The 49,338-nt window shown below is 71.5% G+C and carries 53 protein-coding genes, 5 tRNA genes and 2 pseudogenes; 40 read left to right on the top strand and 20 right to left on the bottom strand.

Annotated elements, in window-relative coordinates:
• Both BN39_RS14940 and dxs read left to right on the top strand, forming a co-directional pair.
• Positions 1–632, top strand: a pseudogene (locus BN39_RS14940) (class I SAM-dependent RNA methyltransferase); the annotation flags it as partial.
• 62 nt (positions 633–694) lie between these two features.
• Positions 695–2,623, top strand: a complete 1,929-nt coding sequence (dxs, locus tag BN39_RS14935; RefSeq protein ID WP_019203230.1) for a 1-deoxy-D-xylulose-5-phosphate synthase — start codon at positions 695–697, stop codon at positions 2,621–2,623.
• A gap of 29 nt (positions 2,624–2,652) precedes the next feature.
• On the opposite strand, the gene BN39_RS14930 is transcribed toward dxs, so the two are convergent.
• Positions 2,653–3,879 carry an HRDC domain-containing protein gene (locus BN39_RS14930; protein ID WP_019203229.1) on the bottom strand — a complete coding sequence of 409 codons (1,227 nt, stop codon included), beginning with the start codon at positions 3,877–3,879 and terminating at the stop codon, positions 2,653–2,655.
• Positions 3,880–3,897: 18 nt separating this feature from the next.
• Positions 3,898–4,542 (bottom strand): DUF3000 domain-containing protein, encoded by a 645-nt coding sequence (locus BN39_RS14925; RefSeq protein WP_081586115.1) that lies wholly within the window; start codon positions 4,540–4,542, stop codon positions 3,898–3,900.
• A 96-nt stretch (positions 4,543–4,638) separates the two neighbouring features.
• Between BN39_RS14925 and hemE the strand changes: the two genes are divergently transcribed.
• The 3 genes from hemE (at position 4,639) to hemQ (ending at position 7,742) form a co-directional block, all read left to right on the top strand.
• Positions 4,639–5,712: a uroporphyrinogen decarboxylase gene (gene hemE / locus BN39_RS14920; protein ID WP_019203226.1), complete on the top strand. Its 1,074-nt coding sequence runs from the start codon at positions 4,639–4,641 to the stop codon at positions 5,710–5,712.
• A complete protein-coding gene (locus BN39_RS14915; protein WP_019203225.1) occupies positions 5,709–6,974 on the top strand; it encodes an FAD-dependent oxidoreductase in 1,266 nt (421 codons plus the stop codon). The genes hemE and BN39_RS14915 overlap by 4 nt, the downstream gene beginning before the upstream one ends.
• Positions 6,975–7,040: 66 nt before the next feature.
• On the top strand, positions 7,041–7,742 hold the full coding sequence (hemQ, locus tag BN39_RS14910; RefSeq protein WP_019203224.1) for a hydrogen peroxide-dependent heme synthase: 702 nt from the start codon (positions 7,041–7,043) through the stop codon (positions 7,740–7,742).
• Positions 7,743–7,763: 21 nt separating this feature from the next.
• On the opposite strand, the gene msrB is transcribed toward hemQ, so the two are convergent.
• The 4 genes from msrB to BN39_RS14890 all read right to left on the bottom strand — a co-directional run bounded on the left by msrB (position 7,764) and on the right by BN39_RS14890 (position 11,726).
• Positions 7,764–8,180: a peptide-methionine (R)-S-oxide reductase MsrB gene (gene msrB, locus BN39_RS14905; protein WP_019203223.1), complete on the bottom strand. Its 417-nt coding sequence runs from the start codon at positions 8,178–8,180 to the stop codon at positions 7,764–7,766.
• A gap of 9 nt (positions 8,181–8,189) precedes the next feature.
• Positions 8,190–9,467 (bottom strand): glycosyltransferase family 87 protein, encoded by a 1,278-nt coding sequence (locus tag BN39_RS14900; protein WP_237741702.1) that lies wholly within the window; start codon positions 9,465–9,467, stop codon positions 8,190–8,192.
• A 26-nt stretch (positions 9,468–9,493) separates the two neighbouring features.
• Entirely contained in the window at positions 9,494–11,053 is a 1,560-nt protein-coding gene (locus tag BN39_RS14895) for an alpha/beta fold hydrolase (protein ID WP_148281510.1), read from the bottom strand.
• Positions 11,054–11,114: 61 nt separating this feature from the next.
• The gene (locus BN39_RS14890) at positions 11,115–11,726 is read right to left on the bottom strand and encodes a dihydrofolate reductase family protein (protein ID WP_237741701.1); all 612 of its coding nucleotides are present in this window, start codon (positions 11,724–11,726) and stop codon (positions 11,115–11,117) included.
• Between the two features lie 66 nt (positions 11,727–11,792).
• Between BN39_RS14890 and zapE the strand changes: the two genes are divergently transcribed.
• A complete protein-coding gene (zapE, locus tag BN39_RS14885; protein WP_019203219.1) occupies positions 11,793–12,818 on the top strand; it encodes a cell division protein ZapE in 1,026 nt (341 codons plus the stop codon).
• 142 nt (positions 12,819–12,960) lie between these two features.
• On the opposite strand, the gene BN39_RS14880 is transcribed toward zapE, so the two are convergent.
• The 6 genes from BN39_RS14880 to BN39_RS14855 all read right to left on the bottom strand — a co-directional run bounded on the left by BN39_RS14880 (position 12,961) and on the right by BN39_RS14855 (position 19,235).
• A complete protein-coding gene (locus BN39_RS14880) occupies positions 12,961–13,278 on the bottom strand; it encodes a metal-sensitive transcriptional regulator (RefSeq protein WP_019203218.1) in 318 nt (105 codons plus the stop codon).
• Positions 13,275–15,479, bottom strand: a complete 2,205-nt coding sequence (locus BN39_RS14875; protein WP_081586173.1) for a cation-translocating P-type ATPase — start codon at positions 15,477–15,479, stop codon at positions 13,275–13,277. The genes BN39_RS14880 and BN39_RS14875 overlap by 4 nt, the downstream gene beginning before the upstream one ends.
• A gap of 142 nt (positions 15,480–15,621) precedes the next feature.
• On the bottom strand, positions 15,622–17,205 hold the full coding sequence (locus BN39_RS14870) for an acyl-CoA carboxylase subunit beta (protein WP_019203216.1): 1,584 nt from the start codon (positions 17,203–17,205) through the stop codon (positions 15,622–15,624).
• Positions 17,206–17,214: 9 nt separating this feature from the next.
• A complete protein-coding gene (locus tag BN39_RS14865; RefSeq protein ID WP_040768045.1) occupies positions 17,215–18,546 on the bottom strand; it encodes an MFS transporter in 1,332 nt (443 codons plus the stop codon).
• Positions 18,547–18,653: 107 nt separating this feature from the next.
• Complete coding sequence (locus BN39_RS14860) at positions 18,654–19,091, bottom strand: VOC family protein (RefSeq protein WP_019203215.1); 438 nt, start codon at positions 19,089–19,091, stop codon at positions 18,654–18,656.
• A gap of 72 nt (positions 19,092–19,163) precedes the next feature.
• A tRNA-Val gene (locus BN39_RS14855) sits at positions 19,164–19,235 on the bottom strand.
• Between the two features lie 257 nt (positions 19,236–19,492).
• Here BN39_RS14855 and BN39_RS14850 point away from each other — a divergent pair.
• The 10 genes and pseudogenes from BN39_RS14850 to yidC all read left to right on the top strand — a co-directional run.
• Positions 19,493–19,565: transfer RNA gene (locus BN39_RS14850), tRNA-Gly, on the top strand.
• Positions 19,566–19,582: 17 nt separating this feature from the next.
• A tRNA-Cys gene (locus BN39_RS14845) sits at positions 19,583–19,656 on the top strand.
• A 51-nt stretch (positions 19,657–19,707) separates the two neighbouring features.
• Positions 19,708–19,782, top strand: a tRNA-Val gene (locus tag BN39_RS14840).
• Between the two features lie 334 nt (positions 19,783–20,116).
• The gene (locus tag BN39_RS14835) at positions 20,117–20,329 is read left to right on the top strand and encodes a hypothetical protein (RefSeq protein WP_019203214.1); all 213 of its coding nucleotides are present in this window, start codon (positions 20,117–20,119) and stop codon (positions 20,327–20,329) included.
• Positions 20,330–20,374: 45 nt separating this feature from the next.
• Entirely contained in the window at positions 20,375–20,584 is a 210-nt protein-coding gene (locus BN39_RS14830; RefSeq protein WP_148281509.1) for a hypothetical protein, read from the top strand.
• A 429-nt stretch (positions 20,585–21,013) separates the two neighbouring features.
• Positions 21,014–21,784, top strand: a complete 771-nt coding sequence (locus BN39_RS22335; RefSeq protein WP_081586113.1) for a DUF998 domain-containing protein — start codon at positions 21,014–21,016, stop codon at positions 21,782–21,784.
• A 40-nt stretch (positions 21,785–21,824) separates the two neighbouring features.
• Positions 21,825–22,781 (top strand): NAD(P)/FAD-dependent oxidoreductase, encoded by a 957-nt coding sequence (locus BN39_RS14820; protein WP_019203211.1) that lies wholly within the window; start codon positions 21,825–21,827, stop codon positions 22,779–22,781.
• A gap of 167 nt (positions 22,782–22,948) precedes the next feature.
• A tRNA-Gly gene (locus BN39_RS14815) sits at positions 22,949–23,020 on the top strand.
• 65 nt (positions 23,021–23,085) lie between these two features.
• Complete coding sequence (locus BN39_RS14810) at positions 23,086–23,403, top strand: DUF6412 domain-containing protein (protein WP_148281508.1); 318 nt, start codon at positions 23,086–23,088, stop codon at positions 23,401–23,403.
• An 86-nt stretch (positions 23,404–23,489) separates the two neighbouring features.
• A pseudogene (gene yidC, locus BN39_RS14805) lies at positions 23,490–24,320 on the top strand (membrane protein insertase YidC); the annotation flags it as partial.
• Positions 24,321–24,340: 20 nt separating this feature from the next.
• On the opposite strand, the gene BN39_RS14800 reads toward yidC, so the two are convergent.
• From BN39_RS14800 to BN39_RS14790, 3 genes are read right to left on the bottom strand one after another with little or no spacing between them, the layout of a single operon-like run.
• The gene (locus BN39_RS14800) at positions 24,341–24,745 is read right to left on the bottom strand and encodes a helix-turn-helix domain-containing protein (protein WP_019203208.1); all 405 of its coding nucleotides are present in this window, start codon (positions 24,743–24,745) and stop codon (positions 24,341–24,343) included.
• A 36-nt stretch (positions 24,746–24,781) separates the two neighbouring features.
• Complete coding sequence (locus BN39_RS14795) at positions 24,782–25,096, bottom strand: hypothetical protein (RefSeq protein ID WP_019203207.1); 315 nt, start codon at positions 25,094–25,096, stop codon at positions 24,782–24,784.
• Between the two features lie 10 nt (positions 25,097–25,106).
• On the bottom strand, positions 25,107–25,694 hold the full coding sequence (locus BN39_RS14790; RefSeq protein WP_019203206.1) for an ABATE domain-containing protein: 588 nt from the start codon (positions 25,692–25,694) through the stop codon (positions 25,107–25,109).
• A gap of 104 nt (positions 25,695–25,798) precedes the next feature.
• On the opposite strand from BN39_RS14790, the gene BN39_RS14785 reads away from it, so the two are divergent.
• Positions 25,799–26,959: an epoxide hydrolase family protein gene (locus BN39_RS14785; protein ID WP_040768414.1), complete on the top strand. Its 1,161-nt coding sequence runs from the start codon at positions 25,799–25,801 to the stop codon at positions 26,957–26,959.
• Between the two features lie 21 nt (positions 26,960–26,980).
• Here BN39_RS14785 and BN39_RS14780 read toward each other — a convergent pair whose 3' ends face one another.
• Both BN39_RS14780 and BN39_RS14775 read right to left on the bottom strand, forming a co-directional pair.
• Positions 26,981–27,379: a glyoxalase superfamily protein gene (locus tag BN39_RS14780; RefSeq protein ID WP_202803302.1), complete on the bottom strand. Its 399-nt coding sequence runs from the start codon at positions 27,377–27,379 to the stop codon at positions 26,981–26,983.
• A gap of 31 nt (positions 27,380–27,410) precedes the next feature.
• Entirely contained in the window at positions 27,411–27,674 is a 264-nt protein-coding gene (locus tag BN39_RS14775; RefSeq protein ID WP_019203203.1) for a F0F1 ATP synthase subunit C, read from the bottom strand.
• Positions 27,675–27,739: 65 nt separating this feature from the next.
• On the opposite strand from BN39_RS14775, the gene BN39_RS14770 reads away from it, so the two are divergent.
• The 5 genes from BN39_RS14770 (at position 27,740) to BN39_RS14750 (ending at position 31,790) form a co-directional block, all read left to right on the top strand.
• A complete protein-coding gene (locus tag BN39_RS14770) occupies positions 27,740–28,369 on the top strand; it encodes a TetR/AcrR family transcriptional regulator (RefSeq protein WP_019203202.1) in 630 nt (209 codons plus the stop codon).
• Between the two features lie 8 nt (positions 28,370–28,377).
• Positions 28,378–29,619, top strand: a complete 1,242-nt coding sequence (locus BN39_RS14765) for a glycosyltransferase (RefSeq protein WP_019203201.1) — start codon at positions 28,378–28,380, stop codon at positions 29,617–29,619.
• Between the two features lie 38 nt (positions 29,620–29,657).
• Positions 29,658–30,638 (top strand): arsenic resistance protein, encoded by a 981-nt coding sequence (locus BN39_RS14760; RefSeq protein WP_237741700.1) that lies wholly within the window; start codon positions 29,658–29,660, stop codon positions 30,636–30,638.
• Between the two features lie 45 nt (positions 30,639–30,683).
• Positions 30,684–31,016 (top strand): hypothetical protein, encoded by a 333-nt coding sequence (locus BN39_RS14755; protein WP_019203199.1) that lies wholly within the window; start codon positions 30,684–30,686, stop codon positions 31,014–31,016.
• 294 nt (positions 31,017–31,310) lie between these two features.
• Positions 31,311–31,790, top strand: a complete 480-nt coding sequence (locus BN39_RS14750) for a DUF3592 domain-containing protein (protein WP_019203197.1) — start codon at positions 31,311–31,313, stop codon at positions 31,788–31,790.
• A gap of 8 nt (positions 31,791–31,798) precedes the next feature.
• Here the strand turns inward: BN39_RS14750 and BN39_RS14745 are convergent, their stop codons facing one another.
• The 3 genes from BN39_RS14745 to BN39_RS14735 all read right to left on the bottom strand — a co-directional run bounded on the left by BN39_RS14745 (position 31,799) and on the right by BN39_RS14735 (position 34,074).
• Positions 31,799–32,908, bottom strand: a complete 1,110-nt coding sequence (locus BN39_RS14745) for an RNA polymerase sigma factor (protein ID WP_019203196.1) — start codon at positions 32,906–32,908, stop codon at positions 31,799–31,801.
• Positions 32,909–32,914: 6 nt separating this feature from the next.
• The gene (locus BN39_RS14740; RefSeq protein WP_019203195.1) at positions 32,915–33,322 is read right to left on the bottom strand and encodes a YciI family protein; all 408 of its coding nucleotides are present in this window, start codon (positions 33,320–33,322) and stop codon (positions 32,915–32,917) included.
• Positions 33,323–33,471: 149 nt separating this feature from the next.
• Positions 33,472–34,074, bottom strand: a complete 603-nt coding sequence (locus tag BN39_RS14735; RefSeq protein ID WP_019203194.1) for a TetR/AcrR family transcriptional regulator — start codon at positions 34,072–34,074, stop codon at positions 33,472–33,474.
• 71 nt (positions 34,075–34,145) lie between these two features.
• Between BN39_RS14735 and BN39_RS14730 the strand changes: the two genes are divergently transcribed.
• From BN39_RS14730 to BN39_RS14645, 18 genes are all read left to right on the top strand, one after another.
• Positions 34,146–35,006 (top strand): alpha/beta fold hydrolase, encoded by an 861-nt coding sequence (locus BN39_RS14730; RefSeq protein ID WP_019203193.1) that lies wholly within the window; start codon positions 34,146–34,148, stop codon positions 35,004–35,006.
• 93 nt (positions 35,007–35,099) lie between these two features.
• Positions 35,100–35,588 carry an RNA polymerase sigma factor gene (locus BN39_RS14725; protein WP_019203192.1) on the top strand — a complete coding sequence of 163 codons (489 nt, stop codon included), beginning with the start codon at positions 35,100–35,102 and terminating at the stop codon, positions 35,586–35,588.
• Positions 35,585–36,187: a methylated-DNA--[protein]-cysteine S-methyltransferase gene (locus BN39_RS14720; protein ID WP_019203191.1), complete on the top strand. Its 603-nt coding sequence runs from the start codon at positions 35,585–35,587 to the stop codon at positions 36,185–36,187. The genes BN39_RS14725 and BN39_RS14720 overlap by 4 nt, the downstream gene beginning before the upstream one ends.
• On the top strand, positions 36,184–36,900 hold the full coding sequence (locus BN39_RS14715; protein WP_019203190.1) for a 2OG-Fe(II) oxygenase: 717 nt from the start codon (positions 36,184–36,186) through the stop codon (positions 36,898–36,900). The genes BN39_RS14720 and BN39_RS14715 overlap by 4 nt, the downstream gene beginning before the upstream one ends.
• Complete coding sequence (locus tag BN39_RS14710; RefSeq protein ID WP_019203189.1) at positions 36,897–37,163, top strand: Ada metal-binding domain-containing protein; 267 nt, start codon at positions 36,897–36,899, stop codon at positions 37,161–37,163. Before BN39_RS14715 ends, BN39_RS14710 begins: the two co-directional genes overlap by 4 nt.
• On the top strand, positions 37,160–37,849 hold the full coding sequence (locus BN39_RS14705) for an alpha-ketoglutarate-dependent dioxygenase AlkB (RefSeq protein ID WP_019203188.1): 690 nt from the start codon (positions 37,160–37,162) through the stop codon (positions 37,847–37,849). Before BN39_RS14710 ends, BN39_RS14705 begins: the two co-directional genes overlap by 4 nt.
• An 80-nt stretch (positions 37,850–37,929) precedes the next feature.
• Positions 37,930–38,451: a TIGR02611 family protein gene (locus tag BN39_RS14700; protein WP_019203187.1), complete on the top strand. Its 522-nt coding sequence runs from the start codon at positions 37,930–37,932 to the stop codon at positions 38,449–38,451.
• Positions 38,452–38,511: 60 nt separating this feature from the next.
• The gene (locus BN39_RS14695; RefSeq protein WP_019203186.1) at positions 38,512–38,934 is read left to right on the top strand and encodes a TIGR02611 family protein; all 423 of its coding nucleotides are present in this window, start codon (positions 38,512–38,514) and stop codon (positions 38,932–38,934) included.
• Positions 38,934–39,470, top strand: coding sequence for a (2Fe-2S)-binding protein (locus BN39_RS22330; RefSeq protein ID WP_019203185.1), 537 nt, complete (start codon positions 38,934–38,936; stop codon positions 39,468–39,470). Before BN39_RS14695 ends, BN39_RS22330 begins: the two co-directional genes overlap by 1 nt.
• Positions 39,471–39,587: 117 nt before the next feature.
• Entirely contained in the window at positions 39,588–41,573 is a 1,986-nt protein-coding gene (gene thrS, locus BN39_RS14685) for a threonine--tRNA ligase (protein WP_371190638.1), read from the top strand.
• Positions 41,574–41,604: 31 nt separating this feature from the next.
• Entirely contained in the window at positions 41,605–42,156 is a 552-nt protein-coding gene (locus tag BN39_RS14680) for an HIT domain-containing protein (RefSeq protein ID WP_019203183.1), read from the top strand.
• Entirely contained in the window at positions 42,157–42,831 is a 675-nt protein-coding gene (gene pgsA / locus BN39_RS14675; RefSeq protein ID WP_019203182.1) for a phosphatidylinositol phosphate synthase, read from the top strand. It begins immediately after the preceding gene.
• The gene (locus tag BN39_RS14670; protein WP_237741719.1) at positions 42,831–43,802 is read left to right on the top strand and encodes a phosphatidylinositol mannoside acyltransferase; all 972 of its coding nucleotides are present in this window, start codon (positions 42,831–42,833) and stop codon (positions 43,800–43,802) included. The genes pgsA and BN39_RS14670 overlap by 1 nt, the downstream gene beginning before the upstream one ends.
• Positions 43,803–44,927 (top strand): glycosyltransferase family 4 protein, encoded by a 1,125-nt coding sequence (locus tag BN39_RS14665; RefSeq protein ID WP_019203180.1) that lies wholly within the window; start codon positions 43,803–43,805, stop codon positions 44,925–44,927.
• A gap of 15 nt (positions 44,928–44,942) precedes the next feature.
• A complete protein-coding gene (locus BN39_RS14660) occupies positions 44,943–45,974 on the top strand; it encodes an NUDIX domain-containing protein (RefSeq protein WP_040768406.1) in 1,032 nt (343 codons plus the stop codon).
• Positions 45,975–45,996: 22 nt separating this feature from the next.
• Positions 45,997–47,517 carry a serine/threonine-protein kinase gene (locus BN39_RS22325; RefSeq protein ID WP_148281507.1) on the top strand — a complete coding sequence of 507 codons (1,521 nt, stop codon included), beginning with the start codon at positions 45,997–45,999 and terminating at the stop codon, positions 47,515–47,517.
• A gap of 162 nt (positions 47,518–47,679) precedes the next feature.
• The gene (pdxS, locus tag BN39_RS14650) at positions 47,680–48,585 is read left to right on the top strand and encodes a pyridoxal 5'-phosphate synthase lyase subunit PdxS (RefSeq protein WP_019203177.1); all 906 of its coding nucleotides are present in this window, start codon (positions 47,680–47,682) and stop codon (positions 48,583–48,585) included.
• A 123-nt stretch (positions 48,586–48,708) separates the two neighbouring features.
• The coding region (locus BN39_RS14645; RefSeq protein WP_081586112.1) for an RDD family protein at positions 48,709–49,338 on the top strand (630 nt) is incomplete at its 3' end.

Raw genomic sequence — 49,338 nt, 5'->3', positions numbered from 1 at the left:
ACGCCGCCGTCCCCGCCCGCCGCGGCCGCCCCGCGCATCCGCTCGCCGGCGAGTCGCTCGCGGAACACCGGGTGGGGGAACGCGTCTGGCGGATCCCCGTCGGCGGGTTCTGGCAAGCCCACCGCGCCGCCGCGGCACGGTTCTCGCGGCACGTCGCCGCGCTGCTGGAGCGGCACGGCGGCCCGCCGGGGCACTCCTGGGACCTGTACGGCGGAGCCGGCGTCTTCGCCGCCGCGCTGGCGGACCAGGGACGTTCCGTCGACGTGGTCGAGACCTCCGGCGGCGCGATCGCCGCGGGGAAGCAGGCTCTCGCGGGGGAGCGCGTCCGGTTCCACCGCGGTGACACCGCCTCCCGCCTGCGTGGGCTGAAGGCACCGTCGGCGGTGGTCCTGGACCCGCCCCGCACGGGCGCCGGGGCCGCGGTCATGGCCGCCGTCGCCGCCGCGGGGCCCCGGGCGGTGGTGCACGTGGGCTGCGATCCGGCGGCGTTCGCCCGCGACCTCGGCGCGGCCCGCGACCACGGCTACCGGGTGGCCGAACTCGACGCCTACGACGCGTTCCCCGGCACCCACCACCTGGAGGCGATCGCCGTCCTGGTCCCGGACCGGGCGGCGGCGGGAGCGATAGGGTGAGCGACGTCGGCTGCGCCGGTAAAGTGGGCGAGTACGGATATCGGAAGGAGCGGCACGGCGGTATGAATCTGCTCAGCAGTATCGATTCCCCGCGCGACCTGCGTCGGCTGGACCAGGGGCGGCTCACGGAGCTGGCCGCGGAGATCCGCGACTTCCTCATCACCAAGGTGTCGGCGACCGGCGGTCACCTCGGCCCCAACCTCGGCGTCGTGGAGCTGACGATCGCGATCCACCGCGCGTTCGATTCGCCGAACGACCCCGTGATCTTCGACACCGGGCACCAGGCGTACGTGCACAAGATGCTCACCGGCCGCCGCGACGGATTCGACACGCTGCGCCAGGAGGGCGGGCTGTCCGGATATCCCTGCCGCTCCGAGTCCGAGCACGACTGGGTCGAGTCCTCGCACGCGTCCGCGGCGCTCAGCTACGCCGACGGACTCGCGAAGGCGTTCGCGCTCAAGGGCGAGCAGCGCACCGTGGTCGCGGTGGTCGGCGACGGGGCACTCACCGGTGGCATGTGCTGGGAGGCACTCAACAACATCGCGGCGTCCAACCGGCCCGTGGTCGTCGTGGTCAACGACAACGGCCGTTCGTACGCGCCCACCATCGGCGGGCTCGCCACCCACCTCGGTGCCCTGCGCACCCAGCCCGAGTACGAGCGACTGCTCACCGAGGGACGGCGCCGGCTGCGCGGCGTGCCCGTCGTGGGCGAGCCCGTGTACTCGGTGCTGCACGGCATGAAGGCCGGCATCAAGGACATGGTCAGCCCGCAGGCGCTGTTCTCGGACCTCGGGCTCAAGTACGTCGGCCCCATCGACGGGCACGACGAGGCCGCGCTCGAGGCCGCGCTGCGCCGGGCCAAGGACTTCGGCGGCCCCGTCGTGGTGCACGCCATCACCCGCAAGGGCAACGGCTACGAGCACGCGGAGAACCACGAGGCCGACCAGATGCACGGCATCGGCGTGATCGACCCGGCCACCGGGCTGCCCCGCGGCGGCGGTGGCGGCGCCCAGGACTGGACGTCGGTGTTCTCCGAGGAGCTCATCGCGCACGGTGAGCGCCGGGACGATCTGGTCGCCATCACCGGTGCCATGGCAGAGCCCACCGGCGTCGCCGAGTTCGGCCGGAAGTTCCCCGAGCGCATGTACGACGTGGGCATCGCCGAGCAGCACGCGATGACCTCCGCCGCCGGCCTCGCGCTCGGCGGCATGCACCCCGTGGTCGCGCTGTACTCGACGTTCCTCAACCGCGCGTTCGATCAGCTGCTGATGGACGTGGCCCTGCTCGAGCAGGGCGTCACCCTGGTGCTCGACCGATCCGGCGTCACAGGCCCGGACGGCGCCAGCCACCACGGCATGTGGGACCTGTCCCTCGCCGCGATCGTGCCGGGCCTGCGCGCCGCGGTCCCGCGCGACGCCGCCCGGCTGCGCGAGGAGTTCGCCGAGGCCCTCGACGTGGACGACGCGCCCACCCTGATCCGGTACCCCAAGGGCGGCGTCCCCGCCGACCTCGAGGCGGTCCGCCGGCTGCCCGACGGTGCCGACGTCCTCGCCGGCGGCGAGAGCCCGGGCGACGTGCTGATCGTGGCGGTCGGTCCGTTCGCGCACGCCGCGGTCGACGTGGCCGCCCGGCTCCGGGACCAGGGGATCGAGGCCACCGTCGTCGATCCGCGCTGGGTGCTGCCCGTGCCGGAATCGATCGTGGACCTGGCGCGTAGGCACCACCTCGTGGTGACCGTCGAGGACAGCGGCGTGGCCGGCGGCATCGGCGCCGCCGTGACCGCGGCGCTGCAGCGCGCCGAGGTCGACGTGCCCACGCGTGTCCTCGGGATCGAGCAGAGGTTCATCGACCACGCGTCGCGCGGCCAGATCCTCCAGGAGCTGGGCCTCACCCCGGCGGAGATCGCGTTCCGCATCACCGGCTGGGTCACCGCCTGCACGCCGTCCGCGGTGCCCAGCGACGAGGCCACGGCGCCCGTCGCGCGTTCCTGACCGCCGGCCGCCGGGCCGGGCTCGCGGGATCAGCCCTCGGCGGCCGCGAGCGCGGAGGCGACGGCGGACACCGTCAGGCGGCGCTGCCACTCCCGCGCGCCCGACGCGGCCAGCGCCGCCTCGACCTCGCTGGCGCCGGACGCCGTTCCGTCCCAGCACAGCTGCCGCACCGCGTCGGTGGGCAACAGGTTCTCCACCGGCACGGACACCTCCTCGGAGATCGAGGTCAGCGCGGCGCGGACCTTCGCCAGACGGTCCGCGGCCTCGGGGTTGGTGCGCGCCCAGCGGTTGTTCGCCGGCACGCCGCTGCGCGGCCCGTGCAGCGGCGGCAGTTCCTTCTCCGGCAGCGCGTTCGCCCGGTTGATGGCGCCCATCCAGCGTTTCGCGGAGCGTTTCATCCTGGGGCCGCCGAACACGGGCAGCGCGGTCAGCTCCGCCTCGGTGGCCGGGTTCTTCGACGCCGCGTTGACGATCGCAGCGTCGGGCAGGGTGCGGCCGGGGGCCACGTTCCGCTGTTCCGCCATCTCGTCGCGGGCGAGCCACAGCTCGCGGGCGCGGCCCAGTTGGCGGCGGGTGCGCAGGGTGCTGAGCCCGGACACGCGGCGCCACGGGTCGGCGCGGGGTTGCGGGTCGGGGCGGGTGCGCTCGTACTCGAACTCCTCGAGCGCCCACTCGAGCTTCCCGGCCTCGTCGAGGCGTTCGTACGCCTCGTCGCGCAGGTCCACGAGGACCTCGACGTCGAGCGCGGCGTAGTTGAGCCAGTCGTGCGGGAGGGGGCGGGTGCTCCAATCGGCGGCGCCGTGCCCTTTGGCGAGGGCGTAGCCGGTGAACTCGGAGGTCATGGCCGCGAGGTTCACCCGCGGTTCGCCGAGGAGGCGGCCGGCGAGCTCGGTGTCGAACAGCGCGTCGCAGACGAAGCCGTCGTCGCGTAGGCACGGAAGGTCCTGGTCCGCGGCGTGCAGCACCCACTCCACACCGCGGATGGCGTCGATCACGGGCGCGAGGCCCTCGGGTTCGTGGATGGGGTCGAGCAGGAACAGGCCGGAGCCCGTCCGCTTGATCTGGATGAGGTACGCGCGGGACGAATAGGTGAACCCGGAGGCCCGTTCGGTGTCCAGGGCGACGGGGCCGCTGCCCCGGCGCAGGGCCGCGGCGCACTGCGCGAACTCCTCGACGGTGGTCAGGGGCTCGGGGACGCCTTCCGCGGGCTCCGTCAGGGGGATGCCGGGTACGGGCTCGGCGGCGGCTTTCGACACTCGGCGACCTACGCCGGCTCAGGCCTGGCCGAGCCGGGTGACCCCGGCCGGCGGCAGGCCCGCGGCCATCTCCAGAACCGAACAGAAGGCCTCGACGTGGCCGGACAGGTCCTCGCCGAGCGGGGTCCACGACGCGCGGAGCTCCAGCTGGTGGGCGCGGGGCGGGCCGGCGATGTCGCCGTACCGCACCGACGCCGTCGCGGTGACGGTGCCGCCCAGCGCGGTGACCTCCTGGCCGCGCTCCGCGAGCGCGTCGGTCAGCCAGCTCCACGCCACCTCGGGCAGCAGGGGATCCGAGGCCAGGGTCTCGTCGACGTCCGATTGGACGTACGCGACCAGCCGCATCAGCCCGTTCCACGCCTCGTGACCGTGGGGGTCGTAGAGCAGGATCAGGCGGCCGAAGGTCTCGCCGTCCGAGTGCTCGGGGACCACGTCGGTCTCGACCGCGCGGACCTCGGCGCCCAGGGCGTAGCTGTACGGGGCGAGGCGCTGCGGCGGGCGGATGCTGCCGAGCTCGATCTCGGGGCGGACAGCGGCGGCGTGCATCGAGTCGACGGCGTCGCGGAACGGCGCCGGCGCGGCGCCGCGATCATCGGCACCGTCGGCGCCGCGCTGTCCGGCACCGGTCCCGGCGCCGCCATCACCCGCTCCTGGTTGGCTCACAGATCGTGACGGTAGTGGCTCGGCGCGCGGGTTCGGTGGAGGCGCGCCGCAGGCAGAGGGCGGACCGCGGCTGTGCGCATGACATGATCGTGAGCGATGAGTGACACGATCGAGCCGAAGAGCGACACGGTCGCCGCCTATCCGCTGCTGGCCGCGGCGGCGGGCGAGCGCCCGGCGCGCAGGCCCGTGTGGTTCATGCGGCAGGCGGGGCGTTCGTTGCCCGAGTACCGCAAGGTCCGCGAGGGCATCGGCATGCTGCAGTCCTGTTTCCGGCCCGACCTGGTCTGCGAGATCACCCTGCAGCCGGTGCGCCGGCACCGCACGGATGCGGCGATCCTGTTCTCCGACATCGTGGTTCCGCTCAAGGCGGCGGGGATCGACCTGGACATCGTGAGCGGTATCGGCCCGGTCGTCGAACAGCCGGTGCGCGATGCGGCCGCGGTGGCCGCGCTGCCGGCGCTCGACGCCCAGCAGGTGGAGCCCGTCGCCGAGGCTGTCCGGATGCTCCGCGGCGAGCTGGCCGACGGGGTCGCGCTGATCGGTTTCGCGGGTGCGCCGTTCACCCTGGCGTCCTACCTCGTGGAGGGCGGCCCGAGCCGGAACCACGAGCGCACCAAGGCCCTCATGTACTCCGACCCGCAGACGTGGCACACCCTGCTCGGCTCGCTCGCCGATACCGCGATCACGTTCCTCACCGCGCAGGTCGAGGCGGGCGCGCAGGCGTTCCAGCTGTTCGATTCGTGGGCGGGCGTGCTCTCCCTCGCCGATTACCGCGAGTACGTGCAGCCGCACTCCGCGCGCGTCTTCGCCGCGATGAAGGAGCTCAGCCCCGCCACGCCCGCGTTCCACTTCGGCGTCGGCACCGGCGAGCTGCTCGGCGCGATGGGCGACGCCGGCGCCGATGTGGTGGGCGTCGACTGGCGCGTCCCGCTGGACGAGGCGGCGCGCCGCGTGGGGCCGGGGAAGGCCTTGCAGGGCAACCTCGACCCGGCCACCCTCATGGCGTCCTGGGACACCGTGGAGGCGCAGGTCCGCAGGGTCTGCGCGGAGGCCGACGCGGCGCTGGCCGCGGGCGCCGGCGGCCACGTGTTCAACCTCGGCCACGGGGTGCTGCCCTCGACCGATCCCGGCGTGCTCACGCGCGTCGTCGACCTGGTGCATTCGCTGTGACGGCCGTCGCCGTCGTGGGGGCGGGCATCTCGGGTCTGGTTGCGGCGCTGCGCCTCGTGGAGGCCGGCTGCCGGGTCACCGTGTTCGAATCGGGGACGCGGGTCGGCGGGAAGCTGCGATCGGAGACGATCGGCGGAGTCCGGCTGGACGTGGGCGCGGAGGCCTTCCTCCGGCGCCGCCCGGAGGTCGTGGACCTCGCGACCGAACTGGGGCTCGCGGACCAACTCGTGGAACCCGTGGGCAGGCGCCCGGCCGTGTTCGCGGACGGCGCCGTGCGCGGCCATCTGGGTCGCACCCTGATGGGCATCCCGGCGGATGCGGACGAGGTGCGGATCCCGTTGCGCTGGAACGCCGGCGCGGACACCTCCCTGGGCGCGCTGGTGCGGTCCCGCCTCGGCGACGAGGTGGTCGAGCGGAGCGTGGACCCGATGGTGTCCGGCGTATTCGCCGCCCATGCCGACGACGTCTCCGTGCGGGCCGCGCTCCCGGCGCTGGCCGCCCGGCTGGACGAGGGCGCACCGTCGCTCGGTACGGCCGTCACCGACGTCCTGGGCGAGCCCTCCGACGAGCCGGTGTTCGGCGCGTTCCGGGGCGGCTATCAGCAGCTGCTCGACGCCCTCACCGAGAAGCTCGGTGACCGGATCGTGCTGGGTGCCCCGGTGCCCGAGGTACGTCCGAAGTGGAGCCTGCGCGGCTCGATGTTCGACGCCGTCGTCCTCGCCGTGCCGGCGCCGCAGGTGGCGCGCCTCGTGGGGCTGAACCTCCCCGAACTGGGTGACGCGGTCTCCAGGATCCCCGCCGCGAGTTCCGCCCTGGTCACGATGCGCCTGCCCGAGACGACCCCGCTGCCCGACCTGTCGGGGGTGCTGGTGGCGACGCGCGAGCAGGTCAGCGCCAAGGCGTTCACGCTGTCCGGCCGGAAGTGGGCGCACCTGCCGGGCGGTGCCGTGCGGCTCTCGTTCGGCCGGCTCGGCGTGAGCCGGATCGTCGACGATCTGGACGCCGGTCTCATCGGGGCCGCACGCGAGGACCTGGCGAACGTCTTCGGGATCACCGACGAGCCCGAGGCCGTGCACGTGCAGCGGTGGTACGAGGGCATTCCCGTCTACCTGCCCGGACACCGGGACACGCTGACCGCGATCGACGAGGCCACGCCCGCCGGGATGGCGCTCGCGGGCGCCTACTTCGACGGCGTCGGGGTGCCCGCGTGCATCGCCCGCGCGGAGAGCGCGGTGCAGAAGGTGCTGGCCGACCTGTCCTGACGACGGTGCCCGGCGCGGGGTCGGGGCGGGCGTTCGCGCGCCCGAAAGGCCTGGCAGGATGGGAACATGGCCAGACTCGACTACGCGCAGCTCAACTCGACCGTCCGCTACCTGATGTTCTCGGTGTTCTCGATCAGCCCGGGCGAGCTGGGCGGCGAGGAGCAGCGGGCCGCCGCGTCCGCCGAGGCGGAGGCGTTCCTGGCGAAGATCCAGGAGGACGACCTCGTGGTGCGCGGCGTGTACAACGTGTCGGGGATGCGGGCCGACGCCGATTTCATGATCTGGTGGCACGCCGAGAAGCTCGAGGACCTGCAGGCCGCGTACAACGCGTTCCGTCGCGACACCGCGCTGGGCCGCGCGAGTGATCCGGTGTGGTCGAATGCGGCGCTGCACCGCCCCGCCGAGTTCAACAAGTCGCACATCCCGGCGTTCCTGGCGGGGGAGGAGCCCGGCGCGTACATCTGCGTGTACCCGTTCGTCCGCAGCCTCGACTGGTACCTGCTGCCCGACGAGGAGCGTCGCACGATGCTCGCCGATCACGGCCGGGCCGCCCGCGGTTACCCGGATGTGCGCGCGAACACGGTGCCCGCGTTCGCGCTCGGCGATTACGAGTGGCTGCTGGCCTTCGAGGCGCCGGAGATGCACCGCATCGTGGACCTCATGCGCGATCTGCGCGCCACCGAGGCGCGCCGGCACACCCGCGAGGAGACCCCGTTCTTCTCGGGACCGCGCGTCGAGGTGCGCGACCTGATCACCGCGCTGCCGTAGCGGGACGACGCCGGGCGGGGCTCAGGCCTCGTCCGGCTCCAGGCGCATCGAGATGCTGTTGATGCAGTAGCGCAGGTCCGTAGGGGTGCCGTAGCCCTCGCCCTCGAACACGTGGCCCAGGTGGCTGCCGCAGTTCGCGCACAGCACCTCCACCCGACGCATGCCCAGCGAGGTGTCCTCGCGTTCGATGACCGCCTCGCCCGCCAGCGGCGTGAAGAACGACGGCCACCCGCAGTGGGAGTCGAACTTGGCGTCCGAACGGAACAGTTCCGCGTCGCACGCGCGGCAGCGGTAGACGCCCTGGGTCTTGGTGTCGGTGTACTCGCCGGTGAACGGTGCCTCCGTGCCGGCCTGCCGCAGGACGCGGAACTCGGGGGCCGACAGGCGTTGCCGCCATTCGGAATCGGTCAGCTGAAGGCGGGGGCGCTGCTCGCTCATCCCTCCACGCTAACCGTGCGCGCGTGGCGATGCCACCGCCACCCCGTCGTCGCCGAGCTCGTGCCGCCCCGGCTCCTCGTCGGGCGGGAGCGGGCGGTCGATGCCCTCGTCGAGGCGGTTCTCCGCGCGGGCGTCCAGGAACCGGTACAGCAGCACGCAGAACGCCACGATGATGAGCAGCTGCCAGCCGAGGGTGCACTTGAGGTAGGAGAGCGACCGGCCCAGGGTCGGCCATTTCCCCGACAGCCAGGTGTCGTAACTGAGAAACCCGTACACGGCGGCCCAGGACACCCAGTTGCGCATCACCGAGCTGCGGTAGACGACCGTCATGAGCATCGGGAAGAGCAGCATCGAGTAGTAGCCCTGGCCGAGCGAACCCACGAGCCAGGAGGCGATGAGCAGCAGCCCGGTCGAGGTGGCCAGCCACAGCAGCTCGTTGGTCCTGCGGTAGAAGCGCCAGAGCAGCCACAGCGAGACCGCCGTCATGACGACGATGCCCGCCTTGAGCGCGTACTCCAGCCAGCCGGGCAGCCCGAAGTAGGCGGCGTTGCCGGTGATCGAGCTGTTGTAGTAGTCGCGGGCGTCGCTCAGGTACGGGGTGGTGCGCCTGAGGAAGTTGCCGGGATCGGCGGAGAGCGCCATGCCCGCGGCCAGGAGCACCGCGGGGATGCCGAGGGCCGTGATCAGGGCCTTCCACTGCTTGTTGACGACGATCAACAGCAGCATGACCGCGAGCAGGGGTTTGACCGCGAAGGAGAGCCCCAGTGGGATTCCCGCCCAGAGGTCCCTCCGCTTGAGCAGCAGCGCCATGCCCACCACCTCGGCGAGCAGCACGAACGTGTTGAAGTTCGTGTAGATGAGCGTGTTGGTGACGGCCTCGGTCGCCACCGCGAAGAACAGCACGATCGGGGCGACGACGGAGTTCAGGCTGTACCCGAACATGCGCAGCAGCACGTACAGCGACGCCAGCAGGGCCACCGTGCTCAGCGCCACGAAGATGTACCGCGAGGTCTCGGGGTCGAAGTACCCGAACGGCGCCATGAGCAGCGTGCCCGACGGCGGGTACAGGTAGTGCGGGGAGACCGTCTCGTAGTTCTCGGTGTAGACCGGCTCGTGGCGCAGGAAGTGCACCGCGGCGTTGTACACGGTGGTGAAGTCGTCCGTCTTGGCGCGGTTCGGCACCAGGATGAACAGCCGCTGCACCAGCGTCAGGAGGGCCAGGGGCCACAGGATGGACTTGACCACGAACGCGGGATCGGACTTCATCCGAGCGAGAGCGACTGACACGGGCTAACCGTACCCAACGCGGACCGTCAGGCCGGGCAGGCCCGGGCCGAGGGCGCCTCCTGGCGATCCAGGTACGTGGTGAGGGCCTTCTGCACGCACGTGGACCGGATCGCGGCACCGTCGCCGATGCCGCCCCAGCTGAGCGTCGAGGGCCGGGCGCCGGCCACGGTGAGCTTGCCCGTGAGGGTCTCCAGCGCGTCGCGGGACGTGAGCGGGTCCGCCGCAGAGGTGGTCACCACGGAGCGCACTTCGAGGGGCTCCAGGGCGGGCGGCGCCTCCATCGTCGGCCACCCCGTGCAATCGGTGAGCGCGAGCGCGGTGGCCGCGCCGAGCCGGTACTGCGGGCCCCACTTCTGGGCGGAGGCCTTCACCTGATCGGGCGAGGCCTTCTGCACCGCGTCGGAGCAGCGGGCCACGAACTGCCCGTCGCTGCCGAGCGCGTCGTCGGCGGTCCGCAGGAGTGAGCGCAGGGGGCCGGCGTCGCCCGTCCGGGCGCCCTGCAGGGCGGTGGCGAGCCGCGCGATCCGGGCGTCCCGGTCGCCCGGGCCGATACCCAGGGTCATGATCAGCGCGCGCCGCACGTCGGTGTCGGTGAACGGGCCGAGGTCGCCCCTCGCGGAGCGGTCGACGATGTCGCGGACCGCGGCCGCCGGGTCGGCGCCGAGCGCGCAGGCGGGGCCGCACTGGGAGGCGAACGCGTCCACGGCGGCGGACGTGCCCTTCGCGGCGTCCTCCGCGCGCTGCAACTCCGAGGCCGCGTACCGGACGGGGGAGTCGAGCACCAGGCGGGCGACCTGCTTGGGGTGCTGCGCCGCGTAGGCGAGGGCGGTGGTGGAGCCGTCGCCCACCGCGAACAGGCCGAGGGCGGGAACGTCCCAGGCGGTGCGCAGGGCCTCCAGATCGTCGGCGGCCGCCGCGCCCGTGTACTCCTCGATCGTGCCGGGGTAGGCGTCACCACAGGCGGTGGCGGCCGCTTGGGCCTGCTCGCCGACCTTCTTCACCCGTTCGTCGAACGGTTGTTTCGGCTCCTCCGCCCCGCTGCGTAGCACCCCGCGCTGTTCGGTGTTGCGGCAGTTCAACGGCGACGAGGCACCGACCCCGCGCCGTTCCACCGCCACAACGCGGCGATTCGCGAGCATCGGCGATTCGCCTGCGGCGAGGGTGGCCAACGCCCGCTGGCCGGTGAACTCCGTACCGCCGACCAGGACCAGTGGCGCCGCGGTGTCCGGCGTGCCCGGCAGCTCGGCCCGGGTGACCGACAGCTGCATCGGTGTACCCGAATCGCCGAGTCGCACGGTGAAGTTCGCGCACTCCAGCGTCGCGTTGGCCGCGGGTGGCGTGCCGTACCGAGTGGCCAGCTGGTCGGAGCAGTCCCGCCAGGACAGCGGGTCCTTCTGCGGGGCCTTCCATTCCGGGCCGGTGGGGCCCGCCTGCTGCGACGCCGATTCCGCGGCGTCTCCGGCGCGGAAGTCGGTGACGTACTTCGGTGCGGAGGCGGGGATCGGCGCGCATCCCGCGGCGGCCACGGTGAGCGCGAGAAGAGCGGCGACGCCTGCGGTGTGCCGTGCCGGGCGCTGGTGGACCATGCCGTTCACCCTAGCGATCGGATCGACGACGGGCCGTGGGCGTCGCTCGGGAGGCGGGCCGTCATCGAAGCCAGCGCGTGTAGAGGTAGCCGTCGGAGTCGCCGCACACCAGTGCCCGCCGCCACCGGTCGACGGGCAGGTCGGGGCCGCTGACGATCCGCTTCCCGGCGCCGCCGACCACCATCGGCGCCGTGGTCAGGCACAGCTCGTCGACGAGCCCGTCCCGCAGCAGCGCGCCGAGCACGCCGGGACCGCCCTCGGCGAGCACCCGGCGCAGCCCCCGGTCGTACAGGTCCGCGAGAACGTCGCGCAGATCGACCGAGGAGCCCGCGCCCGAGTAGACGATCGGCTCGGCGCCCCCGTCGGGGTACAGGCGTTCGGTGCGGTCGACGGTGCCGCGGGTCACGATGGCCAGCGCGGGGTGCCCGGGCGTGCCGTAGCCCTCCGCGCGCACCGTCGCCGCTCCGACCAGGACCACGTCGGCCTGGGTGCGCAGTGCCTGGAACAGGCGGCGGTCACCGTCGCCCCCGAGGCCGCCCGAGCGTCCCGCGGCGGTCGCCGCCCCGTCGAGCGAGCTGATCATGTTGGCGCGGACGTAGGTGCGCCCGTCGGCGACGGGGTGGCGGTACAGCTCGGCGAGGTCGGCGGCGTCGTGCGGCAGCGGCGGGATCACGTTCCCGACCGTAACCCAGGTGCCCAGGTGCTTCCGATGACCCACCTGCGGATATGATGACGACTCATGACGCTGCATCTCGTGGATCGCAACCCGACGGTGACGCCGGAGCAGATGGTGGCCGAGCTGGTGCCGCCGGAGATGTTCAGCGAGGTGAGCTTCGACAGCTACATCCCCGATCCCAAGGAGCCGAGCCAGGCGGCGGCGGTGAAGAACGCCCGCACGTTCGTCGACGAGGTGAACAAGCTCGCCAAGAAGCGTGGCAAGAAGGGCTTGTTCGGCCGCAAGAGCACCCCGCCGCACGGTGTGGGGCTCTACCTCGACGGCGGCTTCGGCGTGGGCAAGACCCACCTCCTGGCGTCGATCTTCCACAGCGTGCCGGCGCCGAAGGCGTTCGGCACGTTCGTCGAGTACACCCACCTGGTGGGCGCGCTGGGCTTCAACCGGTGCGTCGAGTACCTCGCCGACCACAACGTCCTGTGCATCGACGAGTTCGAGCTGGACGATCCGGGCGACACCATGGTCATGTCGCGGCTGCTGACCGAGCTCTCCGCCCGCGGCGTCTCCATCGTCGCCACGTCGAACACGTTGCCGGGGCAGCTCGGCGAGGGCCGCTTCGCGGCCCAGGACTTCATGCGCGAGATCAGCAAGCTCAGCGCGGTCTTCCAGTCGATCCGCGTGGACGGCCCCGACTACCGGCATCGCGACCTTCCGCCTGCCCCGGACCCGCTGTCCGACGAGGAGCTGGCCGCGATCGCCGAGGCGGATCCGACCGCGACGTACGACACGTTCGACGCGTTGTCCGAGCACCTGAGCAAGCTGCACCCGTCGCGGTACAAGCAGCTCGTCGAGGGGATCTCGAAGGTGTGCATCAGCGGCGTCCACCCCGCGGACAACCAGACCGTCGCCCTGCGCATCGTGGTGCTCGCCGACCGTCTGTACGACGCCGGGATCCCCGTTCTGGTGTCGGGCGCGAAGCTGGACGAGATCTTCACCCCGGAGATGCTGGCGGGCGGGTATCGGAAGAAGTACCTGCGCGCCACGTCGCGTCTGCTGGCGTTGTCCCGGTTCGCCTCGGCCGAGGTCAAGTAGGCCGCAACCCCCTGCAGCCCCCCCCGGACACACCGACACCCGCCCGGTGATTGGTGGGCCGGGCGGGTGTCCAGGGTGAGGGTGTCTGGGTGTGAGACTCAGCTCACACCGTTGACAGAAATTACTGTACGGTATCGCGCGGTCAGGATCGAGTGAAACGGGCGATCGCGTCGGTCGCCTCTTTCAGTTTGGTGGCGGTGGCCTCATCGTCCCCCGACCGGGCCGCGTCCACGACGCAGTGGCTGAGGTGGTCCTCGAGGAGTCCCAGACCCACCGCTTGCAGGGCTTTCGTCATCGCCGAGACCTGCGTCAGGATGTCGATGCAGTACTTCTCGTCCTCGACCATCCGCTGCAGGCCGCGGGCCTGGCCCTCGATGCGCCGGAGTCGCTTGAGGTACTCGTCCTTGTCGGACATGTACCCGTGGGCGGCCGAGTGATCCTCGTGCTCGGTACTCGTCATGTCTTCAGTATCTCCCGTCCGGCCCGGAAACCCCGCAGGCGCAGGCTGTTGCTCACCACGAAGACCGACGACAGGGCCATCGCGGCGCCGGCCACCATCGGGGTGAGCAGTCCGGCCGCCGCCAGCGGCAGCGCGGCCACGTTGTAGGCGAACGCCCAGAACAGATTGGTTCGGATGGTGCCCAGGGTGCGCCGCGACAGCCGGATCGCGTCGACGACGGTGCGCAGGTCCCCGTTGACCAGCGTGAGATCCGCGGCCTCGATCGCCGCGTCGGTGCCGCTGCCCATGGCGATGCCGAGATCCGACTGCGCGAGCGCCGCGGCGTCGTTGACCCCGTCGCCCACCATCGCCACCCGGCGACGCGCCTCCTGCAGCCGTCGCACGGCGTCGACCTTCTGTGCGGGCAGCACGCCGGCGATGACCTCGTCGATGCCCACCTGTCGGGCGATGTGCCGGGCGGCGCGCTCGTTGTCGCCCGTGAGCATGATCGGGCGGAGCCCCAGGCCCCGCAGTTGGGCGACCGCGGCCGCGGAGCTCGGTTTGATCTCGTCGGCCACGACGAGGACGCCGCGGGCGGCGCCGTCCCAGCCCACGGCGATGGCCGTCTGTCGACGCTCCTGGGCGGCGTCGACCGCCCGGCGCAGCCCGGCGGGCAGGGGCATGCCGTCTTCGTCGAGGAGCGACGGGCGGCCCGCGGTCACGGCGTGACCGCCGACGACGCCCCGCACGCCCATTCCCGGCGCGTTGGCGAACCCGTCGACGGGGGCGAGGGGAGCGGAGGTGCGCCCCGCGTCGGCGATAGCGCGGGCGATCGGGTGTTCGGAGGCGGCCTCGACCGCGGCCGCGAGGGCGAGCACGCCGTGCTCGGTCTCGCCGTCGGCGGCGTGCACGCCGAGCAGGCGCATGACGCCGGTGGTGACGGTGCCCGTCTTGTCGAGCAGCACGGTGTCCACGTGCCGCGTGGACTCGAGCGCCTCGGGGCCCCTGATGAGGATGCCCAGTTGCGCGCCGCGGCCGGTCCCCACGAGCAGGGCCGTGGGCGTTGCCAGCCCCAGGGCGCAGGGGCAGGCGATGATCAGTACGGACACCGCGGCGGTGAGCGCCATCGACGCCGATGCCCCGGCGCCCAGCCAGAAACCGAGCGCGGCGACGGCGATCATGATCACGACGGGCACGAAGACCCCGGAGACGCGGTCGGCGAGCCGCTGCGCCTTCGCCTTGCCGGCCTGCGCGTCTTCGACGAGGCGGCCCATCTGCGCGAGTTGGGTGTCCGCGCCGATCCTGGTGGCGCGCACCACGAGCCGGCCGCCGGCGTTCACGGTGGCCCCTGTCACGGCGTCGCCGGGGCGCACCTCCGCGGGGACGGACTCCCCGGTGAGCAGCGAGGCGTCGATCGCGGACTGCCCGCTGGTGACCACGCCGTCCGTCGCGATCTTCTCGCCCGGGCGCACCACGAACTCGTCGCCGATACGCACCTCGTCGACGGGGACCGGCGTCTCCACCCCGTCGCGCAGGACCGTGGCCTCCTTCGCTCCCAGTTCCAGGAGGGCGCGCAGAGCGGCCCCGGCCCGCCGCTTGCTCCGGGCCTCGAAGTAGCGGCCGGCGAGCAGGAAGGCGGTGACCCCGGCCGCGGCCTCGAGGTAGATGTCGCCGCTGCCGTCGGACCGCTCGATCGCGAGCCGGAACGGGTGCGTCATCCCGGGGGTGCCGGCGGTGCCCCAGAACAGCGCGTACACCGACCAGCCGAACGCCGCGAGGGTGCCCATGGACACGAGCGTGTCCATCGTGGCGGTGCCGTGCCGGAGGTTCGCCCAGGCGGCGCGGTGGAACGGGTAGCCGCCCCACACCACGACGGGCGCCGCGAGGGCCAGGGACAGCCACTGCCAGTACCGGAACTGGAGTGCGGGGATCATCGCCATCGCGATCACGGGGACCGTGAGGGCGACGCAGATCAGCAGCCGGCGGCGGAGCGCGTCGGTCGGGTCCGGTGGTGCGGCGTCGGCGCCCCGGGGCGCCGGGACGTGCGCGCTGTATCCGGCCTGTTCGACGGTGGCGATGAGGGTGCCCACCAGTTCGCCGGGGGCGAGCGTCGACGGTGCGCTGACATGCGCCTTCTCCGTCGCGAAGTTGACGGTGGCGGTCACGCCGTCGAGCTTGTTGAGCTTGCGTTCGATGCGATTCGCGCACGACGCGCACGTCATTCCCTCGATCTCGAGGTCGACGACGGACTCCGGGCTGTGCGTCTCGGTCGCCACGGGTCCTCCTCTCGCCGATTGCTCCCGGTGTCCGAGTATACCCCTATAGGGTATGGCGCCGAATGCCGCGTTCGGGAACCGCCGGCGGTCAGATCGGCGAGATGGAGCGGCGCTTCTGCGGCACCCGCGGCGGCCGCCGCTTCACCCGGCGCAGTGCTTCGGCGAGCATCGGCCTGGTGGCCGAGGGGAGCACCACGTCGTCGATGCCGAAGCCGTCCGCGGCGAGCAGCGGGTCGACGTTCGCCTTGAACAGCGTGATGAGGTCGGCGCGGGCCTTGTCCGGTTCGGGCGCCGACTCGTACTGCGACCGGAACGCGAGGTCCACGGCGCTCTCGATGGGAATGGCGCAGATCTCCGCGGTCGGCCACGCGAGGGACAGGTCCGCGTGCGCGCTGCGGCCGCCGCCCATCGCGATGTACGCGGCGCCGTACGCCTTGCGGGTGACCACGACGAACCGGGGCACCGTCGCGGCGCCCAGTTCGTAGCCGAGGCGGGCGCTGCGGCGCACCAGGTTCGTCTCCTCGGCTCCCGCCCCGACGAGGAACCCCGGCAGGTCGATGAGGATGAGCAGCGGCAGCCCGAACGCGTCGCACACCGCGATGAAATGCGCCGCCTTCTCGCAGGCGTGCGCGTCGAGCGCGCCTGCGTGGAATCGCGGCTGGTTGGCGACCACGCCCATGGGTCGCCCGTCGACGCGCACCAGCGCGGTCACGATGTTCGGCGCGTGTCTGCGCTTGAGCTCGAACACGGTGTCCGCGTCGGCGATGGCCTCGATCACCTCGACCACGTCGTAGGCGACGCGCATGGACGCCGGGATCATCGTGTCGATGTCCGCCGCGCGGTCGCCGGCCTCGTACGGCCCGGGGGCGACGATCGGCTCGCCCGCGGCGGACGGCGGGAGGTAGCTGAGGAAGGCGCGGACCGCGTCCAGCGCCTCCTGTTCGTCTGCGGTCACCATGTCGACCACGCCGCGCTCGGCCTGCAGGTCTGCGCCGCCGATCTCGTCGTTGGTCATCGACTCGCCGGTCGCGGCCTGGACCAGGGGAGCGGACGAGATGCCGATGGTGCCCATGCCGCGCACGATGGTGACGAAATCGCAGCACGCCGAGATGTTCGCGGGAGCGCCGAAGCCCGGGCCCATCATCGCCGCGACGAGCGGCACGTGCCCCGACAGATCGGCGAGGCGCAGCAGCAACTGCGAGCCGGGCGCCGCGAGCCTGGAGTCCAGCGCCTCCTGCATCCGGTGGCCGCCGCCGTCCATGAGCATGATCAGCGGGATCTCGTCCAGGAGCGCGCGTTCGGCGCAGCGGTCGAGTTTGGCCATCCCCGTCGCGCCGTTGCTCCCGCCGAGCACGGTGAAATCGAACGCGGCGATTGCGGCGGGCCGCCCGTCGATGTACCCGATCCCGGTGACCACCCCGTCGCCCGGCGCGACCAGGGGCGCCGCGCCCTGCTGGGCCGGACCGGGCCCGGCGAGCGCGCCGAACTCGTGGAATCCGCCGTTGGCGAGCAGTGCAACCCGCTCGCGGGCGGTCATCTTGCCGCGGCCGTGCTGCTTGGCCACCTTCTCGGCGCGCGCCTCGTCGGAGACGGCCCGGTAGGCCTCCCGGACGCGCTCGTTGAGGGCGTCCTCGGGGGCCGTGGTCGACGGTGCCTCGGTGTTCTCGGTCACGCACGCAAGTTAGCAGCCGCTCACCCAGGTGCGCCGCCTCCCCGCCGCCGCGACGACGAGGCACGCCGCGGCGGCGGTGAGCAGGGCGATGGTGAACCCGTGCGGCGGAGCGACGAGGGAGAGCGAACCGAACACCGCGATCCCGGCTCCGCTGCCGACGGCGAAGGCGACCTCCTGGATCGCCCCGACCTGGGCGACCTGATCGGCGGACGAGTGCTCGAACAGCTCCGTGGTGCCCAGAGTGCCGACCACCCCGAAGCCGACGCCGAGGAGGATGAGGCCGGGGATCGCGGCCGGTGTGGCCGCGACCAGGACGCACCCCGCCGATTGGAGGAGGAGAGCCGCCGAGATCGCCGCGGGGCGGTGCACCCGCCGCCCCAGTGCAGGGGCCAGGAGCCCGCCCGCGGTGGTGGCGAGCGCCTGCGGAAGCAGCGTGAGGCCCACGGTGAACGGACCCTGGCCGCCGGCCTGCAGGTGGATGCTGAGGAGGTAGACGCTCGCGGCCGCCGTCGCCGCGGACACCGTCATCGATGCGGCCGCGGCGCCGAATCGCCACCGGCCGAACAGTTCCACGTCGATCACGGGGTGCGGGACTCGGCGCTGGTGCCGGACGAACCAGCCGAGCGCCGCGCCGCCGAGGATCACGGCGGGCACACCGATGGCGGGCTGATCCGTCACGTGGTGCACCCCGTAGACGAGCAGGCCGAGTCCCGCCGCCGACGCCGCGATCCCGGCGACGTCCCACGGCGCGCGGTGCTCCGCCCGGGTCTCCGGGACCAGGAACAGCATCGCCGCGGCGGCCAGCGCGGTCGGTACCGACGCCCAGAAGACGGCGCGCCACCCGAGCGCCTCGGTCAGCGCGCCGCCCAGGACGGGGCCAATGGCGGTGGCGGCGCCGAACACCGCCACCCAGAGGCCGTTGGCGACGGTCCGCGCGTGACCGTCGAACACGGCGCCGATCGTCGAGACCACGCTCGCCACGATCATCGCGCCGGCGAATCCCAGGGCCGCCCGCGCGCCGATGAGGACGGCGGCGGTGCCCGTCGCGGCGGCGATCGCACTGCCGACGGCGAACACGGCGAGCCCGAGGGCGAGCACCCTGCGCCGGCCCACCGCGTCGCCCGCCCGCGCCGCCACGACGATCCCGACGGCGAGGCACAGCGGGTAGACGTCGGCGACCCAGGTTCGGGCGGTCGCCGACAGGCCGAGGTCGGCGCTGAGCCGGGGGAGCGCGGTGTTGATCATGCCCACGGCGAGGCTCGTGGTGAGGATGCCCGTGAGCAGCGGGACGAGGATCGAACGGCGCGCGGAGACAGGGGGATCGGCGGTCGAACAGGTCACGTCACGCAGTCTGGGGCGCGCCTCGGCGTTCCACAAGAACGCACATGTCGGTCACTCGGGGACGGAGGGGATACCGTCCAGGTCAGGACGACGGTGCCGGGCGCGCGTCAGCTCTTCGTCAGGTCCTGGGCGAGCATCACGATGATCCCGCTGGGGCCGCGGACGTAGGTGAGCTTGTACACGTTCTCGTAGTTCGCGACGCCGCGGAGAGGGTGGCAGCCGTGCCGGGCCGCGATCGCGAGCGCCTCGTCGATGTCGTCCACCGAGAACGCGACGCGATGCATGCCGATCTCGTTCGGCAGCGTGGGGTCGGTCTCGATGGCGTCGGGATGGATGTACTCGAACAGTTCGAGTCGGCCGTGCCCGTCGGGCGTCTGGAGCATCGCGACCTTCGCGTGGTTGCCGTCGAGCCCCACCGCGGTGTCGGCCCACTCTCCGCTCACCGTCTGGCGGCCGACGACGGTGAGGCCGAGATCGGTGAAGAACGCGATGGCGGCGTCGAGGTCCCGGACTGCGATGGCGACGTTCTCGAGTGTGATGGGCACCGGTCGATCGTATCGCCCGTATCGGGCCCGGAAACGCGAAAAACCGCCTGGAACACAGGCGGTTTCTTTCGGTGGTCCTAGCTGGGATCGAACCAGCGACCTTCCCCGTGTGAAGGGGACGCTCTCCCACTGAGCCATAGGACCGAACGTCGTGCGGACCGTGTTACCAGCGATCCGAACGAGAGAGAACATTAACACGACGCCTGAGTGGAACGGTAATCGGGTGGCCGACCTGCGTTTACAGTCGGGACTCGTAAGTCGACGAGGCGAGGGTTGCGGTCACCACGACACCGATTGCGCGTCGAACAGGGGGTGACCTGCTGATTTGGCAGAGCGCTCGTTGTTCACGTAGTGTTCTCTCTCGCACCGGAAAGGCGCCGCAAGGCGGTTCCGGAGTGAGTGCGGATGTAGCGCAGCTGGTAGCGCATCACCTTGCCAAGGTGAGGGTCGCGGGTTCGAATCCCGTCATCCGCTCGGAGTGGGCTTACCGTGGCGGTGTGGCCGAGTGGTGAGGCAACGGCCTGCAAAGCCGTGCACACGGGTTCGATTCCCGTCGCCGCCTCCAATACGCTCAGCCACTCCGCAACGGAGCGGCTGAGCGCCACTTCATGTTCACGCGCGATTAGCTCAGTGGGAGAGCGCTTCCCTGACACGGAAGAGGTCACTGGTTCAATCCCAGTATCGCGCACCAGCAAACCCCCAGGTCACCTGGGGGTTTGTGCTTTCCCGTGAGGGTGTCGTGCAACTAGCGTGCAATCACGCTCTGCTCCAACCGGCAGCACGGACGACGGTACCCACCACTTGCCAGCTACCGTCCGGCAGTCATGAGCGATCTGACCCTCTGGGATGACCGCTGGTGAGCACGAGCTCGCCGCCGTCTCCATCATCAAGGCTCTCGACCGCGCAGCTGGGCGCGGGCGGACGCCGACGCAGCCCACGCGGTAGCCACCAAGAAGTGAAGTCTGTAGTTCTGTAAACGGAGGAACTCGGCACAAGCAATGGCAACGCCGATACAATCGGCAACCATGAAAAGGGCGGATTTCATCGACTACGCGGCGATGGCCGTGATCATGTTCGGGGTGTTCGGCATCGCTGCCGTCCTGTCCAACCTGGTGGCGGACGGCGACATCTGGACTTTCTGGATTCCCCTGGGAATCGGTGCGTTCGTGGCTGGCCGCCTCTACAAGAAGCTTTCGGCCCCAATCAATCAGCGCCTCAACCGGGCCGCGTCAGCGTAAGCGCGAGACGTCCCCGATCGGCTGTGCGTCATGAGCAGAACGGACATGATCGACTACGCGTCGATGTTCGCGATCATGATCGTCGTCATTGTCGTCCTCGTGCCGCTGGCCAATGTGGTGTTTGACGACGAGCTGCTGACGTGGTGGGTGCCCTTCGGGATTGCGGCCTTCCTCGGCGGCTTCTTCTACTCAAAGGTGGCGTCTCGCGTCGAGAGAAGCACCGGGAGCAGCGGCGGCGGGCGTCGTAGGCCCTGAGGGCGGGTCGCCTTGCGCTGTGCCTACAAGGTAGAGGGCTCCAGTTGCCGCTTGTTCTGACGGTGCGCTACTTCAGCACTGAAGCGGGAGGGAACCTCCACATTCCGGGGGCCGCCCTGACCGGGAAATGCACGCTCTAACCGCCCACCTGGGTGGGCCGCCCTGCGCAGGTGTCTAGAGGCGCTCCGGACGAGGCGGGCCGCCGACCGCTGAAGTGCAGATGGCCTACCCCGACCGGAGCGGGTGTGGGGCGGGCGCGGTAACGGCACGGTTGTGAAGGAGCCCGCCCCGAGTCGGGAACCTACCGCCACCGCCCGGCCCGCCCCAGTAGAAGCACGCGGCTTGGATGGGCCCGCCCACCCGCGTCACGGTGTCGCAATTGAGACCTCCGATACTGCGCCGAGCCCGCGCATCGCATAGACATAGTTGATGCGACTAACGATCGACGCGCTGCCCCAGGCCGAAGCCGTCACCGCGATGAGTCGGCGCCGCGTGGTACTCTCCGGCGCCCTCCTCGCGAGCAGCGCGCTGTACTTCCTCGCCGAACTCGTCGTTTCGACGCGGTGGCCGCACCCGTACAGCTGGTCGGACAACATGATCAGCGATCTGGGCGTCCCCGAGTGCCTGGGGTGGCTCAGCCGTTCCGACGGTCTCGCGGTCGCGGATCGCTTCGTGTGCTCGCCGTGGCATCCCGTGATGAACTCGGCGTTCGTGGTCGTCGGCGCGCTGGGGATCGCCGCGGCCCTCGTCCTGCGCCCGCTGCTGCCCGCGCCGTGGGACCGGATCGTCGCCGCGCTGGCGACCCTGAACGGCGTGGCGCTCGCCTGCGTCGGGCTCTTCCCCGGCAGCGCCGGCGAATTCCCGGGCGGCTCCGAGCTGCGCACCGCCATCCATCCGGTCGCGGCGTACGCCGAGCACGTCAGCGGGCTCGCGCTCATGGGCGTCGCCGTCCTCCTGACGGTCCGCGGTCGGACGCGCCTGGCGGGCGTCACGGCGCTGCTCATCGCCGTCTCCGGTCTCGCGGCACTCGTCATCCCGTGGGCGGCCCCGCTGGGCGCCGGCGGCACCGAGCGTGCGGCGATCGATCCGTTCCTGTGGTGGCGATGCGTGCTGGGTGTCGCGCTCATCGCGACCGCGGTCGGAGACCGGTACGCACGTGCCGGAATCGGCGACTGTGCCCGCGGCGGCTCTCGGCTGTGATGCCATGACGGAGGCCTGAATCGGGAGAGAGGGGTGACCGGTGCGCATCACGGTGACCGGAGCGGGCCTCGCCGGGCTCACCCTGGCCGGCGCGCTCCTCGACCGCGGCGTGCCGCCCGGCGCCGTGACGATGCGTGAACGACGGGGTGGCCCCGTCGAGGCCGCGGGCGCCGAGACCTTCCTCGGCGTCCCTCCCGGCCTGCTCGACGCCGTCGGCGGCCGGTCGCGCTACCCGTCGGCGACGCGGTACCTGGACCGTGCGCCCGCGATCGACGGGATCGCCGTGATCACCCCGGACGGCGACCGCCCGCCCACCCGGCCCACGCCCGGGTGGCGGTTCATCACGCACCGCGAGATCGTGCGCGCCCTGGAGGCCGATATCGCCGACGCCGCCGTGCCGGTCCGGTACGGGGTCGACGGTCCGCCGGACGACGAGGAGCGGCGGACCGAGGATTGGATCGTCGGTGCCGACGGCGTCCACTCCGCGGTTCGAGGCACCGTCGAGCCCGATGCGTGTGCGATGCCGGTCGGCCAGCGCGCCGCGTTCGGTTCGCTGCCCCCTCGGGCGGTCGATCTCGACGTGGAATCGGGCGTTCTCACCTTCGTGCAGGGGGCGGAGAACTCCGCCCTGGGGATCCTTCGCACCGGGGACGCGGACCTGGTCTTCGCGCGGTACTCCGCAACCGCATCGAGCGTCTCGGGGCTCGGTTTCCCCGTGGTGCCAGGCGCTCTCGCTGCCTACGACCGCCTCCTCACCGAAGGGAGGACGATCGACCTCTTCGAGGCGCCCTGGGGGCGATGGCGCTCGGGGAGTGTCGTTCTCACGGGCGACGCCGCCCACGGAAAGTCGCCCGCGTACGGCAGGGGAGCGGTCGACGCCGTCGACGACGCGCGGATCCTCGCGCCCGCCCTGCTCGACGGGGCGGATGCCGTCGACGGTGCGCTCGCCGAGATCCTGCGGCGCGAACGGGCGGTGCGCGCGGCGTCGCGGCGGTGAGCGGCGGGCCCGGCGGAACGGATGCGTTGTCGTCACCGCACGTCAACGGCCGATTTGGTCCGGGGACACCCGCGGATGCTAGGGTATGTCCGCGCGATTCGATCCCGATATCGCGCATCTTCCCTCCTCGCAGAGGGTTTCGTGCTTCATGAGCTCGCTCATGGTTCGCGGATGTAGCGTAGTGGTAGCGCATCACCTTGCCAAGGTGAGGGTCGCGGGTTCGAATCCCGTCATCCGCTCAAGAATCCCCGGTCGCGTACGCGGCCGGGGATTCAGCCATTTCCGGGCGGGTATGGTCGGTGACATGGTGTCCAGGCTCGCGCGAGTCCTGCGGCGGCTGGGCGAGGCTCCGCTGCCGTGGATCGTGCTGGCCGCGTACGTCGTCGCCACCCTCACCGCGCTCGACGGTGCGACCGCCCTCGTGGGCATCGCCCTGGCCGTCGCCGTCGCCGCCCTGACCCACGTCGTCGTCGCTGACGAGTCGGGCGCACCGTCGGGGCCCTTGGACGAGGGGCGACGCCCCGACCTGAGACTCCGCGGCGCCTACCGGCGCAGCTCCATGCCGAACACCGCGGGCCGCCCACGGCCCCGAGCACCCGGAATGGCCGCCCGGGCGGCGTAGCCACTCACGGCCGGCCGCCACGACGGTTCGTTTCCCTTCGCGCTGCGGGGTTCCCGCCTGCGCGCTTCCACCCGTGAGGTGTTCCATTGCTTGATTTCATCTACTACCCCATCTCTGCGGTGCTCTGGTTCTGGCACCGCGTGTTCGGCCTGTTCCTCGGCGCGGACAGCGGCGTCGCCTGGTCGCTGTCCGTGGTGTTCCTCGTGTTCACGGTGCGCGCGATCCTGTTCTGGCCCGGGCTCGTCCAGGCCCGGACCGGGCGCGCGATGCAGGCGTTGACGCCGAAGTTCGACGAGCTGCGCAGCAAGCACGGTCACGACCGCGAGCGGCTCGGTCGCGAGGTGCAGAAAGTCCAGCGGGAGCACGGCGTGAACCCGTTCATGGGTTGCCTCCCGGCGCTCATCCAGGTCCCGGTGTTCCTCGGCCTGTTCCAGGTTCTGCGCTCCTTCAACCGCACCGGAACCGGGCTGGGGCAGCTGGGCCTGAGCCCCGAGGCGAACGCCTCACTGCCGAATTACGTGTTCTCCGCCGGCGATGTGCAGTCGTTCCTGCACGCCCGCCTGTTCGGTGCGCCGATCTCCGCCGCGATCACCAGCCCGCAGAGCGTGTTGGATTCGTTCGCCGGGTTCGGCGGAGTTCCCACGACGGCGACGATCGCCCTGGTGGCGATCCCGCTGATGCTCACGGCGTGCGTCGCCACGCACGTCACCGCACGGGCGTCGATGCGCCTGTCCGTCGCGGCGGATCCGGCGAACCCGCAGGCCGCGATCATGCAGAAGCTGATGCTGTGGGTGATGCCCGTCGGCAGCATCGTCGCCGGGCCGATCCTGATGATCGCGGTGCTGCTGTACTGGGTCGCGAACAACGTGTGGACCTTCGGGCAGGTGCACGCGGTGCACCGGATCCTCGACCGGGAGTCCGCACGTGCCTCCGGGGTTCAGCCCTCGGCCGGCTGATCGTGGTCGACGGTGCGCTCGCCGAGCGCGTCCGAGTACGCCCTGCCCCAGTCGGTCATCGCGGCGAGTACCCGTTGCGCGCCGCGACCGGCGTCGGTGAGGCGGTACTCGACGCGCGGCGGCACCTCGGGGAAGACCTCACGCCGGAGCAGTCCGTCCTGTTCGAGCTCGCGGAGCTGGCGGGCGAGCACGCGGGGCGTCGGGTTCGGCAGGGCGCGGGACAGTTCGTTGAACCGGAGCACGCCGCGCCGATCGAGTTCCATCAGGATGGTGGGTTTCCACGCGCCGCCCAGCACCGCGACGGTGATCTCCGCGGCACAGGCGGGGTTCCACGTGCGGACCAGCTTCTGCGTCCGTTCGCGTCCTTCGGCGGGGGTGGGGCTCACGCTTCGAGTGTCCCACCGTGCGGCGCGGGCCGTGATTCAGATCGATCCGGCCTTCTCGACCACCACGATCCTCGCCTGTCCGACCGGGGCGGCCTTGTGCTCGTCGCCGACGTCGGCGATGCACACGACCCCGGGCGTCAGTCGGCGGACCCGCTCCTTCCCGGACCTGTCGCGGTAGTGCATGTCCACCTCTCCGTCGATCACGACGAACACCTCGACGCCGTCGTTGGTGTGCCACACGTATTCGGTGTCCGTCCAGTGCAGCCGGACGGTGGCGTCGTCGAGCGCGGCGAGGGGTATCGCACCCCAGGGGCGTTCGGCGGTGAACTCACCGGCGGTCACGAATCGCATGGGTCGGTCCTCACTTTCGTGCGGCTCGATCGGCCGCGCCGGACGGTCGTCGGTGCGCGTTGAACCGCGCCTTCTTCTCGCGATTGCCGCACGTGTTCATCTCACACCATCGGCGGCTCCGGCTGCGGCTGGTGTCGAAGAACGCGGCCCGGCACGTGGGCGACGCGCACAGTGCGAGCCTGCCGTCCCGCGCGCCGGAGAGGATGCCTATCGCGTCGGCCGCGATCACGCCGAGCGCGTCGTCGACATCCGACTCCGCGGTGAGCTCCCAGCGGTGGTTCCCCTCCGGGGTGAGGCGGGCCGAGGCATTGCCGGCGGCGCTGCACCTGTTGATGATCTCGACTGCCGGCGCGGGGGGAGCGGCGTCGAGGGCTGCCGCGGTGGCGGCCGTGTGGATCGCCTCCCGCAGCTCCCGGGCGCGATCAAACTGCGCGGCGGTGCACGCAGTGACCGCGAGTCCGCTCACGTCCAACCAGTCGACGAGCCGGCCCGGCGTGGGGATGCGCTCCACCGGATCGCCCGCGCGTTCGGTCAATGTCGCGGTGAAGCTCGTCGCCAACACGGTTCCGAGCCGGAACTCGGGGTAGTCATCGGGCATGGAACCACCATAGCCGGTTGCGATGCCGGGCTGGGACTGATAGAACCGGCATAGACGGTTCGTGCGGTGCGGGCGGTCGACGACTCCCAGGAGGCCCCGTGTTCATGACGTTCCCCGGAGTGGAGGCCTTCGAGTTCCGGGCCGCCGAATCCGAACTCGCCGACCTCCGCGCACGACTGGCGAACGCCCGGCTGCCCGAGGCGGAGACCGTGTATCGCGAAGCCCCCGACCCGCGCCGGTGGGATCAGGGCGTGCCGCTCGCCGATCTCGTCCAGGTGATCGAGCACTGGCGGACCCGGTACGACTGGCGGCGCTTCGAGGAGAGGCTCGGCCGGCTCGGTCAGTACCGCACCGAGATCGACGGCCTGGCGATCCACTTCCTGCACCGTCGATCGCCGCGCTCGGACGCCGTGCCGCTGATCGTCACACACGGATGGCCGGGCAGCATCGCCGAATTCGTGGGCGTCATCGATGAACTGGCCGAGCCGGCCGATCCGGGGGCGCCCGCGTTCCATGTGGTTGCACCGTCGTTGCCGGGGTTCGGATTCAGCGACAAGCCCCGCAGTACGGGGTGGGGGACCGAGGCCATCGCGGCGGCGTGGGTCGAGCTCATGACCAGGCTCGGCTATCCGCGATTCCTCGCCCACGGCGGGGACTGGGGCGGCAACATCACCACCGTGCTGGGCGGACGGTTCCCGGAGGCCGTGATCGGGATCCACACGACGTTCGCCGAGGGATTGCCCGGTGCGAGCACCGTCGACCTCACCCCGTCGGAGCAGGAATGGGCGGAGGAGACCCGCCGTTTCTGGCGTCAGCGGGCCGCCTACGCCAAGCAGCAGGCGACGCGGCCGCAGACGATCGGCTACTCGCTCGTGGACTCCCCGGTGGGCCTGCTCGCGTGGATCCTCGACAAGTTCGCCGAGTGGACCGACACCGTCGACAGCCCCTTCGAGTCGATCCCGATGGACACGATCCTCGACGACGTGACGCTGTACTGGCTGACGCGGAGCGGCGCGTCCGCGGCCAGGATCTACTACGAGAGTCACAACTCGCTGGACCCGGCGCTGCGCGTCGACGTCCCGTCGGCGATCACCATCTACCCCAAGGACATCGAGAAGTATCCCCGGGCCCTGTCGGAGGCCAGGTACCGGCGCATCGTTCGGTGGCGCGCACCCGAGGCCGGCGGCCACTTCCCGTCGCTGGAGGTGCCGGGGGAGTTCGTCGAGGACCTGCGAGAGGGTTTGACCGCGGTTCTCGCGGCGTGATCGGCGCGACCGTGCCGGTTCTCAGTCGGTGGGCTCGCAGAAGCGGAGGATGTTGCCGAAGGGATCGGTGACGTCCACGGTAGGTCCGCCGGGTGCCTCTCGGTCGATGCCGGGACGCACGCGGCGGTGTCCGCGACCGCTGATCTCCGTGTGGAACGCGCCCGCGTCCTTCACCGGGATCCACACCGCCGTCCCCGGGGTGCCGTCGCCGTGGTGCTCCGAGAGGTCGAGCACGGTGTCGTCCGGTCGGATCCGCATGTACAGGGGGAGTCCGGGTTCGAAGCGGTGTTCCCAATCGACGGCGAACCCCAGGTAGTCGATGTAGAACTCGCGGGCGAGCGCGGTGTCGAACATCCGCAGCACGGGAATCGCGCGCCCCGTCACAGCCGGTGTCGACGTGCCTTCTGCGGAGGACTGCATGCACGCACCGTATCCCGACCGGACGTGCGTTTCAGCGTCCCGGCGTCGCGAAGACGAACAGCGCCATGAACGCGACGTTGATGAAGAAGGCCGCCTCGACCAGACCGACGGTGATGAGGAACGGTGCCATCATCCGTTGCTGTGCGTCCGGTTGGCGAGCGAGACCGGCGATCATCTGTGCTCCCGCCGTTCCGTTGCCGACGCCCGCGCCGATCGCTCCGCCCGCCAGTGCGATGCCGCCGCCGCAGAGGGCGCCCGCGGTGACGATCGCGTTGACGAGTTCCGTGTCCGCCATGATGCTCCTTGGATCGATTGATCCAATACTAGATCAGTTGAACCAGATTTCGCTAGCATGGAGCCATGCAGCCCGATGTACCCGAGACGTTCACCCGGCGCGCACGGCGTGCCCAACTCGTGGAATGCGCGATCGACACCATCGCGGAGGTGGGATACGCGCAGGCGTCGGTGCGTAAGATCGCCGAACGCGCCGACGTCGGGCTCAGCGTGGTGATGCACCACATCGGACACAAGGATGACCTGGTCGCCGCCGTGGTCGCCGAGTGCTACCGGTCGGTGCTCGAGGTGATGGTTCCCGCGGTGACGGCGCAGGAGACCGCCCGGGGGAGGCTGGCAGCACACATCCGGGCCCATCTCGGCTACATCGAGAGCCGTCCCGCGCATCATCAGGCGCTCACCGAGATCGCACACGGCTACCGCAGCGCTGATGGGCGGCGGCTGCAGGACCTGGATGTTCCCGCCGAACACCTGGCTGAGGCCGCCGAAGTGGGGCTCGAGGCCATATTCCGGCGGGGGATCGACAGCGGCGAATTCCGGGAACTCTCACCGGAATCGATGGCCTCGGCCGTGCGCGGTGCCATCGGCTCCGCGATGCTCCGGGCGCAGAGCGATCCCGGATTCGACTTCGCCCGATACGCCGACGATCTGGTCGACGCATTCCTCCGCGCGGCCGCCGCCGACCCCACCCCCTAGGAGTAGTCGTGTCCACGATCCTCATCGCCGCATACGGATCCCGGGGTGACGTCATGCCGCTCACCGATGTCGGACGTCGCCTGCGCGACGCCGGGCACCGCGTCGTGCTCACCTCCAACGACGAACTCGACGAGGAGGTAGAGGCCTGCGGGGTGGAGGCCAGAAGGATCTCGTTCGAGGTCCAGGGCGATCTCGACTCGGGTGCGGACGCCGTCAAGCTCGCCATGCAAGTCGCGAGGCCCGCCGGAATCCGCCGTCTGGGCAACACCTTCCTCGATGTAGTGGAGGACGTGGACGCCGACGCCGTTCTGCTCACACCGTTCACCGAGCTGCCCGGACTGGCTTTCGCGGAAGCGCGGGACATCCCATCGATGGGGCTGAGGTTGCAGCCGCTCTCCGCTACGGTCGCCCACCTGCCCAGCCTGTTCGGTGCTCGGTCCGCCGGCGGCGCTCTCAACAGGGCCGTCGGGAAGACGGCCGCGGCGGCGGTGGACCGCTTGTACGGCGGCGCGGTGTCGGATTTCCGTCGTCGGCTCGGCCTCCCACGCCGATCGGCCGCTGCGCTGCGCCGGCGACGCACGGCCGAGGACTGGCCGATCCTGCACGGATACTCGCCGTCGGTGCTTCCACGGCCCGCCGACTGGCGTCCGGGGCTCGACGTGGTGGGGTACTGGTGGCCGCGGCACGACGAGACCTGGACGCCCCCACAGTCACTCGTGGAGTTCATCGACGGCGGAGCAGCACCTGTTGCAATCGGGTTCGGCAGTCTCATGGTGCCCGAGGTGGAACGTGAGCGGATCTCGCAGACGGTCCGCGAGGCCGTGGTCGCCGCGGGCGTGCGGGCCGTTGTGCAGTCCGGGGGCGCCGGGCTCCGCGTGCCGGACGACGAGCACACGATGACCGTGGACACAGTTCCTCACGAGTGGCTGTTCGAGCGCGCCGCGGCGGTGGTGCACTCGTGTGGAGCAGGAACCACCGCCGCCGGCCTGCGCGCCGCTCGGCCTGCCGTCGGCGTTCCGTCTTCCGGAGGGGATCAGCCGTTCTGGGCGCGCCGGCTTGAGGCGCTGGGCGTCAGCGCCGCCACCATTCCACGTCCGAAGCTCGATGTCGGCGGCCTGGCCGAGGCGATCACCGCCGCCGTCACCACCCCTGAGCTCGCGCGGAACGCTGCCGGCGTCGCGGCGGGGATGTCCGCCGACGACGGCGCGGGGCGGGTCGTGCGGCAGGTGGAACGCCTGCTCGAGCGGTAGGTACGGGGCTGGGCGCCCCGCCCACCTAGAGTGGCCGGGTGACGGGATCTCGGACGTCGGCGGAGTGGATGGAGCGCCACCAGGTGCCGCTGTATCTGGGCGGCCTCGCGGCCGGAGCGCTGCTGGGGCTGCTCCTACCGTCCGTGGCGGAGCCCGCGGAGTCGGCCGTGAACCCGGTCCTGGCGCTCCTGCTGTACGCGACGTTCCTCGGCATCCCGTTCGCCCGGATCGGTGCGGCGCTGCGGGACTGGCGTTTCCTCGTCGCCGCCCTGGCCGTGAACTTCCTCGCCGTCCCGGCTGTCGTGTTCGTGCTGTCGCGGCTCGTCGCTCAGGAGCGCGCGCTCCTCGTCGGCGTGCTCTTCGTCCTGCTCACGCCGTGCGTCGATTACGTCATCGTGTTCGCCGGGCTCGCGGGCGGCGCGAAGGACCGGCTCCTCGCCGCAGCGCCCCTGCTGATGCTCGCCCAGATGGTGCTCCTGCCCGCGTACCTCTATCTGTTCGTCGGCGACGGCGTCGTCCGCTCCATCGACTACGCCCCGTTCGGGGAGGCGTTCGTCCTCATCATCGCCGTCCCCCTGGCGCTGGCGGCACTCACACAGGTGGCGGCGGCGCGCACCCGGTGGGGTGCCCGGTTCGAAGCCGGCGTCACGGGCACGATGGTCCCGATCATGGTGCTCACGCTCGCGGTCGTCGTCGCCTCGCAGATCGACGGTGTGCGGGCGGAGCTCTCGTCGTTGCTGTTCGCCCTGCCCGTCTACATCCTGTTCGCGGTCGTCATGGTGCCCGTCGGCGCCGCCGCCGGCCGCATCGCGCGCCTCGACGTGCCGGGCCGCCGCAGCATCGTGTTCACCGGCGTCACGCGGAACTCACTCGTGATCCTCCCTCTCGGTCTCGCGCTGCCCGCGGGATACGACCTCGTGCCGTTGGTGATCGTTACGCAGACTCTCGTGGAACTCGTCGTCATGGTCGTGTTGGTGCGCCTCGTACCGAGGCTCCTGCCCGACGGTGCGCGGGTCTGAGCCGACCGGCCCCGCGCGGACGCAGCCCGTCGTATCGTCGGAGGCGTGTACCTGGAGCGATTCGTCGCCGACGGCTTCCTCGACGCCGACGGCGCGGAACGCCTGCGCTGGGAGAGTGCGCGGTACGTCTCGCGGATCTACCTGATCGTGGGGGAGCGTCGAGTCATGGCGCAGAACCTCCAACTGTGTTGGGAGGCGCTCGACGTGGGGCCGGGCACACCGATCGCGCTCGAGGTCACCAGCGGGAAGCGCGGCCTCCTCGACGACGAACAGCGCGCGATCGCCGGATTCGCGGACACGTTCCGCGAGCTGCTCGTGCCGCCCGCGCCGCGCCGTCACCCGCGATGGCGCCGGCGTCGAACGCCGTCCGCGACCTGACGGAGGCGTGGGGCGATTCCTCCGCCTTTGCGACGTAACGCGTCGATCGCGACCGCGCGCTGCTAACGGTGCTGCACAGCGCGACGATCAACCGGTCGGTACCGCCCGAAACACACCAACGAAAGGCAGAACCGACCATGACGATTCGTCGCGCGCCCCGCGTCGCGCAGTCCGCCCACGCCCACCCGGTGACGTCGGCCGTCGCCGTCGCCCCGCGGGGCGTCCTCCGCAGCGACACCCGCACCGTCGTATGACGGCCCCCGCCGAACCCGGGGCACGCGTGGGGAGTGGGCGTTGAATCCCGAGCAGCAGGCCGGCGTCGTGCTGTTGATCATGGGAGTCGCGTTCTGCGTTTTCCTGCCCTACATCGTGGCCACCAGGGTGGTCGAGGCCCGGCGCCGGGGACGATGGATTCCGGCATCCGGATCGGTCACGCGGACCGAGGCCCGCCGCTCGCGTTCGCACGCGGCGAGTGCGAGCGGCGACGGACCTTCCGGCAGCGGCTCCGGCCCCCGCGTCTACGTCGCCCACTACATCTACACGGCGCCCGACGGGTCGCGCTTGAACGGCGAAGGGCAGGTGAACGATCCGCGGCGGTACCGCGCCGGAACGCCGATCGAGGTCGTCGTCGATCCCTACGACCACGGCCGGTCGATGCCCAAAGAGAGTGCCGGTGCCCCTGTGGGATGCATGGCGGTCCCGGGGCTGGTGCTGTTCGCCGTGGGCGCGGTCCTGACGTACTTCGGTGCGGCGATGGTGTTCTCGACGGGCTGATCGGTTCCTCAGTCGGCCGGATCCTCCCGCAGCCGCGCGGCGCTCCGCAGGAGATGTTCGCGTTCAGCCAGATTCGTCGCAGCGGTGGCCGCCTCGGTGTACAGCGCGGCGGCCCGCGCCGGCGAGCCGGCCCGCTCGTGGAGGTAGGCGGCCGCGGCGGCGTACCGCGGCACCGCCGGATCGACGCGGTCGAGCGCGGCGAGCCCGGCCCGGGCGCCGTCCGCCTCCCCGACGGCGATCGCCCGGTTGAGACGCACCACGGGGCTGTCGTTGAGGCGCAGCAGCTCGTCGTACCACTCCACGACCTGCACCCAGTCGGTCTCCTCGGCGCGCGGCGCATCAGCGTGCAGCGCGGCGATCGCCGCTTGGGCTTGGAACTCGCCCAACCGATCCCGCTGTAGCGCCGCCTGCAGGATCCGCACGCCCTCGGCGATCGCCGCCGTGTCCCAGGTCGTCCGGTCCTGCTCGGCGAGCGGCACGAGCGATCCGTCCGGCGCTATGCGGGCCGGCCGCCGGGCATGGTGCAGCAGCATCAGGGCGAGCAGGCCCGAGACCTCGGGGTGGTCGACGAGCGACACCAGCTGCCGGGTCAGCCGGATGGCCTCGGCGGCGAGGTCCACGTCCCCGGAGTAGCCCTCGTTGAACACCAGGTACAGCACGCGTAGCACCGTGGCCACGTCGCCGTGGGCGCCCAGGCCGCTGTCGGCGACGGTGCGCTTCGCCCGGGTGATCCGCTGCGCCATGGTCGATTCGGGGACCAGGTACGCCTGGGCGATCTGGCGGGTGGTGAGCCCGCCGACGGCGCGGAGCGTGAGCGCGACCGCGGACGTGGTGCTGAGCGACGGGTGCGCGCACAGGAAGTACAGCTTCAGGGTGTCATCGGAGCCCGGAACCGATTCGGGTACGGGCTCCACGGCGACGGCCCCCTCCCGACGCCGGCGAGACGACTCCGACCGCACCACGTCGAGGTACCGTCGCCACGCGACCGACACGAGCCACCCCTTCGGCTCGCTCGGAGGTCTCGACTGCCACGTGCGGAGCGCCTCGATCAGCGCCTCCTGAACGACGAGGGCGCCTATGACCTCCGGAACGAGGCGCCGAAGCAGAGCTTCGTCCACGGTGATTCAGCCTTCGATGGTGGGCGGCTCCGCCATGAACGGCCGCAGTTCGAGCCACTCGAAGATGGGCTCACCTCCGGCCCCGGGCGCCGCGGAGAGTTGGCCCGCGAGCTCCACGGCCCGTTCGTAGCTGTCGACGTCGATCGCCATCCACCCCGCGATCAGGTCCTTGGTCTCGGCGAACGGCCCGTCGGTGACGGCCGGCTCGCCCTCGCCGCCGTACTGCACCCAGGTTCCGGACGGCGCGAGCGCCTGGGCGTCCACCAACTCGCCGCTGCGTTCCAGCCGGTCCGCGAAATCCTGCATGAACTGCATGTGCGCGGTGATCTCGTCCTGCGTCCACCGGTCCATCGGCACCGCGTTCCGCGGGGCGGGGGCGCCACGGTAGTGCTTGAGCAGCAGGTACTTGGCCATGATGTTCCTCCTCGTCGCGGTACGGACATTGTGTCCGTACTCGCACCTGGGACGGAGCCGTCCGGAGGTTCTCGACATCCCCGACAGAGCTTTTTTACCGGGGCCCCGTTGATCAGCGCTGACGTTACGGGAGCACGGCGACCCGCCGGTCATGTGTCCGTTTCGGCGATCCCGCGGAGATGGGCGTGAATGATGGCGCCGACGGGGGAGCGGGTGTCGATAGCGGTGCGGTGGAAGACCAGGGAGTCGGCGAGCACGATCAGTTCGTCGACCCGGGCGTCGTCGTGCGGCAGGTCCGCCCGGGCGAGCGCCGCGGCGGCGATGGCGCGGCTCGCGGTGTGCAGGTCGGAGCCGGTGGTCAGGCGGTCCCGGAGGGCGGGAGCGTCATGGAGCTCCAGGATCAGGGCGTAGCGGGCACGCATGTCGTCGCGGCGCTCCGCGAGCGATTCGACCATGCCGGTCAGTGCGGACGCGAGGTCGTCGACGGTGAGGCGCCCGTCGGTTCCCGCGGTGCCGACGGCGCGCTCCACAGCGAGCGCGTCGCGGGCCGAGCGGGATGCGAGGGAGTCGACGACGAGTTCGAGAAGCGCCCTGCGGGTGCGCGCGTGATGTGAAGTGGAGCCGTTCGGGATGCCGGCTTCGCGGTCCACGGCGCGATGGGTCAGGGCGCGGACGCCGTCGCGGGCGATGATCCGGATCGCGGCGGCGGCGACGAGGTCGCGTCGCTCGGCGACGGCGGGGCGGTCGGGCACAGGTTGATGCTACAGGTGTAGCGTCGGAGCTCTTCGCTACAGGTGTAGCGGACACGAGTAGGAGGATCGCCATGATGATCGACTTCGTGCCCGACCCCGATCTCTTCCCCTTCGCGTCCCGATGGTTCGATTCTTCCGCCGGGCGGATGCATTACATCGACGAGGGCGACGGACCCGTCATCCTGTTCTGTCACGGTTCGCCCACCTGGAGTTTCGTGTACCGGCGGATCGTGTCCGCGCTCCGGGCGCGCTTCCGCTGCATCGCGGTCGATCATCTCGGCTTCGGTCTTTCCGAGAGGCCGGCGGGTTTCGGGTACACGATCGCCGAACTCACGTCCGCGCTCGGCGAACTGATGGACCATCTCCGCCTCGACGACGTGGTCGTCATGGGGCACGACTGGGGTGGCCCCATCGGCCTCGGTGCCGCGGTACCGCGCGCGGACCGGATCCGGGGGATCGCGCTCGGCAACACCGCCTTCTGGCCCATCGACGCCCTGCCGAACCGCGCGTTCAGCGCGGTCATGAGCACCGGCCCCGCGCAACGACGCATCGTCGACCGGAACCTCCTGATCGACACGGTGCTCTTCTCCGAGCTGCGCGGGGTTCTGACGCCGCGCGAGCTCGAGCAGTACCGGAGAGCGCAGCCCACGCCCGCCGCGCGCTGCGCGCTCGCGGTGATGCCGCGCGAGATCCGGGCGGCGGCGCCCCTGCTCGGACGGCTCCGGGACGACGTTCCGGCGGCTCTGGGAGACGTGCCGGCTCTGGCGGTCTGGGGCATGCGTGACAGGGTCTTCCCGCCGCGGCGGTGCCTCCCCCGCGTCGCCGCGGCGTTCCGGAACCTCGACGTGGTCGAACTGCCGCGGTCCGGGCACGTGATCCAGGAGTCCGCGCCCGATGAGATCGCCGACGCCCTCACCGCGGCTTTCGCCTAACGGGAGAAACTCCCGTCTCACGTTTCCGCGGTCCCGAGCGTCTACGGGGCACGATGACAGTGAGGAGACCGAGATGACCCGCAGGACCAGCACATGAAGCCACCGTTCGACCGGCTCGTCGACGAGCACGGCGCCGCTGTGCTCCGCGTCTGTCGCGCGGTGCTGCCCGAACACGACGCCGAGGACGCGTGGTCGGAGACCTTCCTCGCCGCGTTGCGCGCCTACCCGGACCTGCCGGATACGGCCAACGTCGAGGCGTGGCTCGTGACGATCGCGCACCGCAAGGCGATCGACGTGGTGCGTGCCCGGGCGAGGCGGGCGGTCCCCGTCGGCGACGTTCCGGACGCGGGTACACGGGGCGGCGAGGACCCCGCCGACGCCGAGCTCTGGGCCGCGGTCGCGAACCTGCCCGACAAACAACGGAGGGCCGTCGCCTACCGCTACGCGGCCGACCTGCCCTATGCACGGATCGCCGAGATCCTCGGCGGCACCGTCGACGCCGCCCGGCGCGCCGCCGCCGACGGCGTCAAGAACCTCAGGAAGACGTACTCGGGCGCGAGCCCGGGAGGAGAACGATCATGAACGACAACGACATCGCGGCATCGCTGGCCGCCCCCGTCGAGCCGGACGCCCTCGCGCGGCTGCGCGACCGCCTGGCCGCCGACGCCGAGGCGCAGGACCTCGTCGACATCGCGTACACCACCGTCGACTCGCCGGTCGGGCCGCTGCTGCTCGCAGCGACCGGAAGGGGGCTGCTTCGCGTGGCCTTCGCGCGCGAGGACCACGACCGGGTGCTCGACACCCTCGCCGAGCGGGTCAGCCCGCGGGTGCTCCGCGCCCCCCGGCGACTCGACCGCGCGGCGCGGGAGCTCGACGAGTACTTCGCGCACCGTCGTACCGCGTTCGACCTCGACCTGGATCTGTCTCTGTCGCAGGGCTTCCGGCAACTCGTGCAGCGCCACCTCCCCGACATCGGATACGGCACGACGCGCAGCTACCGCGAGGTCGCCGAACTGGTCGGCAACCCCAAGGCCGTGCGGGCCGTCGGGACCGCGTGCGCCACCAACCCGCTGCCGGTGGTGGTCCCGTGCCACCGGGTGGTCCGGGCCGACGGCGGCCTCGGCGGATACATCGGGGGGACCGAGGCGAAGACCGCCCTACTGGACCTGGAGGCGGCATGACGGCGGGGCCCTGGTGGTCCCGCGTGGGGGCGGCGGACTGGCCGAACGTCGCCGCCGAGCTCGACGAGTACGGCGGCGCCGCGCTCCCGCGCCTGCTCAGCGACGCGGAGACCATCGCGATCCGGGATCTGTACGAGGATGAGGACCGGTTCCGGAGCACGATCGACATGCGGCGGCACCGGTTCGGCGCCGGCGAGTACAAGTACTTCGCGCGCCCGTATCCCGACGCCGTCGAGGCGCTCAAACAGGCCCTGTACCCACGACTGCTGCCGATCGCGCGCGACTGGGCCGAGCGCCTCGGCCGCGACGCCCCGTGGCCGGACACCCTCGACGAGTGGCTCCAGCGGTGCCACGACGCGGGGCAGACCCGGTCCACGGCGATCCTCCTGCGCTACGGCGCAGGGGACTGGAACGCGTTGCATCAGGACCTGTACGGCGAGCTGGTGTTCCCGCTGCAGGTGGTGGTCAACCTCAACGCGCCCGGCGAGGACCACACCGGCGGCGAGTTCCTCCTGGTCGAACAACGCCCCAGGGCGCAGTCCCGGGGCAACGCGTTCGCGTTGCCCCGCGGACACGGCTTCGTCTTCACCACCCGCGACCGCCCCGTCCGATCCACCCGCGGGTGGTCGGCGTCGCCCGTGCGGCACGGGGTGTCGACGGTGCGCTCGGGTCGACGGCACACCCTCGGGCTCGTCTTCCACGACGCGCGATGAGCTACACGCTGCGTGATGCCCGCGACCGGCCGTACCGGTCCGCAGTGCCCGGCGCGTGGGGCGGCCACCGCCGGGGCGGGCTCTATGGTCGCCTCGACTGTCCGGCGGCGCTCCGGGCGCTCGCCCGCGGCGGTTACGTCGCGGACCGGGTGTTCTTCGCGGACGAGCAGACCGCGATCGCCGCGGGGTACCGTCCGTGCGCGGTGTGCTGCCGGGCCGAGTACCTGGTGTGGAAGGCGGCGCACGCGAAGGGAGGGCGATGATCGGCGACGACGGCGAACCCGCGCTGTTCGATCCACCCGCGCCACCGCGGGAGCTCGTCGAGGTGGAGCCCGGGGTCCGACTCCTCACGGGATGGATGGACCTGCGGCAGCAGGCCTGGACCACGGACAGGTTCCGGGAGTGGGCCGCGGGCCCCGTCCCGATCCGCGCGGCGAAGGTCCGGGGGCACGAGATGTCCGTCCGCACGGTCTGTCTCGGGTGGCACTGGCAGCCGTACCGGTATTCGCGGGAGGCCACGGACGTCAACGGGCGGCGCGTGCTCGCCCTCCCGGAATGGCTGGCCCGGCTGGGCCGGCGGGCCCTGCTCGACGTGGGCCACCCGCCCTCGGAGGCCGACCGCTACACGCCGGACACGGCTCTCGCCAACTTCTACGACCACGCCGCGCGCATGGGGATGCACCAGGACAAGGACGAGCGGTCCCCGGCGCCCGTGGTGTCCCTCTCGATCGGCGACACCTGCACCTTCCGGTTCGGCAACACCGAGAACCGCGGCCGCCCCTACACCGACCTCACGCTGCGATCAGGGGACCTGCTGGTGTTCGGTGGGCCCGCGCGGTTCGCGTTCCACGGTGTCACCAAGGTGCATCCGGGCACGGCGCCGGCAGGGTGCGGCCTGGAGCGGGGACGCATCAACATCACCCTGCGGGAGACGGGGCTCGACGGCTGAGCACGGCGGCCGATACGCTCCGGTGACCTGCTCTCTTTCGTTATCGCACACGAATCGGTGTCGCGTCGTACGCTCCGAGGATGACGGACAGCCGCGACGCCGAAGTCCCACCGAGCGCGGCCGCCGCGCCGCCGGGTGCGCCCGCGCCCGCCCCGGACGACGATCCGGCTGCCGCCGCTGCCGCGTCCCTCCAGTCCCCGGGCGTCCTCGCCAAGGTCGGTGCCTGGCGCGCGAAGGTCCGATCCACTCCGCAGGGCCGGCTGATCTGGCGGATCGCCGTCGGGCTGGTGGGCGGAGTGGTGCTGATCGCCGGCATCGTCATGATCCCGTACCCCGGCCCCGGCTGGGTCATGGTGTTCACCGGGCTCGGCATCCTGGCATCCGAATTCCCCTGGGCGCAACGCCTGCTGGGTTTCGTGAAGGTCGCCTACGGCAGGTTCCGCACCTGGTACGGCAAGCAGGGGCCGGCTGTGAAAGCGCTGTTCGCGCTGGGCACGTGCCTCATCGTGGTCCTCACCCTGTGGCTGCTCGGCGCGCTGCAGGCCGTGGGGAACTGGATGGGCCTCGACTGGCCGTGGCTGGCGAGCCCGATCACGAAGTGACGGCCCGACACCGGCGTCCGCCAACCGGCCCCGTCGCCGCTCCGTCGGTACCCTGGGGGAATGCCTGAACGGAAGGACCACGGTGCGCTGGCGCGCGTGCACGGCTGGCGCGAAAGGGTCACCTCGACCAGGCGGGGGCACCTCGCGTGGCGCACCGCCGTCGGCGTGGTCGGCGGCATCGTGCTCATCGCGGGCGTTATCGCCATCCCGTACCCCGGCCCCGGCTGGCTCATCGTGTTCGCCGGCCTCGGCATCCTTGCCACCGAATTCGATTGGGCCCATCGGCTTCTGCGTTTCGCCCGATCGAAGTACGACGCCTTCGCCGAGTGGCTCAGCCGGCAGAACATCGTGGTGAAGGGGCTCTTCGCCCTCGGAACCTGCGCCATCGTGCTCGCCACCGTGTGGCTGCTGGGCGCGGCGAAGATGATCGGCGGCTGGTTCGGCATCCACTGGCCCTGGCTCGCCAGCCCCCTGTTCGGCTGATGGCCCCGTCGGTCGCCGCCGCGATCGCCGAACTGCGCCGATCGATGCGCGCCCCGGACGCGCGCACCGCCGGGTCCCTCTACTGGTACGCGCTCTCCGGCGGCCTGGCACGACTCGCCGCGGCGGGCCGCGACGCGGCCACCGCCCCGGTCCGCACCGGGCCCGGCGGATGGCCCGAGACGGGGGAGGGCGCACCGTCGGAGCGGCCCGGCGTGGGCCTCGCACGGGCCTACCGCGCGCTGATCCCCGAGGTCGCCGCCGCTTCCCGAACCTCCGAACGTGCGCTGTGGGCGATCGGCACCGACTCCGTCGCCTCCGCGGCCCTCGGCGCCGCCGACCCGCACCGGCGGGCGCAGGAGCTGCTCGCCGAGTGCGCACCGCAGGCGCCGGCCGCCCGGTTCGAGACCGTCCCCGGCCGCGGCACCGTGGTCCGCCGCGGCTCCTGCTGCCTGCTGTACCTGTGCCCGGACGCGCAGAAATGCCTGAGCTGCCCCCGGCAGACGCCCGAGGAGCGGCTGAGCCGTCTCCGTGCGTGACCGATAGGATCGAGTGGATGACAACCGCGTGCGGCCAGGTATGCCGCCCGCCACATGATGAGGAGCACTGTGAGCACCACCTTCGTCGTCCCGGCGGGCACCGCCGCCGGGGCTGCCATGCGCGAGCTCGACCTCCCCAACAAGGGGCCCGAGGCGATCGTCGTGGTGAAGACGACCGACGGCACCCTCAAGGACCTCAGCTGGGTCCCGGACGCTGACACCGAGGTCGAGGCCGTCGCGGCGAACACGGAGGACGGCCGCAGCGTGATCCGGCACTCGGCCGCGCACGTCCTCGCCCAGGCGGTGCAGGACGGCTTCCCCGGCGCCAAGCTGGGCATCGGCCCGCCCATCAAGGACGGCTTCTACTACGACTTCGACGTCGCCGAGCCCTTCACCCCCGAGGACCTCAAGGGCCTCGAGAAGAAGATGAAGCAGATCATCAAGTCGGGGCAGAAGTTCAGCCGCCGCGTCTACGCGAGCAAGGACGAGGCCCGCGCCGAGCTCGGCGGTGAGCCCTACAAGCTGGAGCTCATCGACGACAAGGGCGCCGCCGAGGACAGCGAGGTCATGGAGGTCGGCGGCGGCGAGCTGACCGCCTACGACAACCTCAATCCCCGTACCGGGGAACGGATCTGGGGTGACCTGTGCCGCGGCCCGCACGTGCCCACCACCAAGTACATCCCCGCCGTGAAGCTCACCCGTAGTTCCGCGGCCTACTGGCGCGGCGACCAGAACAACGCCGATCTGCAGCGCGTTTACGGCACCGCCTGGGAATCGCAGGAGGCGCAGGACGAGTACCTCGAGTTGCTCGCCGAGGCCGAGAAGCGCGACCACCGCCGGCTCGGCGCCGAACTGGACCTGTTCAGCTTCCCCGACGAGCTGGGCTCCGGCCTGCCCGTGTTCCACCCCAAGGGCGGCGTCATCCGCAAGGAACTCGAGGAGTACTCGCGGCAGCGCCACGTGGACGCCGGATACGAGTTCGTCAACACCCCGCACCTGACCAAGAGCACGCTCTACGAGGTGTCCGGCCACCTGGACTGGTACAAGGACGGCATGTTCCCGGCGATGCACCTCGACGCCGAGTACGACGAGGACGGCACCCTCAAGAAGCCCGGCCAGGACTACTACGTCAAGCCGATGAACTGCCCGATGCACAACCTGATCTTCGGGGCCCGCGGCCGCTCCTACCGCGAACTACCGTTGCGGCTCTTCGAGTTCGGCTCCGTGTACCGGTACGAGAAGTCCGGCGTGATCCACGGGCTCACCCGCGTGCGGGGCATGACGCAGGACGATGCGCACATCTACTGCACCAAGGAGCAGATGCACGAGGAACTCACCTCGACGCTGAAGTTCGTGCTGTCGCTGCTCAAGGACTACGGCCTCGACGACTTCTACCTGGAGCTCTCGACCAAGGACCCGCAGAAGTACGTGGGCGCGGACGACGTGTGGGAGGAGGCCACCGAAACCCTGCGCCAGGTGGCCGAGGCCTCGGGCCTGGACCTGGTACCGGACCCGGGCGGCGCCGCCTTCTACGGCCCGAAGATCTCCGTGCAGGCCAAGGACGCCCTCGGCCGGACCTGGCAGATGTCCACGATCCAGCTCGACTTCAACCTGCCCGAGCGGTTCCAGCTGGAGTACACCGCCTCCGACGGCACCAAACAGCGTCCCGTGATGATCCACCGCGCGCTGTTCGGGTCCATCGAGCGGTTCTTCGGCGTGCTCACCGAGCACTACGCCGGCGCCTTCCCGGCGTGGCTCGCGCCCGAGCAGGTGATCGGCATCCCCGTGGCCGAGCAGTTCGGCGACCACCTCGAGACCGTGGTGCGCAAGCTCCGCGCCGAGGGGATCCGCGCCCACGTCGACCACAGCGACGACCGGATGCAGAAGAAGATCCGCAACCACACCACGCAGAAGGTGCCGTTCATGCTGCTGGCCGGCGAACGGGACCGCGAAGCCGGCGCCGTGAGCTTCCGCTTCCGCGACGGCACCCAGGTCAACGAGGTGCCCGTCGACGAGGCCGTGCAGAAGATCGCGGAGTGGATCCGCGCGCGGCGCAACCAATCGCCGACCGCGGAGCTGCTGGGCACCGTCGTCACCCCCTGACGGCCGGACCACGACGAGGGAGGAGGGACCGATGACGGACGACGAGAGCCCCGGCAGCCACCGCGATTTCGGCGTGGGCGACGGCGACGAGACCATCGAGCGGCTGTGGACGCCGTACCGCATGCAGTACCTCGTCGATTCCCCTCCCGTGCCCGAGGGCAGCACCGCGTTCCTCGAGATCCCCAAACTGGCCGACGAGGACGGGCTGATCGTGGCCCGCGGGGAGCACTGCTACGTGGTCCTGAACCTGTTCCCGTACAACCCCGGCCACTGCATGGTGGTCCCGTACCGGCAGGTCGCGGATCTCGAGGAACTCACCGACGACGAGGCCTTCGAGCTGATCAAGCTCACCCAGAAGACGATTCGGGTGATCAAGCGGATCTCGCGGCCGGCCGCGTTCAACGTGGGTTTCAACCTGGGACGCTCCGGCGGCGGGTCCATCGCCGAGCACCTGCACCAGCACATCGTGCCCCGCTGGCCCGGCGACGCGAACTACATCACGGTGCTCTCGGGCACTAAGGTGATGCCGCAGCTGCTGGGACAGACCCGGGCGCTGATGGCGAAGGCCTGGGAGGAGGTCTAGGTGTCTGCGATCTTCAGCCGCGAGGCCGTCTCCACGGTCACGCATCCCATCGCGAAGGTGCTGATCAGGACCGGGCTGACCCCCGACGCCGTGACGCTGTTCGGCACCGTCTGCTCGGTGACCGCGGCGCTGTGGCTCTTCCCCGCCGACCACCTGTTCGTCGGCACGCTGGTCATCTGGTTCTTCGTCATGTTCGACATGCTGGACGGCGCCATGGCGCGCGTGCGCGGGGGCGGCACCCGGTTCGGGGCCTGGCTGGACGCCACCTGCGACCGCATCGCCGACGGTGCCGTGTTCGCCGGGCTGGCCTGGTGGGCGGTGTTCACCGAGGACAACCGCTACAACCTGCTGATCGCCACCCTGATCTGCCTGGTCACCTCGCAGGTGATCAGCTACGCCAAGGCCCGGGCCGAGGCGTCCGGGCTCAAGGGCGACGGTGGCTGGATCGAACGTCCCGAGCGCCTCATCATCGTGCTCGTGGGCGCGGGCTTCACCGGCCTCGGCCTGTGGTGGGCGATCCACGTCGCCATGTGGCTGCTCGCCGCCACCTCCATCGTCACCGTCGTGCAGCGCGCCCTCACCGTGCGGAACTCGCCCGGCGCCACCGAGCTGCTGCCCCTACCGGGCGCGGCGCCGAACCCGCAGGCCCCGCCGGCGGAGGAGGGCGAGGCGTGATCGATCTCCGCTCCCTGCGGCCCCGGCTGGTGGACCCGCGCACCGTCAATCCCCGTGAGGAGGCGGCCGACCTCGCGTACCGCGCGGGCTGGGCCGTCACCAAGCGGATTCCCGAGCCCGCGGCGAAGTTCCTCATCGACGACCTCGGCGGACGCCTCGGCGCCCGCGGCGAGAACACCCAGCTGCGCAAGAACCTCGCCCGCGTCCTCGGCACGACCCCGGATGCGGTGCCGCAGAGCCTGATCGAGGACTCGGCCCGGTCCTACGCCAGGTACTGGCGGGAGTCGTTCCGGCTCCCGGCGATGGACCTGGAGAAGCTGGGGCGCGACCTCGACAGGTTCGTCGACGCGCCATCGGTGCACGAGGCGATGGCCGCCGGGACGGGTGCGGTGCTGGCGCTGCCGCACAGCGGCAACTGGGACATGGCCGGCGTGTGGCTGGCCCAGACGTACGGCCGGTTCGCCACCGTCGCCGAACGGCTGAAACCCGAATCCCTGTTCCAGCGGTTCGTGGAATACCGCGAATCCCTCGGCTTCGAGATCTTCCCGCTCTCCGGCGGCGAGGAACCGCCCATGCAGGCCCTCGCGCAACGGCTCCGCGAGGGCCGGCCCATCTGCCTGCTCGGCGAACGCGACCTCGCCCGGCACGGCGTGCCCGTCACCTTCTTCGGCGAGCGCACCCGGATGCCCGCGGGCCCCGCCAAGCTCGCCATCGACACCGGCGCGCCGCTGCTGCCCGTGCACTGCTGGTTCGAGGGCGACAAATGGGGCTTCAGCTCCGGCGATCCGATCGACGTCACCGGCGGCATCGGCGACGCCACACAGCGCCTGGCCCACGCCTTCGAGAAGAACATCGCCCGGCACCCCGCCGACTGGCACATGCTGCAGCCGCTGTGGGAGGCCGACTGGTCACAGGCGCGCCGCGACCGCATCCTGGGCGACGGGCCGTCCGGGCCCGCGGGAGGGGAGTAGATGCGGATCGGGATGATCTGCCCGTACTCGTTCGACGTGGCGGGCGGCGTGCAGGCCCACGTGGTCGACCTCGCCCGGGTCCTCATCGGCATGGGCCACGAGGTGTCCGTCCTCACCCCGTCGTCCAAGGACACCCCGCTGCCCGAGTTCGCGGTGTCCTCGGGCAAGGCCGTCGCCATCCCTTACAACGGGTCCGTCTCCCGGCTCAGCTTCGGGCCCGTCGCGTTCGCCCGGTTGCGCCGCTGGATCCGCGAGGGCGACTTCGACGTGCTGCACGTGCACGAGCCCAACGCGCCCAGCCTGGGCATGCTGGCCCTGGCCATCGCCGACGGGCCCATCGTGGCCACGTTCCACACGTCGACCGAGAAGTCGCTCGTCCTGTCCGTGTTCCAGAGCGTGCTGCGCCCGTCGCACGAGAAGATCCGGGGCAAGATCGCCGTCTCCGAACTCGCCCGGCGCTGGCAGATGGAGTCCCTGGGCTCCGACGCGATGGAGATCCCCAACGGCGTCGACGTGCAGCACTTCGCCGAGGGCGCCACGCTTCCCGGCTATCCCCGCGCCGGGAAGACGGTGCTCTTCCTCGGCCGGTACGACGAGTCCCGCAAGGGCATGGCCGTGTTCCTCGAAGCGCTGCCCACGATCGTCGACGCGAACCCCGGCGTCGAGGTGCTCGTCATCGGCCGCGGCGACGAGGACCGCCTGCTCCGCGAGGCCGGGCCGCTCGCGAAGCACCTGCGCCTCCTCGGCGCCGTCACCGACGAGGAGAAGGCCGCCGCGCTCCGCTCCGCCGACGTGTACGTGGCCCCCAACCTCGGAGGCGAGAGCTTCGGGATCGTCCTCGTCGAGGCCATGGCCGCTGGCACCGCCGTCGTCGCCTCCGACCTCAACGCGTTCTCCCGGGTGCTCGACGGGGGCGAATCCGGCCTGCTGGTCCCGGTGGGCGACGGTGCCGCCCTCGGCCGAGCGGTCGCCGACCTCCTGTCCGACGACGCCCGCCGCGACCGGCTGATCGCCCACGCCTCCGAGGCCGTATGGCGGTTCGACTGGTCCGTCGTGGCCGAGCAGGTGATCCGCGTGTACGAGACCGTCGCCGTGCCCGGCGTGGTCGTGACGATCGACGACTAGGAAGGCGGAGCCGTGCTGAACCTCACCGCGACCACCGTGCTGGTCATCGGCCTCATCGTCCTGGCCGTACTCGTCGTGGCGGCCATGGCCTACCAGACCGCGCACCGCCTCGACCGGCTGCACGTGCGCGTCGACCTGTCGATGCAGGCCCTCGAATCGGCGCTCGCCCGGCGCGCGGCCGTCGCCCGTGCAGTGGCCGCGTCCATCCCCGCCGACGAGGGCAGGAAACTGCGCGCCGCCGCCGACCTCGCCGAATCCGCGCCCCTCGACGAGCGCGAGGTGATGGAGAACCGGCTCTCCGCCGCGATCGGGGCCATCGACCTGGAATCGCTGCCGCGGTCCCTCGTCGCCGAGATCGCCGACGCCGACACCCGCGTCACCATGGCCCGCCGCTTCCACAACGACGCGGTCCGCGACACCCGCGCGCTCCGCGGCCGCCGCTTCGTGCGCTGGCTGCACCTCGGCGGCACCGCCCCGATGCCGCGGTACATCGACATCGTGGACCGCGGCGGCCTGCTACCCGCGGCGCTGCTCGCCCAGTCCGACGGCCGCCGGGTCTCGGCGCGGGTCATCCTCGTCGACCCCGACGGGGCCGTCCTGCTGATCCACGGTCACGAGCCCGTGCCCGACGGGGAGACGCCGACCAGGTACTGGTGGTTCACCGTCGGCGGCGGCGTGGAGCCGGGGGAGGAGCTCACTGCTGCGGCGTCGCGGGAACTGCTCGAGGAGACCGGCCGCAGCCTCCCGCCCACGTCGTTCGTGGGCCCCCTGTTCCGCCGCGAGGCCGTGTTCACCTTCGAGGGCGACATCATCGACTCCGTGGAGTACTTCTTCGCCGCGACGTGCGAACGGTTCGAGCCGGCACCGTCGGGCTGGACCGAACTGGAACGTCGCTCCCTGGACGAGCTGCGCTGGGTGACCGAGGACGAGATACGGGGCCTCGCCGGCCCCGTCTACCCCCGAGCCCTCGCCGACCTGCTGCCGGGTGTCCGCGCCGCCCTCGCCGCGGGCCGCGCACCGGCCGGCTCGCCCGCCCCGATCGACTGAGACGACCGACGAAGGAGGCGGCGTGGAACTGACCGACATCTCCGGCTACCGCGTGGTCCGGAAGCTGGGATCCGGTGGCATGGGGGACGTGTACCTCGTGGATCACCCGCGCCTGCCGCGACGGGACGCGATCAAGGTGCTGTCCCGCAGCCTGAGCATGGACCCGCAGTTCACGGCGCGGTTCCAGCGTGAGGCCGAGGTCCTGGCGGGGATCGCCCACCCCAACGTCGTGACCGCCTACGACCGCGGCGCGATCGACGACCGGCTGTGGCTCGCGATGGAGTACATCGACGGTGCCGACGCGTCGCAGGTGCTCAAGCGCGACGGGCCGCTGCATCCGGACGTGGTCGGCGACATCATCGGCGGCGTCGGCGCCGCCCTGGATGCGGTGTGGCAGCAGCGCGGGTTGACCCACCGGGACGTCAAACCCGCGAACGTGCTCCTCGCGCTGGGGGATCCGGGGTCGACCAGGCCGTCCGCCGTCAAGCTCGTGGACTTCGGCATCGCGAAGGCGGCCGACGAGGCGTCCTCGCTCACCGCCACCGGCGCGGCCATGGGCACCATGACCTACATGTCGCCCGAGGCGATCGAGAGCCGGCGGTTGGACAGCAGGTCCGATCTGTACTCGCTCGCGTGCACCGCTTTCGAGCTGCTCACCGGCGGCCCGCCCTACCCGGACAACGGCATCCGCGCCATGATGATGGCGCACCTCGGCGCCCCGATCCCGGACGTCACGCTGCACCGCCCCGGCCTGCCCGCCGCGCTGAACCCGGTGTTCCACCGGGCGCTCGCGAAGGAGCCCGGGGACCGGTACGCCACCGGCGCCCAGTTCGCCGCCGCCTACCGCGCGGCGCTGGCCACGGCGCCGCCGGCGCGCACCCTGCCGGCACCGGCGCTCACGCGGCAGGCGCCCGCCGGCGCACAGCCCGGCACCCACGACCGGAACACCCGCGTCCAGAACGCGGGAGGTCCCGCACCCGCGTCGGCCCCGCCCGCCGCGGCCCGGTCCACCGCTTCGCGCCGCGGCCTGCTGCTCGCGATCGGGGCCCTCGTCGCAGTGCTGGTGCTCGCCGCCCTCGGCTACTCGTGGCTGACCTCGGACACCGACGGCGGCGCGCCGGTGGCGGCCCCGTCGAGCATCGCCGCCCCCACGTCCGCGGCCCCGTCGCCCAGCGCCCCGTCGCAGCCGACGGTGACGGGCACCGACGCGGCGGGATTCGTCGGCGAATACGCCCGCTGCGGCGACGGGGAGACCCTGCGTGCGGCGATGATCACCGAGGCCTCCAGCGGCAGCGGCCGCCCGGCGCACGTGGTGATCTGCGACGGCGCCTCCGGGCCGGTGTACCGCGCGGCGCAGGTGGGAGACACCGTCGGGATCTCCCTGCAGGCGACCCCCGTCCCGGGCGGGTACACCGCCTTCAACCCGAACCCCGGCGGCAGCGGCGGAACCTCCTACCGGGCTGTCCTGGATTCCGGCGTCACGGTGACCAGCCCCGACGGCGCCAGCGAATTCCTGCGCTGGTCCCAGATCTGGCAGCGCTGACGCCGCTTCGCGAATCTTCGCTCCAGGGGTCCACCTCGGCCTATATGGTCGCGACGGTCCTCTCCGGTGCATTTTCGCGACGGCCGGACCCACCCCGTGGCATCGGAGCGACGATCGGGAATACTGGTACCTCACACGTCCCACCGCTAAGGAGCTCCGTCAGTGTCCACTGATCCCCAGAACGCACCCGTCACCGGCACCGCGCGCGTCAAGCGCGGCATGGCCGAGATGTTGAAGGGCGGCGTGATCATGGACGTGGTCACCCCGGAGCAGGCGAAGATCGCCGAGGACGCCGGCGCCGTCGCGGTCATGGCGCTCGAGCGCGTGCCCGCCGACATCCGCGCCCAGGGCGGCGTGAGCCGCATGTCCGACCCCGACATGATCGACGGCATCATCGAGGCCGTCTCGATCCCCGTCATGGCGAAGGCCCGCATCGGTCACTTCGTCGAGGCGCAGATCCTGCAGGCGCTGGGCGTCGACTACATCGACGAGTCCGAGGTCCTGACCCCGGCGGACTACAGCAACCACATCGACAAGTTCGCCTTCACGGTGCCGTTCGTGTGCGGCGCCACCAACCTCGGTGAGGCGCTGCGCCGCATCACCGAGGGCGCCGCGATGATCCGCAGCAAGGGCGAGGCCGGCACCGGCGACGTCTCGAACGCGACCACGCACATGCGGAAGATCCGCGACGAGATCCGCCGCCTGACCTCGCTGCCCGAGGACGAGCTGTACGTCGCGGCCAAGGAGCTGCAGGCGCCGTACGACCTGGTGGTCGAGGTCGCCAAGGCCGGCAAGCTGCCCGTCACCCTGTTCACCGCCGGCGGCATCGCCACCCCGGCCGACGCCGCGATGATGATGCAGCTCGGCGCCGAGGGCGTGTTCGTGGGCTCGGGCATCTTCAAGTCCGGCAACCCGGAGCAGCGGGCCAAGGCGATCGTCGCCGCCACCACCTTCTACGACGACCCGGCCAAGCTCGCGGAGGTCTCGCGCGGCCTCGGCGAGGCCATGGTCGGCATCAACGTCGACGACATCCCGCAGCCGCACCGGTTGGCGGAACGCGGCTGGTGACGGCATGTCGGCTGCCGGTGGTGGGGGAATCGCGCTAGCGTCGAGGCTGCGCGCGTCGCGCCACCGGCCGCCGGGCCGGACGACGATCGCTGGAAATATCGACTGCAGGACGTGAGGCGGAGGATGTCAGACCAAGCACCGGGCCAGGTCACCGAGGAGTACGGGGCCGACACGAGCGTGGCCTGGGGAGGACCTGGAGTCGAGTCCGCGCCCGTCCCGCTGCGCGTGCTGGCCTACATCGCCGACCTGTGCGTGGCCTCCACGGTGGTCGCGATCGCCGGGATCGTCAACGTCGTCGCCGGCCTCGAGATGGGCTGGGTGTTCCTGGGCGCCGGAGCCGGAGTGGCCGTGATCGGCTCGATCGTGCTGCACGGCCTGTTCGGCGCGAGCCCCGGCAAGATGCTCGCCGACATCAAGGTGGTCGACGCGGACAGTCACCGCCGGATCGGCTTCCCGTCCTCGGCGATCCGTTCCATCGTGTTCAACGTCCTCGCGCCGCTGGTCTACCTTCCGGCGTGGTCGATCCTCGCCGACGACAACCGTCGCGGGATCCACGAGAAGGCGTCCAAGAGCACCGTCGTCGACGGTGCCGATGTCGCGGTCGACGACGGGTACGGGTACGACGCCCCGCAGTCCCCGTCGGGCTCGCTCGGCGGCCTGGTCGGCGGCGACCAGCCCGAGGAGACCGGCCTGCAGCGCATCCCCACCCCGCTGCCCCCGAACTCCGGGGACGCGCCCACGGCGGCGACCACC

It is taken from the genome of Tsukamurella sp. 1534 (assembly GCF_000312385.1).
In the GTDB taxonomy this organism is placed as follows: domain Bacteria; phylum Actinomycetota; class Actinomycetes; order Mycobacteriales; family Mycobacteriaceae; genus Tsukamurella.
Note: the sequence above shows the minus strand (reverse complement) of the source record. Positions and strands in the feature narration are given on the sequence as shown.

Excerpts from the sequence above, each read along its gene's own strand:
- BN39_RS14780 (WP_202803302.1), bottom strand. The coding sequence starts at position 27,379 with ATGCAGTCCTCCGCAGAAGGCACGTCGACACCGGCTGTGACGGGGCGC.
- BN39_RS14680 (WP_019203183.1), top strand. The coding sequence starts at position 41,605 with ATGACGGACGACGAGAGCCCCGGCAGCCACCGCGATTTCGGCGTGGGC.
- BN39_RS14810 (WP_148281508.1), top strand. The coding sequence starts at position 23,086 with ATGGTGTCCAGGCTCGCGCGAGTCCTGCGGCGGCTGGGCGAGGCTCCG.
- msrB (WP_019203223.1), bottom strand. The coding sequence starts at position 8,180 with ATGAGCGAGCAGCGCCCCCGCCTTCAGCTGACCGATTCCGAATGGCGG.
- BN39_RS14875 (WP_081586173.1), bottom strand. The coding sequence starts at position 15,479 with ATGACGTGCGCGTCGTGCGCGAATCGCATCGAACGCAAGCTCAACAAG.
- BN39_RS14785 (WP_040768414.1), top strand. The coding sequence starts at position 25,799 with ATGACGTTCCCCGGAGTGGAGGCCTTCGAGTTCCGGGCCGCCGAATCC.
- zapE (WP_019203219.1), top strand. The coding sequence starts at position 11,793 with ATGACGCTGCATCTCGTGGATCGCAACCCGACGGTGACGCCGGAGCAG.
- BN39_RS14665 (WP_019203180.1), top strand. The coding sequence starts at position 43,803 with ATGCGGATCGGGATGATCTGCCCGTACTCGTTCGACGTGGCGGGCGGC.
- dxs (WP_019203230.1), top strand. The coding sequence starts at position 695 with ATGAATCTGCTCAGCAGTATCGATTCCCCGCGCGACCTGCGTCGGCTG.
- BN39_RS14705 (WP_019203188.1), top strand. The coding sequence starts at position 37,160 with ATGATCGGCGACGACGGCGAACCCGCGCTGTTCGATCCACCCGCGCCA.
- BN39_RS14895 (WP_148281510.1), bottom strand. The coding sequence starts at position 11,053 with ATGGTCCACCAGCGCCCGGCACGGCACACCGCAGGCGTCGCCGCTCTT.
- hemQ (WP_019203224.1), top strand. The coding sequence starts at position 7,041 with ATGGCCAGACTCGACTACGCGCAGCTCAACTCGACCGTCCGCTACCTG.
- BN39_RS14710 (WP_019203189.1), top strand. The coding sequence starts at position 36,897 with ATGAGCTACACGCTGCGTGATGCCCGCGACCGGCCGTACCGGTCCGCA.
- BN39_RS14725 (WP_019203192.1), top strand. The coding sequence starts at position 35,100 with ATGAAGCCACCGTTCGACCGGCTCGTCGACGAGCACGGCGCCGCTGTG.
- BN39_RS14730 (WP_019203193.1), top strand. The coding sequence starts at position 34,146 with ATGATGATCGACTTCGTGCCCGACCCCGATCTCTTCCCCTTCGCGTCC.
- BN39_RS14695 (WP_019203186.1), top strand. The coding sequence starts at position 38,512 with ATGCCTGAACGGAAGGACCACGGTGCGCTGGCGCGCGTGCACGGCTGG.
- BN39_RS14790 (WP_019203206.1), bottom strand. The coding sequence starts at position 25,694 with ATGCCCGATGACTACCCCGAGTTCCGGCTCGGAACCGTGTTGGCGACG.
- BN39_RS14715 (WP_019203190.1), top strand. The coding sequence starts at position 36,184 with ATGACGGCGGGGCCCTGGTGGTCCCGCGTGGGGGCGGCGGACTGGCCG.
- BN39_RS22335 (WP_081586113.1), top strand. The coding sequence starts at position 21,014 with ATGCGACTAACGATCGACGCGCTGCCCCAGGCCGAAGCCGTCACCGCG.
- BN39_RS14775 (WP_019203203.1), bottom strand. The coding sequence starts at position 27,674 with ATGGCGGACACGGAACTCGTCAACGCGATCGTCACCGCGGGCGCCCTC.
- BN39_RS14795 (WP_019203207.1), bottom strand. The coding sequence starts at position 25,096 with ATGCGATTCGTGACCGCCGGTGAGTTCACCGCCGAACGCCCCTGGGGT.
- BN39_RS14830 (WP_148281509.1), top strand. The coding sequence starts at position 20,375 with ATGATCGACTACGCGTCGATGTTCGCGATCATGATCGTCGTCATTGTC.
- BN39_RS14770 (WP_019203202.1), top strand. The coding sequence starts at position 27,740 with ATGCAGCCCGATGTACCCGAGACGTTCACCCGGCGCGCACGGCGTGCC.
- BN39_RS14720 (WP_019203191.1), top strand. The coding sequence starts at position 35,585 with ATGAACGACAACGACATCGCGGCATCGCTGGCCGCCCCCGTCGAGCCG.
- BN39_RS22330 (WP_019203185.1), top strand. The coding sequence starts at position 38,934 with ATGGCCCCGTCGGTCGCCGCCGCGATCGCCGAACTGCGCCGATCGATG.
- BN39_RS14880 (WP_019203218.1), bottom strand. The coding sequence starts at position 13,278 with ATGACGAGTACCGAGCACGAGGATCACTCGGCCGCCCACGGGTACATG.
- BN39_RS14835 (WP_019203214.1), top strand. The coding sequence starts at position 20,117 with ATGAAAAGGGCGGATTTCATCGACTACGCGGCGATGGCCGTGATCATG.
- thrS (WP_371190638.1), top strand. The coding sequence starts at position 39,588 with ATGCGCGAGCTCGACCTCCCCAACAAGGGGCCCGAGGCGATCGTCGTG.
- BN39_RS14700 (WP_019203187.1), top strand. The coding sequence starts at position 37,930 with ATGACGGACAGCCGCGACGCCGAAGTCCCACCGAGCGCGGCCGCCGCG.
- hemE (WP_019203226.1), top strand. The coding sequence starts at position 4,639 with ATGAGTGACACGATCGAGCCGAAGAGCGACACGGTCGCCGCCTATCCG.
- BN39_RS14740 (WP_019203195.1), bottom strand. The coding sequence starts at position 33,322 with ATGGCCAAGTACCTGCTGCTCAAGCACTACCGTGGCGCCCCCGCCCCG.